This window comes from Azospirillum lipoferum 4B (genome assembly GCF_000283655.1).
GTDB lineage: Bacteria > Pseudomonadota > Alphaproteobacteria > Azospirillales > Azospirillaceae > Azospirillum > Azospirillum lipoferum_C.
The window spans coordinates 57,672-115,342 of sequence record NC_016588.1 but is presented as its reverse complement, the minus strand read 5'-3'; the positions used below and the strand labels follow the sequence as shown (position 1 = coordinate 115,342).

Sequence of the window (57,671 nt, the reverse complement as noted above, 5' to 3'; positions counted from 1 at the left end):
AGTCCGCCACGGCATGAAGCGGTAGGCCGTTGAAGCTTCCCGACCGTTCGGTATCGATGAAGCCGCTCACCGCAGGCAGGTTCAGGGCGGCCAACCTCTCCTGCAGCCGGGTGCCCGAGGAACCGGCGCCATAGATGAAGATCGGGGCATCGCGCCGGAGATCCTCCAGCCGCTCCAGCCGGCCGCGCAGGGCCGCTTCGATCGTTTCCTCCATACGCGGCCAGAACAGGCCGTGCTCTTTCAGGTAACTGCGGAAGGGGGGCGGGAAATCCCCGTCGCCGCCGTCGGCATGCCGCCGCAGGAGCCGGTGAATGCGTTCGAGCTGGATGTCATCCTCGGTCGAATAGCTGAGGATGCTGATGCACTTCGGTCCACTCATCAGCTCGCCGTAATGCAGCAGGCGGCCGTCGAACAGCAGCGCCTCTCCTGGATGGATGTCGATGAACACCGCATAGCGTTCGATCTCGTACAACGGACGCAAGTCCCCTGTCGCCAATGCCCGGTTCTTCACCGCGCCATGGGTGGCATAATATTCGAACGGCACATCCAGGCCGATCTCAGCCGCCATCCTGTCGTAGATCGATTTCTGGTGGGTGAATGGAATGATGCCGAGCCGGGCAGCCTGCCGCCCCGGTGGGCTGAAGGACAGAATGACCTGGGTATTCGTGTTCTCCGGATCGTCGATCAGATTGTGGGGCCGATCGTCCATACCGAAATAGTCGCCGTCGCGATGCAGACCGGAGGCGGCAAAGTTCACGCCGACGGAGCTGTTGATCAGGCCGAAGGGTCGCTCGAAGATCGTGTCCAAGGCGGGGCGGATGCGGGGATGGTCGACAAGCGGCCAAAGTTCCGGTACATGGCCGACGATGCCGGGTTTGACGTAATTGGCGCGTCGCCCTGCCGCGATCTCGGGGAAATCGCGATCCTCGATCCCGCTCAAGGTTTGGGCGATCCCGCGGTAGCAGGCGTTTTCCTCCCGCGAGAGGACATTGGTCAGCTTGACGATGCCATAGCGGCGGTATGCATCGCGCAACGCCGGCGTGACCTCGCCAGCGGGAAAGACATCGTAGGTCTGCACGGCGGCCCATGGATTCGGCAGGCCGGAGAAGCTGGCGGCGACCTCCGGTGGACGATCGTCATGCAGGTACAGATTGGGCACGGTCTTTCCTCCGGTCTGTCATCCATCCGTAGCGCCCCGTTCGTGCCGGCTTTCCTTCTGTCCGGTCAGCCCCGACAACGCATGGGGGGTGTAGGCGCCCTTGCAGGCGACTAAGAGCTTCATCCTATTAAACTTGCCTTAATCGGCCAGAGTCCACTCTGCCGCAGCCTCGGGAACGTTTTGGAATCCAGTCTCGTATGATCCGGCTCCGCCCCCGACTCGATGCCGTCCCGTCGACTGAATTGGTCCCTGATCCCCGGCATGACCGGACACGGGCTTCAGGCCATCGGCGCAGCGTTCTTCTGGTGGTGTTCGGCGAGTCCCATTTCCGGGAACTCTGGCGTGTGGCGGCGCTGCTCATGGGAACGGAGCATTATCGGCCCGTCATCGTCTTCGCTTACCGCTACGCTGCGCTCGCCCGGGATCAGGCAGTCTGCCGCGAAGCGAAGGTGTCCTGGCTCTGTTTCGAGGCACCGCCTGTGCCGGGGGGAGGGCACGCCGGCCTGCAGACGCTGCCGGGGCTTCTGGTCGCCCTGTCCCGCCGCTTGTCGCATGCCCGCCGTCTGATCGCCGAACAGGCTCCGGCTCTGCTGGTGTTCGCCGTGGATTACCCCGGCTGTGGTTCGGCGGAATTCATCCGCGCCGGACACGATGCGGGGGTGCCGTCGGTGATCGTGCCGTTTTCCATTGCCAATCATGAAGAGGCACTGTGCGCCTACGGCCATGACATCGAGCGCAGCGACCGGGTCTGGACCAACCGCGTCGTCGGTTGGCTGTTTCCGCGTTGGCGCATGCGGTTGCGCGGCCGCTCCGTCCTGCGCGAGCGCGCCTCGTTCGCTCTGGCCCTGGAACTGCTGGGTCTGGCTCCGCCTCTCCCTTGGGTGCAGAACAGCAGCCAGGCCGATGCGGTGACGGTCGAGAGCCTGGCGATGCTGGACTACTACCGGCGCAGCGGACTGGACGAGGGCCGCCTCGTTCTGACTGGAGCCCTCTACAACGACCTCCTGTGCCAAGTCCTGACCGAAGCCGACCAGCGCCGGGAGGCGCTCTATGCCGAGTTGGGCTTGCCAGCAGGCAAACCGATGATTCTGGTCTCCCTTCCCCCGCCGATCCAGATCGAGGGACGGGATTGCGAATTCATTTTGCATGACGAATGGCTGGAGGTCCTGGTTGCGGAGGCCGCGCGCGCCGGCGATTGGAACGTCGTGTTGTGCCTGCATCCGATGCTGCCCATCGAGGCTTGCGCATGGCTCGAGCGCGACGGCGTCCGCATCGCCCGGCAGGACACGGCATCCCTCGTTCCCTTGAGCGCCCTGTATGTCGCCTGCGTGTCGGCAACCATCCGTTGGGCCATCGCCTGCGGCATTCCATGCGTGAACTACGACGCCTACGCCTGCCGTTACTCGGACTATCGCGAGGTGCCGGGTGTCTACCATGTGGAAACCGCCGCGGAGTATACCGATGTTCTGCAGCGCCTGACCACCGATCGGGCATTCTACGAGGCGGCTGTCGCGGCGCAGGCCGAAGTAAAGGATCGCTGGGCCCTGTTCGACGGGGGGAACGCTTCCCGGCTTCTCGCGCTGGTTGATCGGCTGTGCGGGGTGGAGGACGCGCACAGGGAGCCGGCAGGCGATGCCAGCGGGGTGCGAGAACGGAACCGCGCTTGTGCGGACGGAAAGCCGGCCGGTATGATCCCGCCCGATACCGGGCCAGTACCGGGGAATGGCTGAAAGCCCGAAGCAGGCCATTCGATGGCTCGGCGAGACGCGAGAAAGGAATAGCATGCCCGATGTCCGGCGTATCTGCGTGGTCACCGGTTCGCGTGCGGATTACGGCCACCTTGCGCCGGTCATGACCGCCATCCGTGCCGAGGCCGGGATGATCCTGCAGGTGGTGGCAACAGGCATGCACCTGTCGCCGGACTATGGATTGACCCATCGGGAGATCGAAGACGACGGCTTTGCGATCGACGCCCGGGTGGAGATGCTTCTGTCCAGCGATACCGGTGTCGGCGTGGCCAAATCCGTCGGTCTTGGCATCATCGGCTTTGCCGACGTGCTGGATCGTCTGCGCCCCGATCTTCTGCTCGTGCTGGGCGACCGCTTCGAGATCCTGGCTGCCGCGCAGGCCGGGCTGCTGGCTCGCATTCCGATGGCCCATCTCTATGGCGGCGACACGACGGAAGGGGCCTATGACGAGGCGATCCGCCATGCCCTGACCAAGATGGCGCATCTGCATTTCACCGCCACCGTCGCCTCGCGCCGCCGCGTCATCCAGTTGGGCGAGGAGCCCTGGAGGGTCCATGCGGTCGGCAGCCCCAGCCTGGACACCCTGTTGCGGGTGGAGCGCCTGCCACCGGAAATGTTCTGGCGCGAGGTGAAGCTCAGCCCGCGCGCCCGCAATCTGCTGGTCACCCACCATCCGGTCACGCTCCGGCCCGGCGAGTCGGCGGCGGAGTTCGCCCAGTTGCTGAATGCGCTTCACGGGTTGGGTGATGAGGTCGGACTGCTGTTCACCCTGCCCAATGCCGACAATGAGGGGCGCCTGCTGGCCGGCATGGTGGAGGAGTTCGTCCGCGAACATTCCAATGCCGTCGCCGTCGCCTCGCTCGGTCACCGGCGCTACTGCTCGGCAATCGCCGCGGTGGACGCCGTGGTCGGCAACTCTTCGAGTGGCCTGGCCGAAGTACCAAGCTTTGGCAAGCCGACCGTCAATATCGGCGACCGCCAGAAGGGGCGGCCGCGCGCCACATCTGTGATCGACGTGCCCCCGCAGGCCGACGCCATCGCGGTGGCAATCCGGCAGGCCTTCACGCTCGACACGTCCGGCGTGGTCAATCCGTTCGGCGACGGCCATGCCGCTGAACGGATCGTCGGTGTCCTGCGGGAGGTGCCGGACTTCCCGGCCCTGATCCGCAAGCCTTTCCATGATCTTTTCCCGATGGCGGTCGATAATGCCTGAGTTCCGACCCTTCGATCCCTCCACTCTGGCCGAGGTCGCCACCGGCCGAAGCGACAGCCTGTTCGCGGCGGACATCGCCCGCAACCGGCTGGAGATCGAGGATGCGGTCGCCGGCCGGCGCATCCTTGTCGTCGGCGGCGCCGGCAGCATCGGCTCCCAGGTGGTCACGGAACTTGCCGCCCGCGCACCGGCCGCCCTGCATGTCATCGACCAGAGCGAGAACAATCTCGTGGAACTGGTGCGAACGCTGAGGGGCCGGCCGGCCGGGCTGCCGGTCGCCGACTTCCGCACCTTCCCGATCGACTATGGCGCCACCCCGACCCGCCTGTTCCTGAGCGAGCAGCCTCCCTACGATGCCGTGCTGAACTTCGCAGCCCTCAAGCATGTGCGCTCCGAGAAGGACCCCTGGTCCCTGCTTCAGATGCTCGATACCAATCTGGTCAAGCAGGCGCGGTTCCTGTCATGGCTGCGGCGCTACGGCCATGACCGCCGCTATTTCTCCGTGTCCACCGACAAGGCGGCCAATCCGGTCAACCTGATGGGGGCCAGCAAGCGGGTTGCCGAGCATATCGTGTTCGATGGGGCGCCGGGACAGACCCTTGCCCATGCCACCTCGGCCCGCTTCGCGAATGTCGCCTTTTCCGACGGCAGCCTTCTCCACGGTTTCTTTCAGCGCATGCTGAAGCGCCAGCCGCTGGCTGTGCCTCAGGAGACCCGCCGCTATTTCGTGTCGCCGGAGGAGGCCGGGCATATCTGCCTGCTGGCAGCCTTCCGGGCGCCACACCGCACCATCATCGTTCCCGACCTGATGCCAGAAACGCATCTGCGCGACCTGTCCGACATTGCCAAAGCTTTTTTGGCGCGCTTTGGCTTAAAAGCTGAATTTTATGAAGATGAGCGTTCTGCATGTCAAATCGTCGATCATGATATGGCTGTGGGACGCTATCCTGTACTCATCACCGCTCGCGACACCAGTGGGGAAAAGCCCTACGAGGAGTTCGTTGGTAATGACGAAACCATAATTGATCTTGGTTTCGATGCCCTACGAGGAGTCAGTTACACATCTGCCCCACCGAAGAGCGTTGAACGGTTGCTGGTCATGCTGGAAAGCGTCCTGCACGGCGGGGCGGCATTCGACAAGGCCATGGCCCTGGAGCGGATCTCTGCGGTTGTGCCGCATTTCCGCCATATCGAAACTGGGCGAAACCTCGACCAAAGGCTCTGAGGATCGTCAACGGTTCTGATTTCCATAAGCAGTCGGTCCTCCCGTCGCTCCGATTGCGAATTAACGCTCCGACCGACTGGCGACCGCCGCCTTTATGGTTCTGACACGACAAGCCTGCTACTCTGTCCATCCCCTCATCAGCCATCCGGTCCTCCAGAAGATTACCGACGGGGGAGGCTCTGGGGCGGTTCATCGGGTTTCCTTGCGAAAGAGTGCTCATGTCGGAAGCCATCAGAGCTCCCAAAGTCCTTTTGCTCTATCCGCCGCATCAGGCATGGCCAGGGTACATGTGCAAGCCTAACGGCTCCCTGGCCTATCCCAGCCTGGGGGGGGCCTTGCTGCAGGCCGGTATCGAGGTGCGCGTGTTCGACGCCTGCGTCGGCAATGAGAAGGATGAACTGGACCAGGTCTTCTACCGCTCCAGCAGCCTGCCGAGCGGCCTGCTGCGAACCGGGGTTTCCGAAGACAGAATCCTGGAAGAGGTTGCCGGCGCAGACATTATCGGCATCACATCCATCTTCACCGATCAGGAGACGATGGTCCTGTCGACGGTGCGGCTCATCAAGCGGCACTTCCCCGATAAGCTGGTGGTGTCCGGTGGTGTGAATGCGCGTAACCGGTTGAAGGTATTCTTCGCCGCCGGTGTCGATCTCGTCTGCTTGTCGGAGGCGGAGCGCACGATCGTCGCGATTGTCGATGCCGTTCGCCGCGGTGACAGGGACTGGGGGGCGATCCCCGGACTCGCTTTCATGGCGGGCGATCGGATTCTGTCGACCCCGGCTTCGGCCGGCGATGTCGTCTGGAACCTGGATGATCTGCCGATCCCGGCATGGGAACTGCTGCCCAACGAGCGATACTGGAAGATCGCCCGTCCGCATGGCGGTCATTTCAAGGAGGGGCAGGAACTCCGTTACGCCTCTATGATGACATCTCTGGGCTGCGTCTTCACGTGCAGCTACTGCCACATCTCGGGCGAGGCGGATGGCGATGTCGCTGGCCCCATCGGCAAGTTCCGCGTCAAGTCGACCGAGCGGGTCATGGTGGAACTCGACCGCCTGCGCGATCTCGGCGTGAAGCAGGTTTTCATCGAGGACGATTCCCTGTTCGGCATGAAACGGCGTGGCATCGATCTGATCCGCAGCGTCCGAACGTCAGGTTTTGAAATTTTCGACGTCAACGGCGTCAACATCATCCATCTGCTGCGCAAGAGCGGCACCGGCAACCGGCTGGAACCGGACATCGAACTGATCGAACTGCTCGTCGAATCGGGATTCAAGCAGGTTGCCCTGCCGTTCGAATCGGCCTCTCAGCGGATCATTTCCCGCTATGCCTCCTCCAAATGGAATGTGGAACGCTGCGACATCGAAGGCCTGATCCGCGCCTGCAAGGATCATGGCCTTGGGGTCACCGGCAACTACATGATCGGTTATCCCGACGAGACGAGGGAGGAAATCGAGGCCACCATCGCTATGGCACAATGGCATCGCGACTGCGGTCTCGATGCCGCCAGCTTCATGCTGGTGATCCCGCTGCCTGGAACACGGCTGTTCGATATGGCCATCGCCGGCGGCCACTTGTCGGAAGAGTACGATCCCGACCGGCTGAACTGGAGCCGGGCCAGCATGGTCAACACCTTGGTTTCGCCGGCCGAATTGGAAGACATCCGGCGCAGTGCCTGGGAACGGGTCAACGATTCGAAATTCGTCCGCTACAAGAAGGGTATGAACGCCGCGGAGAGCAACGATTTCATCGAAGCGGCCGCTCCTGAAGGGATTTGAGCGGTTGCAGGAGCGGAGGGATGAGCTCTTTTGTCAAGCAGCCAAAAACCAAGCTGCGGCCACCGTGGCGGTCAGAATCAGGGCGGCACGCAGCCGGTCCCTCCTGTAGCGAGCTTCCGCCAGTTGATTGCGAACGAAGGGATAAAGATTGTAAAGGTTGCGGACACCATGAGCTGCCAATTGGAGCTTGATCTCGTCCATATACATGCTGGCAATTACGACCGGCGTGTCCGGCTTGGCGCGCTCGAAGAACTCAGCCGGCGTGATGACGGGAATGCCGTTAACCTCACCACGCTTATAGGTATCGATCACAGCCTCGATACGCATCTGCGGCCGACGCCGGATGGCCCGAACCACCAGATGTCCTCCCTGTCCGGCGCCGAATACGAACAGCGGAACGGTCGACGGCAGATGAGCCACATCATCTAGGACCCGCATCATGCTGCACCCTTCCTTTCCAATGATCGGTCGCTGGGCTTTTTCTAGACGAGACCAAGCCGATCGGCAAATCCGGTGGCCACACACAGAATCCGCTTCTGGCGACCGGCAGCTTGGGGCAAGTTTCAGAGGGCACTTGCAGCAAGGCTGCCTTGCCCTCGTCCCGGTTCCTGTTGCCCCAGCCTATCGCCAAGCCGTGAGGGGATCATGAAGTTCCACGCCACCCCGCTGACCGGAGCCTGCCTCGTCGAACTGGAGAAACGTGGGGATGAGCGCGGTTTCTTCGCCCGGATGTTCTGCGAACGGGAATTCGGTGAGGCTGGCTGGCCCATCTCGGTGGTTCAGCTTAACAATTCGGTAACCAGCAAAGCGGGCACATTGCGCGGGTTTCATTATCAATTGGCTCCGGCGGCAGAGATCAAGCTGATCCGCTGCGTCCGCGGGGCTCTTTATGACGTGGTCCTCGATCTGCGCCCCGATTCGCCCAGCTATGGAAAGTGGTTCGGGGCCGAATTGAGCGCGGAGAACCGTTCGATGATGTATGTTCCCCGCGGTTGCGCCCACGCTTTTCTCACCTTGGCTGATGAGACCGAGGTGGTCTATCTGGTGAGTGAGGCCTATAGCCCCCAAAATGAGCGAGGGGTGCGCTTCGACGATCCTAGATTTGGCGTCGACTGGCCACTGCAGCCGACCGAGATGTCGGTCAAGGACCAGAGTTGGCCTGACTTTGATCCGGACTTTCATGGTGTGGAGCGGTTGCGGGGGCTGTTGTGAGAATTCTGCTGACCGGAGCCAGTTCCTTCACCGGCCTCTGGTTTGCCCAGGCACTCAGCGCGGCGGGGCACGAGGTGACAGCCCCCCTGCGGCGTTCCGCCGTCGAGTATAGCGGCTTGCGCGGCACGCGCGTCTCCGAGTTGGCCCGCGTTGCGGAGGTCGTCTGGGACTGTCCGTTCGGCGGAACGCGTTTCCTTGAGCTTGCCGACGGCAGGTGGGATCTGCTGTGTCATCACGCGGCACACGTCGGGAATTATCGCAGCCCCGACTTCGATGTCGCTGCAGCGGTGGCGGAAAACAGCCTTGCATTGCCCCAGATATTGCGCACCCTGCTCAAACGCGGACTGCGCGGCATTGTGCTGACCGGCAGCGTATTCGAACAGAATGAAGGCGCGGGCGATACGCCGTTGCGCGCCTTCTCCCCTTATGGCTTGTCCAAAGGACTGACCGCACAGGTTTTCGATTATTGGTGCGGTGTGCTCGGCGTTCCGTTCGGCAAGTTCGTCATTGCCAACCCCTTTGGCCCCTTCGAAGAGCCGCGCTTTTGCGCCTATCTGGTAGGGTGCTGGCAGCGTGGGGAGGTTCCGCGTGTCCGCACCCCGCTCTATGTTCGGGACAATATCCATGTCAGCCTTCTGGCCTGCGCCTATGCCAAGTTCGCCGAACGGGTCGCCAGCAGCCAAGGAGTGACGAAGCTGAATCCCAGCGGCTACGTCGAAAGCCAGGGCGCCTTCGCCCAGCGCTTCGCCCGCGAACTGGCGCCGCGCCTGGCGATGGATTGCCCATTGGAACTGCTGGAGCAGACGGAGTTCACCGAACCGGCCGTTCGCCTCAACACCGACCGCATCGATGGACATGCCCTCGGCTGGTCGGAAAGCGCCGCATGGGACAGTGTGGCCCTCTTTTATGGGGGCAATGCCGATAAGATGGCGACCGCCCGCAATCATCCACCGGTATCCGCAAGCTGACGAAGGTTTCCATGTCGCGTCCCGACCCCTCCTCTCGCCCCGCCTTTGATCCCCGCATGCTGTTCGACCTGACCGGCCGCACCGGCATCGTCACGGGGGGAGCGGGCATTTTGGGCACCACCTTCGTCGAGGCATTGCTCGCCCATGGCGCAAACGTGGTCGTTGCCGACATCGAAGGAGACGCAGCGGAGGCTTTGACCAACCGGCTCGATACCGTCCATGTTGGCCGTGTGGCCGCGGTCACCTTCGACGCCGCCGATCCCGTCTCTGTCGCACAACTCGTCCAGGCGGCTGTGGAGCGCTTCGGCGGCATAGACTTCCTGATCAACAATCATGTGGCTCCCGTCGTGGAGCCGGGCACGTTCTTTGCCCCGTTCGAAGATTACGATCTCTCCGAATGGCGCCGGATCATGGGAATCAACCTCGACGGCTATTTCCTGGTGGCTCAGGCCGTCGGCCGCCAAATGGCGGCGCAGGGCCGCGGCGGCGCCATCGTGCAGACCTCGTCGATCTATGGCGTGATGGCATCAGACAACCGGATCTACGAGGGTTCGGAGTACCGCGGCTATGCCATCAACAATCCAGCCATATATTCCGCCAGCAAAGCCGGCGTCGTCGGCTTGACCCGCTGGCTGTCCACCTATTGGGCCGATCGCGGAATCCGCGTCAATGCCGTCGCCCCCGGCGGGGTGTTCAGCGGAGAGAACGAAGCCTTCACCAAACGCTACTCCGCACGCATTCCAATGGGCCGCATGGCCCACCGCCACGAGATCGCCGGCACGGTCGTCTATCTGGTCGCCGATGCCTCCTCTTATGTGACCGGCCAATGCCTGATGGTCGACGGCGGCCTCAGCGCGTGGTGACAGGGATGCCCCGCATCCTGTTTTCCGCCCGGGATCCGGGAGCGGCCCAGGCGGTGGTGCCGGTGATCCGTTGCGCCCTGTCCCATCCACAGGTCGATCCCGTCGTCTGGGCGCAGGGGCCGGCGGCGGAGATCCTCGCCGCGGCCGGACTGCCTGTCCGCATCCTGGATCTTCCGGCCCTTCCTGCCCCGGACGCGCCCGGGCGCGACGCCCTGCTGGAGGCTGCCGGGAGCCTGCTGGAAGGCGAAAATCCAGACGCCGTGGTGACCGGACTCTCGGGCCCCGGGGCAGGGATCGACGAAGCGCTGCTCCATTGCGCAGTCGATCGGCCGTGCTACAGCATCCAGGATTTCGAAGGATGGGTGGTGCCCGGCTTCGGCCGGCCGGCTCCGACCTATTTCGTCGCCGATCCCGGAGCCGCCGACCGGACCCGGCGGCAGGCGGAACGGTTCGGCGGCATTCGCACGGTCGTCGTGGGATCGCTGAAGCACAGCCATTACGGGATGCTCGATCCGACGGCCCTGCGCAGGACGGGAAGGGCCGCACTTCCCCATCGGGACCGGCCGCTGGTTGGCTTCTACGGACAGCCGGCCTGGCAATGGCCGGGCTATGAACGCTCCATCATCCATCTCGCGCAAAGTCTCGCGGTACGGCTGCCCTCGGCGATCGTCGTTTACCGCCCGCACCCCAAGGAGAGCGCGGCGGAACGAAGCCGGAGCCTCGACATCTTCGCCTCTGCGGGATTGGCGGCTGTCGCCGATCCCAATCCGGCGATCGAGCAGTCGCTCTGCGCGGTCGATCTGGTGACGACCTGCTTTTCGACCTGCGGCATCGATCATGTCCATCTCCAGCGCCGCTCCCCCACCCCGCTGGGTGGAGTGGTGTTCGTGATGACCGAAGCCGACCTGCGCGACAGGCTGGAGCGGGAGACCGGCCTGCCGGTACCGTGGCCGGCCCACGACGGCTTGGCGGAGGCGGCCCTGTCCGCCGCCGACCTGCCGGACCGGCTGGCCGCGGCCATCGCGGAACCGGCGCGCCGGCGTGCATGGGAGCGGATCCGCTCGCGACTGGAGCCGGCGCAGACGGCCCCGGACACGGTGATCCGCCATATTCTCGACGATCTCGGCGCCCTGTCGGCCTCCCATCCGGGTCGTATCGCCGGCGGTCCGGGATAAGGGCATGGGACGGAGCATGCCGGAAGACGCCGAAAAGGCATGCGCATAGCCGCCAACCCGCTATCATCCGAACGCCGTCAAGGCCTCCCACAGCGCCCCCCGCATGCACAGGACCCGCCGACACCGTGTCTCCACCGTCCGCCCCGTCTGCCCGTCCGTCACGCGCCCTGGTCGTCGGTCACGGCTCCATCGGCGCACGCCACGCCCGCCTGCTCCGCGCCCTGGGGCTTGAGGTGGCGGTGGTGAGCCGCCGGGCGCCGCAGCTGCCCGGCGCCTTTCCCGACATCGCCGCCGCACTCGCCTGTGGTCCGGCCGACTATGCCGTGGTGTGTACGGAGACCAGCCTGCACCATCAGGCCGTCCGATCCCTGCATTCTGCGGGTTTCACCGGACGGATCCTGATCGAGAAGCCGCTGGGGCAGGCTGGCGAGCATGTTCCTGAAGCAAATTTCAATGCGGTCCGTGTCGGGTACCATCTGCGCTTCGATCCCATCCTTCTTGCATTGCGCGAGGCGCTGGAGGGCTGCAGGCCGCTGACGGTCGAGGTGCGCGCCGCCAGTTGGCTGCCGTCCTGGCGAGCGGGCCGGGATTATCGCGCCACCGAATCCGCATCCAAGGCGGCAGGCGGCGGCGTTCTGCGCGATCTCAGCCACGAACTGGACTATGTGACCTGGCTGTTCGGACGCTGGCGGCGCCTGACCGCGCTGGGGGGGCATCTCGGCTGCCTGGAGATCGACAGCGACGAGGCCTTCATCCTGCTGGCCGAAACCGAGCGCTGCCCGGTCGTCTCCATCTCTCTCAGCTATATCGATCATGGAGCGGAAGAGCGCTGGATCGCAGTGAACACGGCCGAAGGCCGATCATGGCGGGCCGACCTCGTTGCCGCGACGCTGAGCGAGAACGGGCGCCTTGTCCGGTCGGCCGATCCGGCGGCGCTGGATGCCCCCTATATCGCCCAGCACCGCGCAATGCTGAACAATGGTGACGGATGCTGTTCGATCGGCGAGGCCGAAGAGGTCGTCGCCATGATTGACGCCGCCGAGACGGCAGCTCGAGATAAACGATGGGTGTATCGATGAAGCGCCTGTGCAGCGTGTGTGCCCGCGGTGGTTCGAAGGGCGTTCCGAACAAGAACCTGCGCCCCCTGGCTGGGCGGCCGCTGATCGCCCACACGGTGATGCAGGCCGCCGCCACCGGCCTGTTCGACGAGATTGCCGTCAGCAGCGATTCCGAAGCGATCCTCAAGGCGGCATTGGAGGCCGGTGCGTCACGGGCCATCCTGCGCCCGGCCGAACTGGCCAGCGATACGGTGGACAAGAGTCCCGCCATCGTCCATTGCGGGCAGGAGGTCGAACGGCTTACCGGCCTGCGCTTCGACAGCTTCTTCGACCTCGACGCGACGGCCCCGCTCCGTACCCCGGAGCATATCCGCGAGGCTGTGGCCCTGCTGGAGGACAGCAAAGCCACCAACATCTATTCCGTCTGCCCGGCGCGACGCTCCCCCTACTTCAACTTGGTTGAAACCGGACCGGATGGCGTCCCGCGTTTGTGCAAGCCGATGGACCCGCCGATCGTCCGCCGTCAGGATGCACCGCCCACCTTCGACATGAACGCGTCCATCTATGGGTGGAGCCGCGCCGCCTTCTTCGACGCCGGGGCACCGGTCCATATGGATGGAACGCGCCTGTACGTCATGCCGGACTGGACGCTGTTCGACATCGACAGCGAGTTCGATTTCGAGATCGTCGAAATTCTGATGGAACGCCTGGCGGGGCGGGGAGACTGAGGGGCCAAGCCCTCCAGCTCCCCATACCGTCCCCTCTACCCCACGATCTTCCACGATCCGTCGGGCTGGCGGCAGGCGGTACCGAAGGCCTGTTCGGTGCGGCCGCCGACGACGATGGTCTGCTGGAACTCGCGGCAGTAGGAGCCGGAGTCGTCATAGCCGTCGCGCACCGGCACGATGACGCCCTGGTTGCCGGACTGCGGGTTGTTCCAGCTGATCCGCTGGCCGATGGGGGCGCTGTAGGCCTGGGTCGCGGCACGGTCGGCATAGACCTGGTCGGCGCGGTCGAGCGAAGCGCCGAGTTCCCGCCCGGCGAAGGCGCCCAGGAGCGTGCCGATGCCGACCGCCACCAGCTTGCCCGAACCGCCGCCGAAGCGCGAGCCGATCAGGCCGCCGGCGACGGCGCCGCCGACGGTGCCGAACCCCTCCTTGGTGCCCATCGAGCCGGTCTGGCAGCCGGCCAGCGTGGTGGACAGCGCAAGCACCGCGACGGCTGCGATCCGGGGGAAGCTGGTGTGGGCACGCATCGGAGGCTCTCTTCTTATCCGAGGGTTGTCCCACCGGTTATAGCGCAGGCGGCGCCGTTTGTGCAGCCGCCCGTTCCTTGCCTCCCCCAGCGCCGTCAGGGAGCGTCGTCGACGTCCTTCAGCCACTTCCTCGCGGCTTCCGAGATCATCGCCGGATAGGCCGGCAGCTCCGGGCCGATCAGCGGCAGGGCGAACTCGTCGAGGACGCGGGCGAGACCGGCGGCATCCAGCGGATCCAGCCCCAGCCCCAACGCCCGGGCATGGCGGGCGATGTCCATCTCCTGGCCCCAGAAATAGACGCGGCCGGCCCCGGTGTTGGCGGTCATGCGCTGGACCTGGGCCACGCGGCCCGGGCCGTTCAGCGGCATCCAGATGTCGGCCAGCAGCGTGTCCGCCGGGGTGGCCGGGGTGTAGGACAGCGCGTCGCCCTGGACCACCACGATCTTCGCCGCGGCCTCCGCCGGCAGCTGGGCGAAGATGCCGAGCTCGTCGATCAGCCCGATGACCTCCGCATCCTGCTCGATGACGGTGACCCGCGTCACCTCCGGCCGCAAGGCGGTGTTGGCCGCCGCCCACCCCATGCCGAGCCCCATCACCACCGTATCCCCGACGGCGGCGCGGCAGCCGAGCTCCTGGCTTTCGACCTCGCGGGCCGACAGGGACATCCAGGTGCTGGAACGCCCTTCGGCCTCCTTGCGCGCCAGGACCGCCATGTTCTGCATGAGGACGCCGCCGCTCCAATAGCCGACGCCGAGATTGAGGGGCGACACCGACAGGAACCAGTTGGCCCCCTCGCGCGGCTGGTAGGTGGGCATGAACAGGTCGGTCTGGAACAGGACGGGCATGGTCTGGGACATCGGTGTCTCTCTTCATCAAGGATTGCAGCAGGGCTCGGACAGGGCCGCCGCCCGGCGCGCGGCCAGGGCACGCAGATCCCGTTCGACCGCGTCGAACACCGGCTCCCACTCCTCCTCGGGACCCTGGCGGTAGAGGCGCATCGACGGATACCAGGGGGTCGTCGCACCGGACATGCCATAGACCCAGTACGGCACATGCTGGAGCAGGACCCACACCGGCACCCCCAGCGAACCGGCGAGATGGGCGACCGAGCTGTCGGTCATGACGACCAGATCGAGTTGCTCCACCACCGCCGCCGTATCGGCGAAATCGTCCAGTTCCGGCCCCAGTGCCGTGATCGGCGTGCCGGGAGGAAGAGCGCGCAGCTCCTCCTCCGGCGGTCCTTTCTGCAGGCTGTAGAGGCGGACGCCGGGGATCCCGGCGAAACGCAGGAAGCGCTCCAGCGAGGTGGCGCGGATCGCGTTGTCGGTGAAGGCGGCGCTGCCCGACCAGACGATGCCGACCTTCAGCCGGCCATCCTCGGGTCCCAGCAGCCGCGCGGCCTTGGCCCGAGCTTCGTCCGGGACGCTCAGGCGCACCGGCGGCGGCACGCTGTCGATGGTGGTGCCGAAATGCAGCGGCAGGCTCATGATCGAGCTGTGGACGTGGTAGATCGGCGTCGGCGCCGCATTCTCCGCGATGAAGGCGTCCACCCCGTCCATCGGCGCGAACAGGCGGCGCAGCTCGTCGCGAAGCTCGACGATCACACGCCGCGCGCCGCGCGCCTTCAGCATCGGCAGGTAGCGGGCCATCAGCAGCGTGTCGCCGAAGCCCTGCTCCAGCGTCACCATGACGAAGCGCCCGTCCAGCGGCCCGCCGTCCCAGCGCGGTCCGCGGTGGATGCGGTAATGATATTCCCGAAGCCAGTAGCGCCCCTCGTAATCGACGAAGCCCCGTGCATAATCGCCCTGGTGCAGGCGGACCTGCGCCCGCCCCCAGGTCAGGCTGGGATTGTCCGGCTGCAGGCGGACCAGACGGTCCAGCACCGTGAGATCGCTCGCGAAGTCACCGGACCTGTACAGCGCCGCGGTCAGGTTGAGGCAGGTGGTCGGGTTGTCGGGAGCGAGCGCCACCGCCACGTGGGCGCAGGCGATGGCCCGGGCGTGCCGGCCCCGCATCGCCAGGACAAGGGCCAGGTTGCTCCAGGCCACGGCATGGTCGGGGGCGACGGCCAGGGCGCGGCGGTACTGCAGGAGGGCCGCCTCGCGCTTCCCTTCCCGGTCCAGCAGGACGCCCAGCGAGTTCAGAAGGTCGGGATCGCCGGGGTGCTCGACCAGAAGCCGCCAGACCTCCGCGAGGGTGACGGCAGGCTGTGGCTGGAACGGGTGCATGGTCATGGGCTGGCATTCATGGGCTGGCATCCCGCTGCGGGTCCGGTTCGGGCAATGCGGCCGCCAAGGCGATCCGCGGATCGTCGGCAGGGCCGCCCCTGGAGTCATCGACCCTGGTGTCATCGCCCCTGGAGTCATCGAGGAAGGCGACCGCCAGCCGCGCCTCCGCCGCCAGCGGATCGCCAGCCGGCAAGCGGGCGAAGCTGCCGTCGGCCAAGCCGTAACGCACCGGCTCGCCCTCCTCGATGGCTCCAGGGGCGGCCGGCTGGCGGCGGGCGATGCGGTCGGGATAGGCGAGCGCCAGCAGTTCCCCGATGCGGGCGCAGCCGGCGCGGTCCACCGGCTGGTGGATGCCGATCCGCCACCGCCAGGCCTGCGCGCGCACCAGAATCGGCAAGTCGCGATCCGGGTCGCAGGCCCCCTCGCCTTCCGCGGCCAACAGCCGGTCGACCCGTTCCCGCAGGTCGGTGCCGTCTCCGCCGCCGGGATGGTCCGGTTCCGCCAGCAGGGCGGCCACCGTGCAGGCGAGCCCGCCCAAGCCGATGTCCGCCCCGCACAAGATCAGGCGGGCCAGCCGGGGAGGCAGGCCGAGCCGGGCCATGCGCTGCCCCAGCGGGGTGATCGCCCCGTCGGCGCCGATGGCTCCCAGCAGGACGAGCAGGGAGGATGCCTGGGCGCCAGCGGTGCCGGGGCCGAGGGCTGCACCGGTGTCCTTTTCCCCCCACGCTGCCAGTTCCAGGGCCAGTTCCGCCGCCGGCGCCGCCGGCGCCGCCGGATCGCAGGCGGACGGCTCCGGCAAGACACGGGACGGCGAAAGACGGTAGCAGACCCCCGGCTCATGCCGGCCGGCGGCGATGGCCCGGCGCTGCGCCGCGTCCCGGCCGGTGGGCAGCATGAGCGGGTATGCCATGCCCCGGTTGCGGTCGTGGCGCGGCAGCCGGGTCAGGCCGCAATCGACCACGATGCGGACATCGGCGATCCCGAGTCCCGCCTCGGCCGACGGCGTGGCCAGCACCAGCTTGCGCAGGCCGGGCGGTGCCGGGGCGACGGCGGCCGGCAGGTCGGACGCCGCCTCGTCGCACAGCGAGAGGAGAAGGATGTCCGGACCGACCTCCCCCGCCTCCCGGAGCAGGGCGGCGGCCCGGCAGACGGCGCCACCGTCGGGCAGGATGGCCAGCACGCCGCCGCGCTCCTCCCGCAGGGCGCGCCGGACCGCCGTCGCCACGGCGGTCTCCGGGGCGGCCCCCGGCACGGAGGCCTCGATGGGGCGGATCTCCACCGGGAAGCCGGCGGCGCCGCAGGTCACCACGGGGACCGGGCCGGTTCCGCCGCCCAGCAGGGCGGCCAGGGGAGCCGGGGCCGTCCCCATCGGGTCCGTCATCGCCAGCAGCAGGGTGCGGCCGCACAGCGCCTCGCGTGCCTCCCGCGCGAAGGCGGCACCCAGCAGGCCGTCACCCGGAAAGCCATCGCTGCGCTGTCCGTCGAGGCCGTCGAACAGCACCGCGCCGACATCCGCCAGCTCGGGGGAATCCTGGATGCGGCGCAGGAACAAGGCGGCCGGCAGCAGCTCGATCCGCGTGCGGGGGCCGGCCACGCCGCCCGACAGGGTGTGGAAGCCGACGGTAACGCCGGGCTCCTCCCCCAGCAGGGCGGCCATCCGCAGGCAGGCGGCGCGGGCGGCCAGCCCGTCGGCGGCCACCACGAGGATGTGGTGGCCAGGCAGCCAGGGCTGCTCCAGCAGGGCCGGCGGAACCCGCAGCGTCTTGCCGGCACCCGGCGGCGCCTGGAGCACCGCGCCGCCGTGCCGGCGCAGGACATCGAACAGGCCGGGCAGAACGGCGTCGACGGGAAAGCGGGGCGGAGGAAGGGAGGACGGGAGACTCACGGCTGCAAGCGGGCGAGCGGGCCGGCGGTCAGGCCGGGGCGCCCGGGGAGGCCGGCATGCCGGGAGGAGCGAAGCCGGCAAGCGGATCCGCGGTCACCGGGATCGCGCTGAGTGCCGCGTGCAGCGGGTGGCCCACCGGGGCCCAGGCCATGTGGAAATGCGGAGGATCGACGGCGGTGACGCGGAAGCCCAGCCGTTCGTAGACCTGCCGCCCGTGCGAGCCGGCGATCGGGGTGGACAGCGTGATCGGCACCAGCATGCTGGCCGCCGCCGCCTGGATGCCGCGCAGCACGTCGGAGCCGATGCCCTTGCCCCGCGCCTTGGCCAGGATCTGGAGTTCAGACACCCGCCAGTCGGCACGGCCGAGGTCGATCACCAGCCGCCCCACCCGGTCGGAGGATTTTTCGATGACGAGGTCGACATGCTCGGGATAGATCGCCTCCTGCCCGGCGCGCATCGCCTTGTATTGCTGTTCGTACAGGGAGCGCAGGAAGTCCCGGTCGCCCTCCGCCCAGGACAGCCAGGGGCGGGCCTCGATGAACAGCTCCAAGAGGAAGGTCTCGTCGGAGGGGGCGGCGAAGCGCAGCGACAGGTTGCCCGGCAGGGCAAAGGATCCGGCGAAACCGGCCATGCGTCGGCAAATCCCTGGTTCGGAACGCCGGACGGTCCGCCGCCGCCCCGGTTCCGGAGCGGCGGCGGGCCGCGGCGTCAGTTGAAGATGATCTGGAACACCGCCTTGTCAGCCCCGGCGGGGGTGGCCGGATTGATCCGTTCCACATAGACCGGGCCGAAACTTCCGACTGCCGGATGGCTGATCGTGAAGGAGGCGCCGTTGAAGTGCGGCACCTCTTCCGCGGGGCATTCCAGCAGCAGGTCGAAGGCCGTCCGCAAGGTCCCGCGCATGGTGTTGCGCGGGTGTTCGTTGCAGGCGACCAGGGTGGCGGCGATCTCCAGCCCCTCTTCCGATACCATCGTGAAGACGGTGTTCAGGTGGGGGCCGAAGAGGGCGGAGGACAGGGCGCGCAGCTCGGTCACGGCCGGTCCGGATACAGGCCGTTCATGGCGATGACGAAGCTCATCGCCAGATAGGGCGGCATGTTGGTGAACGGTGTGTTGGAGCCGGTCATCCCGGTCGTCACGGTGCCGCCGGTGACGGCGTTGATCGTCACGGTGGCGGCACCGCTGCCGGCAGTGCCGGTGAGCGAGGCGCTGACGCCGGCCAGCGGGACCTGCGTGCCGGCGGGAGCGGCATAGAGCAGGGCGCTCGGCGAGGGGGCGCCGGTCCCGGTCGACACCTGGCCCAACTGGTTGAAGCCCGTCTGGGGGGTCGCCTTGGTGCCGGCGTTGGCGGTGGCGTTGATCGTCACGCCGACGCCCAGATTGCCGCTGGTCGCCGGGATGCTGACGACCTGCGGGCCGGAAACAGGGGCAAAGCTTGCCGAATGGTTGTGGAGCGGGAGGTTGTTCACAAGGAGTGTGGTGGTCGGGGTTCCGCCAAATGCCCCGAGTGTATAAGAAGTGCCGTTCAGGAGCCCGGTGCCGACCGGTGCGCGCGTCGCTAGATTGGGCAGAGCGAAGGTGGTGGTGCCGTTGCCGCCGAACACCGTGCCCGTCAGCGAAAAGAGTGCCTCATACTGCTGGAGGTTGACGACCTGGCCCTGGCAGAGCTGGTAGTTGTACGGCGCCCAGCTCCAGGGAACCATGAATATCATGCCAAGCATCGGATCCACGGCGTCTCTCCTTAAGGTTGATTATTTGCAGGAACGGCAATGGATGGGAGAAAATATGCGATGAAATACCCGCCGTCCGAGTCCTCGATAATATCAATTCCCTTAGAAGTCAATGCAATCTATGAGTCTCTCCCAACAAGAGATCCTGTGCTCTATTGTTATCTCATCAGATTATAAGTCGCATTTCGACACAACTTGTTGGGTTTTGTCGAAACGGGCGGAACTGTCCACCATCACCCCCGCCATTCCGTCATCCTCACGAAGACGCATCGCGCATGCACATATGCGGCGGGTCGGTAATATAGTGAAAGTAAACAGCCATCATCGTCATTCCTGCGAAAACGGGAATCCAGCGTGAGCCGCGTCTGCGGCGGCATACCCACTGTTCCGCAAAAGATTCATGTGGCTCGTGGAGGCTCGCATTGGATCCTGCTTTCGCGGAGATGGCGAGGAAGATCGTTGCTCATCGATATATAAACTTGCTACCGATACTCTTCCTCTTACCCTCGCCTCGTTGACCTAGGCCGCGGCGGTCAATGCCGCGCCGCACACGCCTTCGGACCGAAACCCATGCCGCTGCCCGATACTCATTGGTTGCAAAGTTATCGGCTTGGCAGGGGAAGATCCATCTGTTTCGGAAAATGTCACAATTTAACGCGTATATGAAAAGCCGTTATTAATGATTTTGCATTGCAATACACAGCCAGTCCCGGCACCGCCCGCGGCATTACGGCACCCGTCCTCGACCGGATGAGATGAGCGCGCACTGTCCCACCCGCTTCTCTTACGGGGATAAGGGAGAAAATGTTGCGGAGATTTCCCTTTCCGGCTGCCGCGCCAGACGGCGCCCCCGTGAAAAAGTCACATTTCGACGCATGCATGCATGTTGTGCCTGACGTCGCTTTCCAATATCAATCTACAATTGATCGTAAAGTGCTAATTCTCGGGTTTCCTACGGGTGCGGGGATGAAATCGATGTTCGGGCGGAAGACGGGTGCTGCGAAGACCGGTGCCGCAGGCGGCAGGGCGGACGGCAAGGTGCTGCGGACGGCGGGCAAGGCCCCGATGGCCTTCGCGCTGGAACCCCGATTCATGTTCGACGCCGCGGGGGCCGCCGTCGCCGATCCGGCCACGGTGGCGCCCCCCGATCCCGTCACCGACCATGCCGCCGACCCGGCGGACTCCGGCCTCGACCATCCGGCCGGGCAGCCATCCTCCGAAGCGCCGCAGGCCGCCGCCCCGGTTCCGCCCCCGGTGGAAATCCGCGCCGCCGACCCGGCGCAGAACGATGGCAGACGCGAAGTCGTCTTCATCGAATCGAACGTCGCCGATTACCAGACGTTGATCGACGGGGCCAAGGCGGGGGTGGAGGTCGTTCTGCTGGACGGCAATTCCAGCGGCGTCGCCCAGATCGCCCAATGGGCGCAGACCCACAGCGGCTACGACGCCATCCACATCGTGTCGCACGGTGGTTCCGGGTTCGTGACGCTGGGGGCCGACCGCGTCGATGCCGCCGCCATCGACGGCCTGCGCGACTCTCTGGCACAATGGGGACGCGCGCTGAGCCCCGGCGGCGACCTGCTGCTGTACGGCTGCGATGTCGCGGAACCCGGCAGCACCACCTTCCTCGACGCCCTGTCCTCCGCCACCGGCGCCGATGTCGCCGCCTCCAACGACGTCACCGGTGGACGGAACGTCACCGGCGATTGGACGCTGGAAGAGCAGACCGGTTCGATCGAAACCGACACTCCCTTCACAGCGGACGCACGATCGCTCTTCGCGACCGAACTGAATACCGGCTCCAACAGGGCTTATTCTTTCGATGGCGGCGACAAGCTCACGCTCACCAACGCAGTCAACGACTTGAATGCCCTTACTGCATTCACGGTTGAATTCTGGGTTAAGCCGGCAAGCTGGTCTGGATATACTGCACTGTTTACAAGTGATGTCCCCCTTGACTCCGTCCTTGGAATTTCGGAGTCCAGAGGACTATCCTTGTATTACGATCAAGCTAATGGAAAACTACTTGGCACAACCTCAACAGAAGCCCCTAGTGGTAGCTCTACCGGTGTTGCGGCGACAATAAGCACCGGACAATGGACGCATATTGCCGCAGTTTTTTCCGTTAACGATGCGACATCCGTAAATATTCAGATGATCGTTAATGGTTCTTCTCTGGGAACTCAGGTGTTCACCCCATCAGGCGGCGGGAATTTCCAGAATTATTCCGGCCTGAACATGATATTCGGCGCCGATCTAACAGACCAAGCAGGTCTTTCCCTCAACGGCGTCGTCGACGACATCCGCATCTGGAACACGGCCCGCACAGCAAACGAAATCAGCAACAATCGCAACAGCGAGTTGACCGGCTCGGAAAGCGGGCTGCTGCATTACTACAAGCTGAACGAAACCACCGGCCAGACCGTCACCGACTCGGTTTCGACCGGTGCGGCGAATGGCCTGCGTGGCGCCGACAACGGAACCAGCACCGACGACCCCACCATCAACCAGGACGGCGCCTTCAACGTTGCCGCCGGTCCCACCGTGTCGTCCGTCTCGGTGCCGTCGAACGCCACCTATGTCCAGGGGCAGACCCTCAGCTTCACGGTCAACACATCGGCCGCCATCACCGTCGATACCACCGGCGGTACGCCGCGGCTGGCGTTGGACATCGGCGGCACCACCAAATACGCCACCTACCAGTCGGGCTCCGGCACGACGGCGCTGGTGTTCAGCTACACCGTCGAAGGGAACCTGACCGACAGCGACGGCATCGCCGTCAGCAGCCTGGATGCCAACGGCGGCACGCTGAAGAACGGCGGCAACGACCTGACCACGACGCTGAACAGCATCGGGTCCACCACGAACGTCCTGGTCGATTCCGCCGCCCCCACCGCGTCGGTGACCACGGCGACGATCCAGAACAGCGCGGGCGTCAGCACGGCGCAGAGCACGGAGACCGGCACGGTCTATCTCGTGCTGTCCTCCGCCACCATCACCGATCAGGCCTCGCTGGAGACGCTGGTCACCGCCGCCACGGCGAAGAAGGCCACGGTCGCCACCGCCAACACCAACACCAGCATCGCCACCACCGGGCTGGCCGACGGCACCTACAAGATCTACTCCGTGGACGCGGCGGGCAACGTCAGTGCCGCATCCTCCAACAGCATCACCATCGACACCACCGCGCCGGTACTGACCATCTCCAACGGGACGGCGCTCGCCTACACCGAAAATGACGCGGCGACCGCGCTCGCTTCCACCGCCACGCTGACGGAGGCGGGAACCCCCGGCGGGTCGGTGCTGACCGTGCGGATCACCGCCAACAACGAAGCGGCCGACACGCTGTCGCTGCCGACCGGCACCAGCACCGGCATCAACATCAACGGCACCGACCTGCGGTCGGGCACCACCAACATCGGCACGGTGACCACCTCCAGCGTCACCAACGGCACCACCTGGACCATCACCTTCCTGTCCTCGGCGACGGCGCAGAACATCCAGGACACCGTCGCCGCCATCCGGTACAACAACACCTCCAACAATCCCGGCACCTCGAACCGCACGGTCACCTTCAACCTGACCGACGGCGCCGGCAACGCCGCCACGGCGGCGACCCGCACCGTCGCCGTCACCGCGGTCAACGGCGCGCCGACCTTCACCTCGACGAACACCGCGTCGGTCAGCACCTTCGACGGGACCAGCGCTGCGGTGAAGACGCTGACCGCGACCGATCCGGAAAGCGACGCGATCTCCTATTCGCTGGTCAGCGTCAACAGCACCACCTCGGGCAGCCCGTTCACCCTGTTCTCGGTCAGCGCCGGCGGGGCGGTCACCGCCGGCAACGCCGCCAACCTGACGCCGGGAACCTACACGCTGGTGGTGCGGGCGACCGACGCCAACAGCGCGACCACCGACCAGACGCTGACGGTCACCGTCTCCAGCTCGCTGATCGTCACCACGGCGACGGACGAGGCGGCGGGGACGACGAGCTACACCACGGAACTGAACGACGACACCGGCCTGTCGCTGCGCGAGGCGGTGGCCATCGCCAACGCCAACGGCGGCGCCACCATCTCGTTCAACGTCGGGGGCATCCAGCTGTCGCTCGGCTCGCTCGCCATCTCGGAAAATATCACCTTCGACGCCGATTCGATCAACACGCTGGCCCTGTCGGCGGCGGCCGCCGGCGACACCATCTCGATCGCCAGCGGCAAGACGCTGACCATCTCCGGCGGATCGGGGGACACCCAGTCTATCGGCAACGTGATCGCCGGGTCGGGCAACCTGGCGCGGAGCGGGTCGGGCACGCTGACCCTGTCGGGAACCAACAGCTATTCCGGCACCACCTCCGTCACCGGCGGCACGCTGGCCGTCTCCGGCGACGGCAACCTGGGCGGCGGCGCGGTGACGCTGGCGGCCGGAACCACGCTGCAGGTCACCGGCGCCACCACCATCGACAACGCCGTAGCGCTGTCGGGTGCCGCCACCGTCCGGACCGACGCCGCGGTCACCATGTCGGGCGCCTTCTCCGGCGGCGCGCAGGCGCTGACCAAGAGCGGCACCGGCACCCTGACCCTGTCCAACACCGGCAACGAGGCCGGGCTGACCGGCGGCGTCACGGTGTCGGACGGCACGCTTGCGGTGGCCGACGACGACGCGCTGGTGGGCGGCACGGTCACGCTGGCCGCCGGAACCACGCTGCAGGTCACCGGCGCCACCACCATCGACAACGCCGTGGCACTGTCGGGTGCGGCCACCGTCCAGACCGACGCCGCGGTCAGCATGTCGGGCGCCTTCTCCGGCGGCGCGCAGGCGCTGACCAAGAGCGGCACCGGCACCCTGACCCTGTCGAACACCGGCAACGAGGCCGGGCTGACCGGCGGCGTCACGGTGTCGGCCGGCTCGCTTGCGGTGGCCGACGACGACGCGCTGGTCGCCGGCACGGTCACGCTGGCCGCCGGAACCACGCTGCAGGTCACCGGCGCCACCACCATCGACAACGCCGTGGCGCTGTCGGGTGCCGCCACCGTCCGGACCGACGCCGCGGTCACCATGTCGGGCGCCTTCTCCGGCGGCGCGCAGGCGCTGACCAAGAGCGGCACCGGCACCCTGACCCTGTCGAACACCGGCAACGAGGCCGGGCTGACCGGCGGCGTCACGGTGTCGGCCGGCACGCTTGCGGTGGCCGACGATAACGCGCTGGTCGCCGGCACGGTCACGCTGGCGGCGGGAACCACGCTGCAGGTCACCGGCGCCACCACCATCGACAACGCCGTCGCGCTGTCGGGTGCGGCCACCGTCCAGACCGACGCCGCGGTCACCATGTCGGGCGCCTTCTCCGGCGGCGCGCAGGCGCTGACCAAGAGCGGCACCGGCACCCTGACCCTGTCGAACACCGGCAACGAGGCCGGGCTGACCGGCGGCCTCACGGTGTCGGCCGGCACGCTTGCGGTGGCCGACGACAACGCGCTGGTGGGCGGCACGGTCACGCTGGCGACAGGAACCACGCTGGCGGTCACCGACGCCACCACCATCGACAACGCCGTGGCGCTGTCGGGCAATGCCACGATCTCCAACAGCGCCGCGGTCACCATGTCGGGCGCCTTCTCCGGCGGCGCGCAGGCGCTGACCAAGAGCGGCGCCGGCACCCTGACCCTGTCCAACACCGGCAACGAGGCCGGGTTGACCGGCGGCCTCACGGTGTCGGAAGGAACGCTGTCGATCGGCAACGACGATCACCTGATGGGCGGCACGCTGACGCTGGACGGCGGCACGCTCGTCCTCGCCAACGTGAACGGCACCATCGACAACGCCATCGCGCTGGGGGCGTCGGGCGGCACGATCAACGTCGCCAGCAGCGGCGCCACCCTGTCGGGCATCATCAGCGGGTCGGGCTCGCTGACCAAGACCGGCGGGCAGATGCTGACGCTCGGCGGGAACAACACCTACACCGGCGCCACCAACATCAACGCCAACATCGTCTACATCACCCACGCCAACGCGCTGGGAACCACGGCGGGCGCCACCACGGTGGCCAGCGGCGCCACCCTGCGCATCGACAGCGGCCTGACCGTCGCCGAGAACCTGACGATCAGCGGCAACGGGGTCTCGATCTCCGGCTCGGATGTCGGGGCCGTGAAGGTCAACGGGGGCGGCACCGGCAGCGCCACCCTCAGCGGCACCGTCACGCTGGCCGCCGACGCCGGCATCGGGTCCTACACCGCCGGCGACACGCTGACGATCTCCGGCGCGATCTCCGGCGGCTTCAACCTGACCAAGGTGGGGGCGGGCACGGTGGCGCTGTCGGGCGCCAACAGCTACACCGGCACCACCACGGTCGGCGCCGGCACCCTGTCGATCGCCGGCTCCGGCAACATCAGCAGCGCCGGCATCACGCTGAGCGGCGGCGGCACGCTGGAGGTGACCGGCAGCAACGTCACGCTGGCCAACGGCCTGACCGTCAGCACCGGCGGCGGCACGGTCAGCACGGCCGACGCGCTGACCCTGTCCGGCACCATCGCCGCCGGAACCAACACGCTGACCAAGAGCGGCAGCGGCACGCTGACCCTGACCGGCACCAACAACTCCACCGCCTGGGCCGCCACGGTGAACGGCGGCACGCTGGCGGTCGGTGCGGCCGCCAACCTCGGCACCGGCACCGTCACGCTGAACGGCGGCACGCTGGCCTCCACCGGCACCCTCACGCTGGCCAACGCCGTCGCGCTCGGCAGCAGCCACGGCACCGTCAGCGTCGACACCGGCAACGCCCTGACCCTGTCGGGCGTCATCAGCGGCTCCGGCGGCCTGACCAAGTCGGGCGCCGGCACGCTGACCCTGTCCGCCACCGGCACCTACACCGGCACCACCAGCCTGTCGGCCGGCTCCCTGATCGTCACCGGCACCCTGAACGGGTCGTCGGCCGGCGCGGTCACGGTGGGCAGCGGCGGCACGCTGGCCGGCACGGGCACCGTCAACGGCGGCCTGACCGTACAGTCCGGCGGCACGCTGTCCCCCGGCATCGCCGGCACCAACAACGGCGTCGGCACCCTGACCGTCAACGGGGGCCTGACCATCCAGTCGGGCGGCACCCTGGCGGTCGATCTGGTCAGCACCAGCAGCCATGACCAGGTGGCGGTCACCGGGGCGGTGGACGTCAGCAGCGCCACCCTGACCGCCGGCGGCAGCTACACCCCGGCCAAGACCGCCAGCGGCGACAGCTTCGCCATCATCTCCAACGACGGCAGCGACGCCGTCACCGGCACCTTCACCGGGCTGGCCTCGGGCGCCACGCTGAGCCTGAACAGCGGGACGATCACGATCAGCTATGCCGCCGGCAGCAACAGCAACGACGTCGTGCTGACCGGACCGGTCAACCAGGCCCCGGCGCTGGCCGGCACCTTCACCACCGCCGGCACCGTCGACGACAACGCCACCACCACGCCCTTCGCCAACGTGACGGTGACGGATGCCGACGACAACACCGGGACCTTCACCGTCCTCATCGCCTACACCGCGGCCAACGGCACGCTGTCCAGCGCCGGCGGCGGGCTGACCGGCACGGCCGGCAACTACACGCTGACCGCCACCACGCCCGGCGGGCTGCAGACCCTGCTGCAGGCGCTGGTCTTCACCCCCACCAACAACCAGGTGGTGCCCGGCAGCACGGTGCAGACCACCTTCAGCCTGACCGCCGGCGACGGCATCAGCAGCAGCAGCGCCAACAGCAGCACGGTCGTCACCGCCACCTCGATCAACGACGCGCCGACCGACATCGCCCTGTCGAACAGCTCCGTCACCATCTTCGACGGCACCAATGCGGTGGTCGGCACCCTGTCGAAGACCGATGCCGACACCGGCCAGACCTTCACCTATACGCTGGTCAGCGGCACCGGCGACACCGACAACGCCCTGTTCAACATCTCCGGCACGTCGCTTCAGGCGAACAACGCCAGCACCCTGACCGCCGGGCAGAGCTACTCGGTCCGCATCCAGGTCAGCGACGGCACTGCCACCTATGAGGAGGTGTTCAGCATCAGCGTGACGAACGACCTGACGGTCGACGTCACCGCCATCGACAGCAGCGCACCGGCCGGCACCTATACGGCCGACAAGGGCGACGGCGGCGGCCTGGACCTGAAGGAGGCCATCGCCCTTGCCAACGCCGTGAGCGGCAACATCACCATCCGCTTCGCCACCACGCTGGGCGGCACCATCACGCTGCCCGCCACCCTGACGGTGCGCGACGGGGTGACGCTGGCGATGGACAGCGACACCGACAGCCGGTCGATCACCATCGCCGCCAACGGCTTCACGCTGGGCAACAGCTTCGGCGTCAGCGTCGGCGAAGGCGACACGCTGACCATCGACTCCACCCTGGCCGACAACGGCACCGACAGCGCGGCACTGACCAAGAGCGGCACCGGCACGCTGGTGCTGGGCGGCACCAACAACACCGCCAGCGGCAACACCGGCATCAACACGATCACCGTCAGCGCCGGCACGCTGTCGGTGGCGGGCGATGCCAACCTGGGCACCGGCACGGTGACGATGGGCGGCGGCACCCTGACCGTCACCGGCGCCACCACCATCGACAACGCCATCGCCCTGTCGTCCAGCTCCACCATCGACAACGCCAACGCCGTCACCCTGTCGGGCGATGTCACCGGCACCGGCGGCCTGACCAAGTCGAGTGCCGGCAAGCTGACGCTGAGCGGTGCCAACAACACCTGGTCCGGCGGCACCACCATCCGCAGCGGCGAGGTGGAACTGGGCGCATCCGGCACCATCGGCAGCGGCACCATCACCCTGAACGGCGGCACGCTGAGCACCACGGCGGCCAGCCAGACGCTGACCAACGCCATCGCCCTGACCGGCACCGGCACGGTGAAGACCGCCAACGCCCTCACCCTGTCCGGCGTCGTCAGCGGCACCGGCGCCCTGACCAAGGACGGCAGCGGCACGGTCACCCTGTCCGGCACCAACACCCACAGCGGGTCGGTCACCGTTTCCGCCGGCACCCTGACGGCGTCGGGTGGCAGTGCCATCGGCAACGGCAGCGCCGTCACGGTGTCGACCGGCGCCACCCTGGCGCTCGACGCCAGCGAGACCATCGGCTCGCTGGCCGGATCCGGTTCGGTCACGCTGGGCAGCTATATCCTGACGGCCGGCGACGGCACCAACACCACCTTCTCCGGCGTGCTGTCCGGCACCGGCGGGCTGACCAAGGCCGGCAGCGGCACCCTGACTCTGTCAGGCGCCAACACCTACAGCGGCGCCACCACCGTGTCGGCCGGCACCCTGGCGCTTCAAGGCGGCGCGTCCATCGCGGACAGCTCCGCCGTGACGGTGTCGTCCGGGGCGACCCTGTGGTTCGACGACAGCGTGAGCGAGACGATCGGCTCCCTGTCCGGCAGCGGCACGGTCAGTCTGAACAACGGCACCCTGACCATGGGCGGGGACAACACGTCGACTGAGTTCTCCGGCGTCATCGAGCAAAACCAGACCGGAAACATCGTCAAAACCGGCAGCGGCACGATGACGCTGTCGGGCGCCAACACCTACACCGGCACCACCGCCGTCAGGGGCGGCACCCTGTCGGTGACCGACGCCACCAACATCAGCACAGGCGCGCTGACGATCGACAACGGCACGCTGGCGATCACCGGCACCGGCGTCAGCCTCGCCAACCTCATCACCGTCGGCACCTTCGGCGCCACCGTCACCGCATCCAACACCGCCACCCTGACTGGCGTGATCAGCGGCAGCGGCGCCCTGACCAAGGGCGGTGCCGGCACCCTGACCCTGTCCGGCACCAACACCCGCAGCGGCGCCACCACCGTCAGCGCCGGTACGCTGACGCTGAACGGCGGCAGCGCCATCGCCGATACCGGCGCCATGACGGTCGACTCCGGCGCCACGCTGGCGCTGGGGGCAGCCGAGACGATCGGCTCGCTCACCGGCGCCGGTTCGGTCACGCTGGACAGCTACACCCTGACCGCCGGTGGCGACAACACCAGCACCAGCTTCTCCGGCGTCCTGTCCGGCACCGGCGGCCTGACCAAGTCGGGCACCGGCACGCTGACCCTGTCGGGAGCCAACAGCTACACCGGTGCCACCACCGTGTCGGCCGGCACGCTGACGGTGTCGGGCGGCTCGGCGATCAGCGACAGCAGCGCCGTGTCGGTCGGCACCGGCGCCACCCTGGCACTCTCTGCCGCCGAGACCATCGGCTCGCTCGCCGGTGCCGGTTCGGTCACGCTGGGCGCCAACACCCTGACGGCCGGTGCGGACAACACCAGCACCAGCTTCTCCGGCGTGCTGTCCGGCACCGGCGGCCTGACCAAGTCGGGCACCGGCACGCTGACCCTGTCGGGCGCCAACACCTATACCGGCACCACCACCGTGTCGGCCGGCACGCTGACCGTGTCCGGCGGCTCGGCGATCAGCGACAGCAGCGCCGTGTCGGTCGGCACCGGCGCCACGCTGGCGCTCTCTGCCGCTGAGACCATCGGCTCGCTCACCGGTGCCGGCAACGTCACGCTGGGCGCCAACACCCTGACGGCCGGTGCGGACAACACCAGCACCAGCTTCTCCGGCGTGCTGTCCGGCACCGGCGGCCTGACCAAGTCGGGTTCCGGCACGCTGACCCTGTCGGGAGCCAACACCTACACCGGCAGCACCACGGTGTCGGCCGGCACGCTGACCGTGTCCGGCGGCTCGGCCATCGCCGACAGCAGCGCGGTGACGGTGGACAGCGGCGCCACGCTGACCCTGTCGGCGGCTGAGACCATCGGCTCGCTCGCCGGTGCCGGCTCGGTGACGCTGGGCGCCAACACCCTGACCACCGGTGCGGACAACAGCACCACCAGCTTCTCCGGCGTGCTGTCCGGCACCGGCGGCCTGACCAAGTCGGGCACCGGCACGCTGACCCTGTCGGGGGCCAACAGCTACACCGGCGCCACCACGGTGTCGGCCGGCACGCTGACCGTGTCCGGCGGCTCGGCCATCGCCGACAGCAGCGCGGTGACGGTGGACAGCGGCGCCACGCTGACCCTGTCGGCGGCTGAGACCATCGGCTCGCTCGCCGGTGCCGGCTCGGTGACGCTGGGCGCCAACACCCTGACGGCCGGCGGCGACAACAGCTCCACCACCTTCTCCGGCGTGCTGTCCGGCACCGGCAATCTGGCGAAGACCGGCACCGGCACCCTGACGCTGTCGGGCACCAACAGCTACACCGGCACCACCGGCGTCACCGCCGGCACCCTGTCGGTGACCGGCGGCAGCAACCTGGGCAGCGGCAGCGTGACGCTCAACGGCGCCACGCTGGCGATCACCGGCACCGGCGCCACCGTCTCCAACGCCATCACCGCCGGCAGCAATGGCGCCACGATCAACACCACCAACAGCGCCACCCTGTCGGGCGTCCTGTCCGGCACCGGCGGCCTGACCAAGTCGGGCACCGGCACGCTGACCCTGTCGGGGGCCAACAGCTACACCGGCGCCACCACCGTGTCGGCCGGCACGCTGACGGTGTCGGGCGGCTCGGCCATCGCCGACGACAACGCGGTGTCGGTCAGCTCCGGCGCCACCCTGGCACTCTCTGCCGCAGAGACCATCGGTTCGCTGAGCGGTGCCGGCAACGTCACGCTGGGCGCCAACACCCTGACCGTCAGCCCGTCGAGCGGCTCCACCAGCTTCTCCGGCGTGCTGTCTGGCACCGGCGGCCTGACCAAGTCGGGGGCCGGCAGCCTGACCCTCTCGGGGGCCAACACCTACACCGGTGCCACCACCGTATCCGGCGGCACGCTGACCGCGTCGGGCGGCTCGGCGATCAGCGACAGCAGCGCGGTGACGGTGGCGAGCGGGGCGACGCTGTCGGTGCCGGACACGGAAACGGTGGGGTCGATCGCCGGCGCCGGCGCCATCGTGCTGGGCGGGACTCTGACGGCCGGCGGCAACAACACGTCGACGGAGTTCAGCGGCGTCATCAGCGGCTCCGGCGGCGTGACGCTCATCAAGCAGGGCAGCGGCACGCTGACCCTGTCGGGAACCAACACCCACAACGGCGGCACCAGCATTTTCGCCGGCACGATCATCGCCGCCTCCACCGGCGGTCTGGGCGCATCCGGCGTCGATCTGGCCGCCGGCACGACGCTGAGCTTCGCGGTGACGGGGAGTTTCGGCAACTACATCCAACTGAGCGGCGCCGCCACCATCGACGTCGGCTCGGGATACACCGCCACCCTCAGCAACACCATCGACGGCTCCTTCGACCTGACCAAGTCGGGGACCGGCACGCTGACCCTGTCAGGCAGCAGCACCTACAGCGGCAGCACCACCGTGTCGGCAGGGACGGTGCTGGTGACTGGAGCGCTGGGCGACACCAGCGGGGTGTCGGTGGCCTCCGGCGCCACGCTGGGCGGCACCGGCAGCATCTTCGCCAGCGGCTCCTCCAACACGCTGACGGTGGCCTCCGGCGCCACGCTGGCCCCCGGCGTCGCCGGGACCAACAACGGCATCGGTTCGCTGACCGTCAACGGCAACCTGTCGATGAGCGGCACCCTGGCGGTGGAGATCGCCGGCACGGCGGCTGGCAGCTACGATCAGGTGATCGTCAGCGGCACCGTCACGCTGGCCAGCGGGTCGAGCGCCGTCACCGTCGCCCGGGTCAACAGCTTCGCCGCCGTCAACGCCGCCACCTACAAGGTGATCGACCAGACCGGCAGCGGTGCGGTGTCCAGCACCCTGTCCGGGCTGGCGCAGGGCGACACGCTGAGCACGAACGGCGACCTCTACACCGTCGATTACGTCGGCGGCACCGGCAACGACCTCGTCGTGACCTCGCTCGTCAACCCGACCGTCTCGTCGGTCACCACCACCACCGCCGATGGCACCTACAAGGCCGGCAGCACCGTCACCGTCACCGTCACCTTCAACCGGGCGGTGACGGTCACCGGCACGCCGACGCTGGCGCTGAACATCGGCCGCAACGCCACCTACACCGGCGGATCGGGGACGACCACGCTGACCTTCACCTACACGGTGCAGGACGGCGACAACTCGGCCGACCTCGATTATGCCTCGACGGGTGCGCTGACGCTGAACGGCGGCAGCATCGCCGACAGCTCCACCAGCCTGGACGCGATCCTGACGCTGGCGGCGCCGGGGGCGGCCAACTCGCTGGGCGCCAACAAGGCGATCGTCATCGACACCGCGGCCCCGACGGTCAGTTCCGTCTCGGCGGTGAACGGCACCTACCGGGCCGGCGAGACCATCGACGTCACCGTCACCTTCTCGGAAGCGGTCACCGTCACCGGCACGCCGACCTTCGGAATCACGCTCGACAACGGCACGGTGGTGCAGGCGACCTACCTGTCGGGGTCGGGCGGCACCGCGCTGACCTTCCGCTACACCGTGGGCACCAACCTGACCGATGCCGACGGCATCGGCATCGGCGGATCGATCAGCGGCGGCAGCATCGCCGACCTGATCGGCAACAGCGCGATCCGCACGCTGAACAGCGTCGCCGGCATGGGGGCCGTGCGCGTCGACAGCGTCCATCCCACCGTCACCAACGTCACCGCCAGCACCGAGAACGGCACCTACACCACCGGCGAGACCATCTCGATCCAGGTGACCTTCAGCGAGGCGGTGACCGTCAACGGCACCCCGACGCTGGCGCTGAACACCGGCCGCACCGCCACCTACAGCAGCGGGGCCGGCACCAACACGCTGACCTTCACCTACACGGTGCAGGCCGGCGACACCGCCGCCGACCTGGACGCGATCGGCACGACGGCACTTGCCGGTTCGATCACGGACATCGCCGGCAATGCCGGGGTCCTGACCCTGACGATGCCGGGCGACGTGCGGTCGCTGGGGCTGAACAAGAACATCGCCATCGACACCACGGCGCCGACGATCCGCAGCATCGTTGCGCCCATCGACGGCACCTACGGCGTCGGCCGGACGCTGAGCTTCTACATCCAGACCAGCGAGGTGGTGATCGTCAACGGTGTCCCGACCATCACGCTGGACGTCGGCGGCCAGACCCGTCAAGCGGTCTACAACGCCACGGCCAGCAGCGGGACGGTCCTGCGCTTCGATTATGTGGTGCAGGCGGGCGACGCCGACGCCGACGGCATCGCCGTCACCGGACTGAACTACAACGGCGGCAGCATCACCGACCGTGCCCGCATCCCGCTCCCGGCGACGCTGACCGGCATGCCGGGCCTGCAGAACGTCCTGGTCGACACCGTCGCCCCGGCCACCCCCTCGGTCCCGGTGCTGGCGTCCGGACAGGACACCGGCGTCTCCGCCACCGACGGGCTGACCAACATCAGCCGTCCGACCGTCGGCGGCACGGCGGAGCCCGGCTCCACCGTCACCGTCCTGATCGACGGCGTCGCGGCCGGCACCACCATCGCCGGGTCCGACGGCAACTGGAGCTTCACGCCCACCACCCCGCTGGCCAACGGCACCCATGCCGTCACCAGCCGGGCGACCGACCCGGCCGGCAACGACAGCGGCACCTCGGCGGCACTGACGCTGACCGTCGACGCCACGCCGCCGGTGCTGTCGACCCCGGCGATTGCCGGCGGCATCGACAACAGCGCCAACGTCACCCCGGTCAACCGGCCGACCCTGACCGGCACCGCCGATCCGAACAGCACGGTCACCGTCATCATCGACGGCGTCACCGTCGGAACGGCCACCGCCGGCAGCGACGGGTCCTGGAGCTTCGCCGTCACCACCCCGCTGACCGACGGCGCCCACAGCGTGGTGACCACCGCCACCGACAGCGCCGGCAACATCGGCCGGTCGGGAACGCTGAGCCTGACGGTCGACACCCAGGCCCCGACGGTGTCCGCCGGCGGGACCGCTCCGACGCTGAGCGCCGGCGGCACGGCGACGCTGGGGTCCGCCGTCTCGCTGTCGGACGCCAGTTCGCTGAACCGGGTGACCGTCACCCTGACCGATGCCCGCAGCGGCGACGAGCTGGTGATCGGCGCCCTGCCGGCCGGCATCACCGCGACCCGCGACGGCAACAGCATCGTGCTGACCGGCACGGCGTCGGCCGCCGACTATCAGGCGGCGGTGCAGGCGATCGGGCTGCGGTCGACCGCCTCCGACCCGAGCTTCGCCGGCACGGCGACCAGCCGGTCGATCAGCATCCAGGGCCGCGACCTCGCCGGCAACAGCTCGACCGCGGCGACGGTGACGGTCGCGGTGGCCCGCGCCAGCACGACCACCACGGCGCCCACCACACCGGCGACGACCACACCGGCGACGACCACACCCGTCACCGTCAGCGGCAACGGCCCGTCGCTGTCCGGCAGTTCGACGACCGGCTCCTCGTCCAACGGCCCGTCCTCCAGCAGCTCCTCGAACAGCCCGTTGGGCGGCACCGGCGGCACCGGCTCCGGACCGACGCTGCCGGGCGGCGGCGCCAGCGGTACCAGCGGCGGAACCCCCGGCAGCTCGTCCAGCACGGATGCCGGCCGGTCGGTCACGCTGAACAACATCGGCGGCGGTTCGTCCAGCACGGACGCCGGCCGGTCGGTGACGCTGAACAACATCGGCGGCGGTTCGTCCAGCACGGATGCCGGCCGGTCAGTGACGCTGAACAGCATCGGCGGCGGTTCGTCCAGCTCCGGTTCCAACAGCGGCTCCGGCAGCGGGCTGGGAGGAAGCGGCCTCGGCGGTGGTCTGGGCGGCGGCCTGGGCGGCGGCCTGGGTGGCAGCCTGGGTGGCGGCGGCCTTGCCGGCGGCGGTTTGGGCGGCAATGGCCTTGGCAGCAATGGTCTGGGCAGCGGTCTCGGTACCGGCGGCACGCCCGGAGGGACCGGCACGGGCACGGGCACGGGCACCAATACCGGCGGCCAGGGCACTCCCGGCCAAAGCACTCCCGGCCAGACCGGCACGCAGGGCAACGGCCTGAACAACGGTCAGGGTCAGGGCCAAGGCCAAGGCTTGGGCCAGGAGCGGGGCAACGGCCTCGGCACCGGACAGGGCCGCGGCTCGACGACCGGACAGCCGGGGACCCAGGGTCCGCAGGGCCAGCAGGGTCAGGGCCAGCAAGGCCAAGGTCAGGGCCAGCCGCAGGGCCAACCCCAGAACCAGCCGCAAAACCAGAACCAGCCCCAGAACCAGGACGCCCCCCAGGATGGCGGCGGCACCCCGGCGGACGGGGCCGGACAGCCGGCGGATCGTGGGGCGGACGACCGTGCCGAGATCATGCCGGCCTCCCCCGGCTTCGCCCGTCAGGTCGCCCGCGCCCATGGCGGTCCGGCCGGTGCCGCCGACCTGCTGGCGGCACTCGCCAGCCACATCCTGCCCGACAGCCGGGCCGCCTGACGGCGGCCCGCTTCCCAACCTCCCCTTCTTCCCGCACCGTTTCCTCGTCCAATCCTTTTCCGCCGAACGGAATTGCTCCCGCCATGAAGACTTCGACAGTCCGCTTCCGCCGCCGCTTGCTTTCTTCGGTGGTTCCCGTCGCCGTCCTGACGGTATCCCTGCTGGCCGCGGGCTGCGCGGTCAAACCCGAGCCGCTGACGGCCGAGGAGAATCTGGCGCGCGTGCGCAAGGATCTGGGCGTCGTGCTGTCCCCGCAGGAGCCGCTGACCAAGGCAGTCTCGATGGACGAGGCGATGGCGCGCGCCATCAAGTACAACCTCGACGAACGCGTGAAGCTGATGGAGGTGGCGGTCGCCACCGATCAGCTGGACCTGTCGCGCTACGACATGCTGCCGCGCGTCGTGGCCGCCGCCGGCTATGTCGGGCGCAACAACGATGCCGGATCGGAAAGCCTGAACCTCGCCACCGGCAGGCGGACGGGCGAGAGCACCACCGCCACCGACAAGCACCGCCGCACCGGCGACCTCGCCTTCACCTGGAACGTGCTGGATTTCGGCGTCAGCTATCTGCGGGCGCGGCAGAACGCCAATCTGGTGCTGATCGCCGACGAGCGCCGACGCCGCGTCGTCCAGGGCATCATGCAGGACGTGCGCACCGCCTATTGGCGCGCCGTGGCCGCCGAACGGCTGCTGAAGCGGCTGGAGCCGGTGGAGAAGCGGGTGGAGGGCGCGCGCCGCGACGCCCGCACGCTGGAGGCGCTGCGCGTACAGGCCCCGCTGCAGGCGCTGACCTACACCCGCACCCTGGTGGAAACGCTGCGCCAGCTGCAGTCGCTGCGGCGCGAGCTGGTGGCGGCGAAGTCGCAGCTGGGCGCGCTGATGGGGCTGCCGCCGGGCGAGCCGTTCGAGATCGAGCTGCCGCCGGCCAGCATCATGAAGGCGCCGCCCAAGCTGGACGTCGCGGTCGAGGCGCTGGAGACCTACGCCCTGCTGAACCGGCCGGAGCTGCTGGAGGAGAGCTACAACCAGCGCATCTCCACCGACGAGACCTGGCGGTCGCTGCTGAAGCTGCTGCCGGGCATCGACGTCAACGCCGCCCTGCGCTATGACAGCAACAGCTTCCTGCTGAACCAGCGCTGGGCCGATTACGGCGCGCGGATCAGCTGGAACCTGATCAATCTGGTCTCCGCCCCCGCCACCAAGTCCTACGCCGATGCGCAGGAGGAGCTGGTCGCCTTCCGCCGTCAGGCGCTGAGCATGGCGGTGCTGAGCCAGGTGCATGTGGCGGTGCTGCAGTTCCGCGAACTGAAGCAGGAATTCGCTCTGACCGCCGAGCAGGCCGACCTCGACACCCGCATCCGCTCGCAATACACCAACGTCGGCGAGGCCGGCCAGGTGGGCGAGCTGGGCGTGATCCAGTCGGAGGTGACGGCGCTGCTGTCCGACCTGCGCCGCGACCTGGTGCTGGCCGACCTGCACAACGCCTATGCCCGCGTCATGGTGTCGGCCGGCGTCGATCCGCTGCCCGAGACGATGGCCGCCGACGACCTGCCCACCCTGACCCAGGCGGTGGCCAAGGGCCTGTCCTCCTGGCAGGAGCGCGCCAACAGCGTGCTGCGCGTCAAGGATCTGGTGGCGAAGGACGCGGCCAAGGCCGACAAGACGGAACCGGCCAAGGCGGAGCCGGTCAAGCCCGAGCCCGCCAAGGCGGCGGTGCCCATGGCGGCCGCTCCGGCCCCGGTCCCCGGCCCCGTTGCTGCCCCCGCTCCGGCCCCGACCTCCGTTGCTGCCCCTGTTGCAGCTGCGGAAGCGCCGACGGCCGTGGCGACCGAACCGGCTCCGGCCTCCACGCCCTTCGTTCTGGCATCTTCCGCAGCACCCGCCACAACACCCGCCGCGGCTCCGGTTGCGGCTCCGGCTCCGGTTGCGGCCCCCGTTCCGGCTCCGGTTCCGGCCCCTGCCCCCGCTCCGGTTGCGACAGCGTCCTTCTCTCCTGTCATCCAGGTCGATCTTGGGGCTTACGCAAGCCACAGGCTTGCCGAGCGCGAATGGGGTATGATCGCCAAACGTCTGGGAACGGGAATGGACGGGGCCGGCGCCCTGTACGTCACCACCCGGCGCAGCGAGGACGGCAAGCCGATTGTCCAGCTGCGCGCCGGAGGTTTCGCGGACCGCGCCGCGGCCGAGCGGTTCTGTCATCGTGTGAAGGACAAGCAGCGGGAATGCACCGTTCGTACCCTCTCTGCTCAGGAAACCCAGTCCGACAGCCTGCCGATGGGCAAGGTCGCGTCGCTGTGATCCATCCCGGCGCGGCGGCGAAAGCCGCCGCACTAGCTGCCGCCCAGGCCGCCGCACAGGCAGCCGCACTCGTGGCCGTCCTGCTGGGCGGGGGGCTCGCCTCCAACCCGGCGGTCGCCCAGGACACCTCGCAGGGGCAGGTCCGCGCGCTGATCGAGGCGAGGCGGCATGCGGTCCTGTCCTCCGAGATCCCCGGCCGCATCGCCCGCATGAGCGTCGATGCCGGCCAGAGCTTCAAGGCCGGCGACCTGCTGGTCGCCTTCGACTGCGCCAGCTATCAGGCGGAACTGGACGCCGCCCGCGCCCAACTGAACGCTGCGGACGTGACGGCGCGGGTCAACCGGCGCCTGAACAGCCTGCGCTCCATCGGCGAGGCGGAGGTGCAGCTGGCCGAGGCGAAGGTCCAGGTCGCCCGCGCCGACGTCCGCAAGGCGGAGGTGCAGGCCCGGCGCTGCGAGATCAAGGCACCCTTCGACGGCCGCGCGGTCGAACGCCGGATCCAGGAGCATGAGTCGGTCGCCGCCGGCGCGCCGCTGCTGGAGATCCTGTCCGACCGCGACCTGAAGGTGGAGCTGATCGTCCCCTCCTCCTGGCTGGTGTGGCTGAAGCCGGGGCAGCGCTTCGACCTGCGGGTCGACGAGACCGGGGCCACCCTGCCGGGCGAGGTGGTGCTGCCCGGCGCCAAGGTCGATCCGGCCAGCCAGTCGGTGAAGGTGACCGCGAAGCTGACCGGCGACGCTCCTGCCCAGGGGCTTGTCGCCGGCATGAGCGGCACCGCCATCTTCCCCGAACCGGCGCTGTCGGCGCTGCCGGCCGGGAACCAGGGGACTCCGCAGGGGACTGCCAAGCCCGGAACCGCGAAGCCATGAGCGCCGCGATGGCCCAGCCCCCGCCCCAGCAGGCTGCGCCCCAGGCGGCTCCACAGGCAGCACCGCAGCCGGTCAACGGCCTGCTGATGCTGCTGGAACTGCAGCGGCTGGCGTGGCAGCAGGCGACGGTGCCGGAGCTGCGCTATCACATCGTCAACCAGACCCGCCGGCTGATCGCCTACCGGCAGGCCGCCTTCCTGACCCTGGCGGACCGGGGCCGGCCGACGCTGGAGGCGGTGTCCAACATCGCGGTCCTGGAACCGAACGCCCCCTTCGCCCAATGGCTGGAGCAGGCGGTGCGCGCCGTCGCCGCCGGGGCCGGGGCCGATAAGGTCCATGTCGTCGATCCCGCCGCCCTGCCCGCCGAGGTCCGCGGCGCCTGGGGCGAATGGGGGCCGGCACAGGTCCTGTGGTGCCCGCTGCGCAAGCCGGAACCCCAGCGGGAAACCGTGCCCGGCGCCCCGGCGGAAAGCCGGGACAAGGCCGCCCCGCCGCTGGCCGGCCTGTGGCTGGGCCGCGACGAGCCGTGGACCGACGGCGAAATCCTGCTGCTGAGCCATCTGGCGGAGGGCTACGGCCATGCCTGGTGGGCGCTGTCGGGCAAGCGTGCCAAGCGGCGCGGGCTGCGCCGCGCCCTGCTGCCGCTGCTGGTCCTGCTGGCCGCCGCCGGCGCGCTCGCCATCCCGGTGCCGATGTCGACCCTGGCCCCGGCCGAGATCCAGACCAGCAACCCGGTGATCGTCGCCGCCCCGCTGGACGGCGTGATCGAGCGCTTCCATGTGCAGCCGAACCAGGCGGTGGCGGCCGGACAGCCGCTGTTCAGCTTCGATTCCACCGTGCTGCGCAGCCGCTTCGAGGTGGCGCGCAAGGGGCTGACCCAGGCGGAGGCCGAACTGCTGACCGCCTCGCAGGCCGCCTTCGCCGATCCGCAGACCAAGGCCCGCGTCGCCCAGCTCCGCGCCCAGGTGGAGCTGCGCCGGGCCGAGCTGGCGCTCGCCCGCGACCTGCTGGACCGGGTCACGGTGAAGGCCGAGCGCGCCGGCATCGCCGTCTTCACCGATGTCAACGACTGGCTGGGCAAGCCGCTGTCGGTGGGCGAGCGCGTGCTGACGCTGGCCGACCCGCAGGCGCCGGAGATCGACATCATGGTGCCGGTCGGCGACGCCCTGGTCCTGGAGCCGGGCTCGCCGGTGGAGCTGTTCCTGAACGTCGATCCGCTCCACCCCCTCCGGGCCCGCCTGACCCATGCCAGCTACGAGGCCGGCCTGTCTGCCGCCGGCGTGCTGTCCTACCGCGTCAAGGCGGCGCTGGAACCGGGCCAGAACCCGGGGGAGGCCCCGCCGCGCATCGGCCTGCGTGGCACCGCCAAGATCCTGGGCGACCGCGTGCCGCTGGCGCTCTACCTGTTCCGCCGCCCGCTGGCCCTGCTGCGCCAGTCGCTGGGGATTTGAGGGGAAGCGGCCGGGGATGGAAAGCCCGCCCCCTCCATCAGCCGGCAAGAGCCGGATCGGATTCCGCCCCTTCTTCGGAAAAGCCGCCTCCGGCCAGACCGAGAAACACGAGGACGGCCTTGCCGATCCAGGCCAGATGGGCGGCTTCGAGCACGCCGATCCGATGCCCGACCTTGGCCCGCGGAACCGTCATGATCTTGTCCGCCATGATGCGGGAGGACTGGCTCAGGCCGTTGCCGCCGGTCGGCTGGACCGGCCGGCGGAACAGCGGCGCGTCGGTCGGATCGGTCGTGAACGGACAGACGGTGACCGAGGCGGTGCCGGAAAAGCGGTCGTCCTGCAGGATGACGACCGGCCGCGGCTTTCCCGCATGGTCGGCCCCGCCGGCCACCGTCCAGATCTCGCCCCGCTTCATTCGCCGTCATCCAGCGAAGCCCAGCCCGCGGCATCGACGAAGCCCTGGTCGTCGGCCTCCTGCGGGCTGCGGGCGACGGCCAGGGACTGGCGCCGGGCTTCGGCGACGAAGGACGGGCTGCGGACGTCGGGGACCCAAATCTGCACCGGACGCAGCCCCTGCGCCCGAAGCCGCGCACGGTGCGCCTTCACCTTTTCGCGCGAGGTCTGGCGGATTGCAGGCATGTCAGACTCCTGTCGTCGGTTACATGTAACCTGGGCGCTTTCGCCCATACCGTCAACGGCGATGCAGGCTCGGCGCCGCTCCACAGCTTCACGCCATTTCTGACCCGCTTTCCCGAAAAGGACGCCGTCCTCCCGTGTCCATCGCCCTCACGCCCCCCGCCGGTCCCTCTGCCAGCCTCCGCGCCGCCGCTTCCGCCCCCGCCGACCCGCGGGCCGCCATGCGGCTGCCGGGGCTGCGCGACGATCTGGCTCTGCTGCCGGCGCCGGCGGGGCAGGACGGGGCGCCGGGCTGGACCATCCACGATCCGGTGCGCAACCGCTATTTCCGCATCGGGCCGGAGGCCTTCGCGCTGATCGCGCACTGGCACCACGCCAACCCGGCCGCCATCGCCGCGGCGGTGGCGGAGGAGAGCCTGTTCGAGCCGACGGTCGACGACGTCATGGCCTTCTACCAGTTCCTGGCGGCCAACAACCTGACCGTCACCGTCGACACCGCCTTTCTGGCCCGTCAGGCGGCGGCGCGGAAGACCGGCTGGTTCTGGTGGCTGGTCCACAACTACCTGTTCTTCCGCATCCCGCTGGTGCGGCCCGACCGTTTCCTGTCGGCGACGGTGGGGCTGGTGGCGCCCTTCTACAGCCGGGCCTGGCTGGTCCTGGTGCTGCTGACCGCGGTCCTGGCCGGGCTGCTGGTGGCGCGGCAGTGGGACGCCTTCCTCCACACCTTCCAGCATTTCTTCTCGCCCGAAGGGCTGGCGCTCTACGGCGTCACGCTGCTGGGCACCAAGATCTGCCACGAACTGGGCCATGCCTACACCGCCAAGCGCTACGGCTGCCGGGTGCCGACCATGGGGCTGGCCTTCCTGGTGATGTGGCCGGTGCTCTACACCGACACCACCGACGCCTGGAGGCTGGTCTCGCGCCGGCAGCGGCTGGCGGTGGGGGCGGCCGGCATGCTGACCGAGCTGACGATCGCCGTCTTCGCCACGCTGGCCTGGAGCTTCCTGCCCGACGGGCCGCTGCGCAGCGCCGCCTATTTCCTGGCGACGGTCAGCTGGATCACCACGCTGGCGATCAACCTCAGCCCCTTCATGCGCTTCGACGGCTATTACCTGCTGTCCGACGCGCTGGACGTGCCCAACCTGCAGGAACGCGGCTTCGCCATGGCGCGCTGGAAGCTGCGGGAATGGCTGTTCGGCCTGGGCATGGCCCCGCCGGAGGAGATGCCGGCGGCGCGGCGCCGCATCCTGCTGGTCTATTCCTACGTCACCTGGGTCTACCGGCTGGTGCTGTTCCTCGGCATCGCGCTGCTGGTCTACCACGTCGCCATCAAGGTATTGGGGATCCTGTTGTTCGTCATCGAGATCGGCTGGTTCATCGCCCGGCCCCTGCTGCACGAGGCGAAGGTCTGGTGGTCCTTGCGCGACCGCTTCCGGGTCAACCTGCGCACCGGGCTGACGCTGGCCTGGCTGGCGGCGGCGGTCGGGCTGACCCTGCTGCCGGTGACCGCCACCGTGTCGGTGCCGGTGGTCTGGCGGGCATCCGGATTCGCCACCGTCTACGCCCCCTTCCCCGCCCGGCTGGAGGAGACGCTGGTCGCCCGCGGCCAGAGCGTGGTGGAGGGCGAGCCGCTGTTCCGCCTGACCGCCCCCGACCTGGAGGGCAAGCTGCGCCAGGCGGAGCTGCGCATCGACTGGATGCAGGAGCAGATCGCCCGCCTGACCGCCAGCCGCGAGCAGCTCGACCGCGTGCGGGCGATGGAGGAGGATCTGGCCGCCGCGCTCGCCGAGCGGCAGGGGCTTCTCGACAACCGCGAGCGGCTGGTGGTGCGCGCTCCCCTGTCGGGCACCGTGCGCGACATGGAGGATGCGCTGACCCCCGGCCGCTGGATCGGGCCGAAGCTGCCGCTGGCGATGGTGGTGGCGCCCGGCAGCGGCGAACTGGTCGGCTATGTCGGAGAGGGCGATTTCGACCGGCTGAGCCCGGGCGCCGGGGCGGAGTTCCACCCCGACGACCCGCTGGCTCCCCGGCGCGCGGCGCGGGTTCGCGCGGTCGATCCGGTCGCCGTCTCGGTTCTGGACGTGCCGGCGCTCGCCTCGGTCAATGGCGGCCCGGTGGCGGTGGAGGGGCAGGCCGGACCGCAACCGGGCCAGCCGCATGGCAGTGCCGGCCGTAGCGCGCTCGCCCCGGTGGAGGCGGTCTACCGCATCACCCTGGACGTCGAGCCGGAGCCCGGGGGGCCCGGTGCCGTACAGGAGGGACCGGAGCGCGTGACCCGCGGCATCGTCCGCGTGGCGGGCGAGGCCCGCAGCATCGCCGAACGCTTCTGGCGCATCGCCGCGTCGGTGCTGATCCGCGAGACGGGTTTCTGACCGGACGGCCAGCAGGAACTTCCGGGATCATCCCATTCCCACCGCCAGAATCCCGTCGCCGGCCATGGCAAGGCCGGCCGATTGCGGGCGGCCATGGCCGATCGGGTTGGGGCGCGGCTCGTTGCGGCCGTAGGTGATGAAATGAACCAGCGCCTGCTGCTGGTCGCTGCCGAAGGCGGCGCTGAGATCGGGGTTGGCCATCAGATAGGCGAACGCGTTGAACCGGGTCGGGCGCCCGTCCGCCTGTCCGGTGGACTGGTAATGGGCGGTGGCTGCCGCGGTATCGGTGCCGAAGGTTGCTGCCAGATCCGGGTTGGCTGCCAGATAGCTCAGCGCGTCGAAGCCGGCGGCGTCGCGCCGCGGCGTGTTGCCGTAGAGGACGACATAGAGCTTCACCTGCCGCTCGTTGCCCGAAAAGACGCTCAGCAGGTCCGGGTTGGCCAGCAGATGGTCATGGGCGTTGAAGCTGGTGCTGCGGTTCTCCAGCCGGCCATAGCGGATGTAATGCTCCGCCGCCCGCGTGGAATCGGTGCCGAAGGCAGCGGCCAGATCGGGATTTGCCGCCAGATAGGAGAGCGCGTCGAAGCTGCTGCCGCGTCCTTCCTGCTGGCCGTAGGACAGGTAATGGCGGACCCCCGCCGCCGGGTCGGGCCCGAAGGCGGCGGCGAGGTCGGTGTTGGCGGCCAGATAGCCCAGGCTGTCGAAGCCGACGCCGCGCCCTTCCTGTCGGCCGTGGAACACGTAATGGCGGACCGCCGCCGCCGGATCGAGCCCGAAGGCGGCGGTGACATCCGGGTTCGACACCAGATAGCCATACCCGTCGAAACGGGTGCCGCGTCCCTCCCGCTGGCCGTGGGTCAGGTAATGGCGGGTGGCGGCTACGGTATCGGTGCCGAAGGCGGCGGCCAGATCGGCGTTGGCAGCCAGATAGGCCAACGGATCGAAGCTGCCGGTGCTGCGCCCTTCCCGCCGGCCGAAGGCCAGATAATGCCGGGTCGCCGCGTTGCGGTCGTACCCGAAGGCGGCGGCCAGGTCCGGGTTGGCCGCCAGATAGGAGAGCGGATCGAAGGAGCCGGTCGCCCGCCCCTCTGCCCGGCCGGAGCGCAGGTAATGCTCGCGCGCGGCCGCCTCGTCGGTGCCGAAGACGGCGACGAGGTCGGGGTTGGAGGCGAGATAGGCCAGCGGGTCGAACCCGGCCATCGTCTCGGCCAGCGAGGTGACCCGCAGCGTCACGGTCTGGCCGCTGACCGCACCCTGGCTGTCGGTGACGGTATAGGCGAAGGAGCCGGGCGTTCCCGATGTCCCGGACGGCGCCTGATAGGTCAGTCCGGCCAGATCGGCTGTGCCGAGCGTCATGCCGGCGGTGACGGGGTTGCCGTTCGCCAGCCGCAGGATGCCGCCGGTCGGCAGCCGGGCCAGGGTCACGACCATGCTGTCGCCCTCGTCCGGATCGCTCGGCCGGTCGATGCCCAGCGATATGGCCGGCCCGCCTTCCCGCACGACCAGCGTCCTGTCCGACTGGACGGCCGGCGGCCGGTTGGCCGGGCGGGAGGCAACGATGAAGCCGATCCAGCGGCTCCACGCCACGCCGTTGTAGGCGCGCACCGACAGCTCGTCGAGGCTGGTCAGGGAGGAGGCGGCGAAGGTGACGCCGACGAAGGCCGCCGCACTCAGCGAGACCACGGCGCCCGTCGCCTGGGCCACCCCGCCGACCATGATGGAGCCGGCGCCCTGGGTGTTGTCGACCAGCTCATACTGGGTGACGAGGCCGCCGGCCGGGTCGGTCGCCGTCACCAGGCTGGCGAGGCCGATCGAGGAGCCGATGGAAACCCGGCCGGTCCGGGCGGTCACCGCCGGGGGCATCAGGCTGATGCGGGTGTCGGCGAACAGGGCATATTCGACGTCGGTCAGACTGTCGGTGCCTTCGCTGCCGCCGGAGATGGTGGCGCCGTCGGCGGAGACGGTGACGGTGTAGGAAGAGCGGCTGCCGTTGTAGACCGCGGTGTCGGTGCCGCCGCCGCCCTGCAACGTGTCGTCGCCCGACCCGCCGGTCAGCGTGTCGGAGCCCTCGCCGCCGGTCAGCAGGTTGTTGGCGGTGTTGCCGATCAGGATGTCGCTGCCGCCACCGCCGATGGCGGTCTCGATGGTGACGCCGTCGGCGATCGCCACATTGTCCACCGCCAGCCCGCCCGATCCGTTGGGACCGATGGAGCTGAAGGCGCCGGGCGTCAGGTCGATGGTGACGGCCGAGGCCTGCCCGCTGGCGTCGATGCTGTCGGTGCCGCCGGTATCCCAGATGGCCTGGCTGACTGCGACGGTGTTGCTGGCGAAGGCATAGCGGTCGTCGCCGATGCGGGTGTCGGTGTTGGCTCCGTACAGGTATTGGACAGCCGCGATGTCGTACAGCGCCGGTCCCGTCGCCAGCCCGTTCAGGCCCAGGCTGGGATGCCGGTTGTAGGACATGAGCGTGTAGCGGTAATTGTCCTCGGCCGAGGACAGATAGGGCGGCTCGCCCCCGCCGCCGGTGGCGTTGTAGTTGCCGGGATGCTTCAGCCCGATGGCGTGGCCGATCTCGTGCAGGATGGTCAGGTAGCCGTAGGTTCCCGGCGTCGGGCTGGTGTTGGTCGAGCTGTTGTTGGCGAGATAGATGTCGCCGCCGCCGTCATAGAGCGATCCGGTCGGATAGTAGGCGTAGGCGGCGCTGGAGCTTTGCCGGTTGGTGCCGAGGCGGATCGACCCGCCCTGCCCGCTGTTGGCGCTGTCGGAGGTTTCGACGAAGAAGATGTTGGCGACGGCGCTCCAGGCGGCGAAGGCCTGCCGTACCGCGTCGCGCTGCGTACTCGACAGCGGTGCGAAGCCGGTCCTGTCCGAGCTGGAGGCGTAGGACGGCGCCTGCTCCATGAAGCTGTAGCTGACCGTCGCCCCGCTGCCGACCCCGCCGCTGCCCCAGCGCGGCGTCCCCGTCGCCAGCAGGGTCGAGATGGTGGCGAAGGAGGCACCCTGCGGCACTCCCTGCGCGCCCGGCCCTGCGGCGATGGGGGCGGCGCTCCAGCCGGCAGCGCTGCACAGCAGACAGGAGCAGGTTGGCAAGGTGCCGGCCGAAACATCGGGCAGATCGAAGAGGGTGGTCGTCATCGCCGGGAGGAAATCCGCGCCGCGGACTGCGGCTCCGCCACTCTACAACCTTTCATTCCCCAATCGAAAGGGGACGGAGACCCGGACCATTTTTCTCACCGGACGGCGCGCTGCGGCTCCCCCTCCCGCTCATCCCTTCCGGGCAATCAGTTCCTCAATCCGATCAGTTCCTCGAACACCGCCTCGATGCGGTCGACGGAGCGGGCGACGGTGAAGTCGCGGGCGCGGTCGCGGCCGGACAGGGCCATGCGCAGCCAGGCGGCACGGTCCCCGATCAGGCGGCGCAGGCAGCCGGCGAGTGCCTCGTGGTCTTCCGCCTTGAACAGCAGGCCGTCGACGCCGTCGCGCAGCACCTCGCCGCTGCCGCCGGTGCCGCTGCCGATCACGGTCAGGCCGGCGGCCATCGCCTCCACCTGCGAGATGCCGAAGGGTTCCTGGAAGACGCTGGGGAAGACCAGCACGTTGCAGCGGGCGAACAGGTCGGACAGGCCGCGGCGGTCGAGAAAGCCGGTGAAACGCACCTTGCCGGCCATGCCGTTGCGTTCCACGAAGTCGCGGCAGCGGGCCGCGAGGCCGGCGTCCGGCGCCTCCCCGGCGAAGGTGCAGTCGAAGTCGATGCCCTCGCGGTGCAGGATGGCAAGCGCGTTGACCAGCGTCTGCGGCCCCTTGTAGTTGACGAACAGGCTGGCGAAGGCGATGCGCAGCCGGTCGGTCGCGGGCATCGCCGCACGGTGGAAGTAATCGACGCGGGCGCCGGGATGGATCACCGTGGCGGGCAGCCCGTAGCCGCCGGCAGCCAGCCGCTCCGCCACCCAGCCGCTGGCCGGCCCGGCACGGTAGAGGGGGGAGCGGGGTGCCGCCTCCGGCGGGTAGCCGGGATGCTGGTTGCCCAGGCAATGCAGAACCGGGACACCCATCTGCCGGGTCAGCGGGTCGAGGAACTCGGTCGCCAGCATGTCGAGGTTGCCGACCAGACAGGCGTCGGCACGGAAGTCGCGGGCGGTCTCCAGCACGCGGCGGATGTTGGCGCGGATCAGGGCGGCGCAGTGGGCCCTGTCGTCGTGGGTGAAGGCGCGCCCCTCCTTCCAATAGCCGTAGAGGGTCAGCGAACGGTCGACATGCGCCTCGATGTCCTCGGTCCCGGCCATGCCCGGCCGCGCCAGTTCAGGCACGTCGGCGGTCAGCACCTTGACCGCATGGCCGCGGCGGATCAGCTCGGCCGAGAACTCCCACAGCTTGCGGCCGTAGCCGCCGAACTCCTGCGGCGGGAACAGGTTGGTGACCACCAGGATGCGGCGCGGCCGTCCGGTCGAGGGGACCGTCGCCTGCCGGAACAGGCTGCGATAGCGCTCGAACGCCGGATGGTCGGCAGCGTCGAAAAGCGCATCGGTGCCCAGGCCGGGAGCCGGATCGGGCAGGTCGGCAAGCCGGGCGGCCCGCCGGGCCTCGGCAAGATAGATGGCGGCCTCGACCCGCCGGCCGCCGGCCGCGCACAGGCGGGCCAGTCCGATGAGCGCGTCCGGCTGCTGGCGGTCCAATGCCACGCAGCGCAGCAGGAAACGCTCCGTCAGGGCGGCGTCGCCCAGCCGGTTGGCGAGCTGGGCCACCCCCATCATCTGGTCGGCGGTCCGCAGCAGCGGCTCCAGCGCCGCGAGGCGCGCACGCTTCAGCTCCGGCGTCAGCGCCGCCGCGAGGGCCGGATCGGACAGCGAGCGTGCGGCATAGCGCAGGGCATCGGCGCATTGGAACAGGATGCCGCCGGGCTCAGTCGGCACGAAGCCCCAATCGGCCAGATGGGCAACCGCGGCGGCATGGTCGCGCGACGACCGAGTCGGGCAGAGGACGGAGGCGCCGGGCAGCCGGGCCATCCGGCGGTCGGTCTCCGCCCGGTCGGGCCAGGGCAGCAGCGTCACCGCCTCGTCCCGCACCCGGTCGGAGGACGGCGGCAGCGGCAAAGCCACCGGCTCGGGCATCCCATCCGGAGCCGCGAAGACCACGCGGGGCAGGTCGCGCGCCATGGCGCGCAGGTCGGCGGCGAAGCCACCCTCATCCCGATCCTCATCGGCATGAACGATCAGCCGCGATGACGTCAGTTGCAGCAGCTGCAACGCCTCATAGGCGGCGAGACGGCGCTGGAACCCTATGCCACGCACCGGCAGCGCCCTCAGGCCGCGCCGTTCGGAGCGCAGCTCCAGCGCCGGATCCACACGGTCGTCGAACACGGCGGCGAAGAACTGGGCACGCTTGACCTGCGGGCTGTGGAATTCCAGCAGATGCGCCTGCCCGGCCCGGCGGATCGCCATCGCCTCGTCCGGGTGGTCGAGATAATGGCGCGCCAGTTCCACCAGCTCGTCCGGCGAGCGGTATGTCGCGAGATGGCGGCCGGGGGTGAAGCAGCGCTCCAGCCCGGCGTCCGGCGACAGCGCGTCGGTGAGCAGGAAGCCGCCGGCCCCCAGCGCTTCGAAGACGCGCAGGTTGAGGTCGCCGTTCAGCGAGCAGTTCAGCGTGACGCGCGAGGCGGCATAGACGTCGGCCGCCTTCTCCGGCTCGGCCCGCATGCCCACCAGCGGCAGCCCCGCCGCGCTCAGCCGGTCAAGCACATGGCGCCGCCAGGGGTGGAAGACGCCGATCTGCCCGACGAAGGTGAGGTCGAACCGGAACTCCGCAAGGGAGTTCCCCTGGGGCTCCGCCAGGATGTCGCGCCGGCGCAACGCATAATCGACCGCCGGGATCCAATAGACCCGCTCGAACCCCGCCTCCAGGAAGGCGTGGGCATGCTGGCGGGTGTGGTCGAGCATCACCGCGTCGAAGCTCTCCATCGCGCCATAGGCCAGCAGCGTGCGCAGCGGACCGGCGAGATGGTGGCTGTCGCCGACCAGCAGAAGCTTGGTTCCCGGCAGCCGGTCCAGCCCGCGGGGAAGGTTGCGCCGGGTGGCGTCGGCCTTCACCACGATCAGCTCCGGCCGCTGATGCGCCGGCAGCCGGGCGACCACCGCCGCCAGATCGTATTCGCCGTGCGGTGTGTTCAGCGAGGAGAAGCCGTCGCCCGTCTCCACCGTCGGGCAGTCGGGGCCGCAGAACACCTCCCGGTCGGAGAACAGCGGCCGGCGGTAATAGCCGGGCGGTGCCAGACAGCAGAAGAGGGTGACGGGATCGGGCAGGTTCGCATTGGGCATGATGGGACCGGTCACAGCGCGTCCAGCTCCCGCAGAAGGTCGATCAGGCGGCGGGTGGCGGCCTGCCAGCTGAAATGCTCCAGCAGGTGGGCCTGTGCCGAGCGGCGGGTGCCGTCGGGATCGTCGATGACCGCGCGCAGCAGCCGGGCGGCCTCGCCCTCGTCGGGGCTCCACCAGTCCTGGCCGGCATAGGCGGTGATGCCGGGCGTGACGGGGCTCGGGATCATGTGCGCCACCCGGTCGTCGAGATAGGCATGGTAGGCGCTGTGATCGGGCGCCAGCAGGGTCAGGCCCATGGCGCCGGCCTGCGCCATCGGCAGGTCCCAGCCCTCGCCGTGCGACATGCTCCAGTAATGGGTCGAGGCGGCATGCAGCCCCATCATGTCCGCATCTGACAGCTTGCCTTCCACCAGGAAGACCGGGGCCGCCTGGGCCAGCGTCCGGCCGATCTGTGCCGACACCCGCGTCAGCAGGTCGCGCATGCCGTCGGAAACCCCGCTGCCCTTGCCGACCTTCAGCAGCAGGGCCGCGGAATCCTCCGCCCGCGTCGTGCCCAGCCAGACCCGCAGCAGCCCGTCCAGGTTCTTGCGGTCGTTGAAGTCGGAGACGTTCAGGACGCGCACCCGGTAATCGGACAGGCGGCGGCCGGCGCTGTCGACGATGGCCGAGGGGGGGATGCTGCCGGCCTCCACCGCGTCGACGCCGGCGGGGCTGACATGGACGCGGTCCGGCGGATGGCCGGCACGCAGCCATGCCTCGCGCGAGGACCCGGTGGCGACGACGACATGGTCGTGGCGCCGGCTCTGCGCCGCCCACAGGGGCGGAATGTCGAGAGCCTCGAACATGGTGTAATTGATGGTCTTCAGGCCGGGAACGGCCTCCACCGCCGGCGGGGTGGTGATGGTCAGCACCGCCTTGGCCCGCACCGGCCGGTCGAGCGTGCGCAGCAGCGGATCGATCTGGTCGTCGGGAAGATTGTCGGCGTCGGCATAGTTCAGGTCGACCAGCCGGACCCGGATTCCCGCCTCCACCAGCCCCCGGACGAAGCGGCGGACGGCGAAGGCATAGCCGCTGCTGTCACGGAACACCCCGCGCACCACCAGCCCAGGCGGCAGGGTCCGATCCTCCGCATCCTCGCGCAGGTCGCGGGCGGTGGCACGGCGCTCCAGCGCACGGCGCTGCCGGTCGTCCGGGGTCCCGCTGCCCACCCCCAAGGCGGCGGAGCGGCGAAGAAGCCGGCCAGCCTCGGCCAACCGCCCGCAGGCGAGCGCCTCATTGGCCAGACGCGACAGGGAGATGTCGGATGCCGGGTCCAGTTCCAGACTGCGCCGGAAATGCGCGGCGGCCTCGTCGGGTTTCCCGAGTTGCTGCAGGGTGAGGGCGCGATTGAGAAGCGCCCCCGAATGCATCGGCTCCAGCAGCAGCGCGCGCTCCATCAACAGCGCGCCGTCCGCCGTCCTGCCGTCGCGGCGGATCAGCAGGCCGAGCAGGTGCAGGGCATCCGGTTGGGCCGGCTCGAGCGCCAGGATGGAACGGTAGATCGCCGCCGCACGGCCGGCCTCCGCGCCATGATGCAGGCCGACGGCCTTCTGCAGGATGTCTTGGATCGAGGTCATGTCAGGGCTGGCATCCTGGGGAGGAACGGGTGCTGGCGAAGCGGCCCGCCAAACCCGGGATTTGGATCTCGGGACCTGGATCGGGCCTGGGACGATCGGGTTGGATGGGGCGGGGCTGGGGCCGGGAAGATCGGTGAAATCTTGAGGTTTTGCAACGAGGCAACTTGACCCCTCGCGGGCAAGGGTGCAAGTGAGGTCCGCCCAGACGGGGTACCTCTTCGGCAGAAGCCTTCGGAACCGCCATGTCCATCCGGATCGAAACCATAGCCGGACAGCAGCTGTCCCTGCCCGATGCCGTGCGGCAGGCGCTCGACTACTGCAATTCCGGATGGCTCGACATCAGCGCCGCCATCTGCGACCGCATCCTGGCGGCCGTTCCGGAAAACCCCGAGGCGCTGCTGGTCAAGGGCATCTCCGCCTACAAGGCCCGCGACCCGGCGGCGGCGGTGCCGATCCTGAGCCTCGCGCTGCGCCGGAACCCGGCCTCCCCCGACACCGCCCATCACCTGGGCATGGCCCTGCTGCTGTCCGGGGATCTGGACCGGGCGGAACTGGCCTTCAGGAGCGCCATGGGCGCGCGGTCCGACTATGCCGAGGCGATGACCGGGCTTGCCGAGGTGCTCAAGGCGAAGGGAGACGCGGACGGCGCCTATGGGCTGCTGGAACGGGCCGTGGAGTTGAAGAACAACCACTCCCCGGCCTACATCGCCTATTCGCTGATGCGTTTCGACCGGTCGCTGCCGCCGGACGCCCGATGGAACCGGCGGCGGGAGGTGCGGGGCGACCGCCCCTGGCTCAGCATGGCCTCGCTCGGCAATTACGGCCGCTTCGCCCAGACGGTGAACGAGTATGTCGCCGTCCGCCTCTATGCCGAGTCCTACGGCATGGAGTTCCTGACCCCCGACTGGGTCGGCCATGCCTTCTTCGACCTCGACGACCCCCGGCTCGATCCGGCGGTCCTGCCGGAATTCCAGGGCTGGCTGCGCTGCCGCAGGGAGTTCGCCGACGGCTTCGCGGAACGGGTCGCCGATCCGCTCCGCGACCGCGACCTGTTCCTGGGCGGCTCGCCGGTCGACGCGATGCTGAAGGCGCGGCAGGCCGACATCCTGTCCTGGCTGACGCCGCGCTCCTGCTGGGACCGCTTCCTGGAACCGCCGGTGGAGATGCTGCGCCGCCGCGGCCGCACCCTGGTCGCCGTGCACATCCGCCAGACCGACTGGTGGAACCAGGACTACACGCCGCTGTCGCTCTATCTCGACTGGCTGGACGGGCTGTGGCCGACGCTGGAGGATCCGGTGCTGTTCGTCGCCACCGACGAGCCGAAGGTGGTGCCGGAATTCGCCCGCTTCTCCCCGGTGACGAAGGACGATTTCCCGGTCCGCTGGGAGGGGCTCGACTATCTGCAGGACTTCCATGTCCTGACCCGGTCCGACATCCTGGCGATCAGCACCGGTTCCTTCGCCGCCACCGCCGCGGCCCTGAACCCGTCCCCGCGCCTGCTGCTGCGCCCCGCCCCCGGCAACGCCGCCCTGGAAAGGTTCGATCCCTGGAGGTAGGGAGAACGGCGGGAGCGCCTCAGTCCTCTCCCGCTTCCCGCAGCTTGCCATCGCCACCCGCTCCCCCGGCGGCGCGCCCCGGGCTGCGCATCGGGTTCTTCGGATCGAGCAGGCCCAGCCGCAGCAGGATCTGGGCGAAGCTTTCGGTCAGCATGGTGATGCGGTCGCTGATCTCCGCGATCTCGCGGGCGGAGATGACCGGGGCGTTGGCGGAAACGCGGCCATGGGCGCGGTAGTTCAGGCGGATGGCGACATCGTCGGTTTCCCCCTGGATCCAGGAGCCGTGCAGGATCTTGTTGCGCTCCCGCCCCAGCTCCAGCGCCTCGTCGCAGCGGGCGATCAGCGCCTTCGCCTCGTCCGCGGGCAGGCGCAGGGTGGCGATGGTCTTCAGCGCGTCGAAGCGGGCCTTGACCTGCATGTTGGAGGCGATGGGAAGGAAATCGGTATGGTCGGTGCCGAGAAGGCGCGAAATGCACAGCGAAACCATGTCCTCGAGCTGGGCCCAGGACACGGCGATCATGCCGATCGCGCAATACATCTTCACGCTGAGGGGGCCCAGTCGGACCGTTCGCGTTGTCATGGGCCAGTTCCGCCATCCACTCTCCCGCTTTCGGGAGCATCGGTGGAAAATAAGCTTTCCATCCGGTGCGGCAAAGCGGTCATTGCATGGCGCCCGGTTGACAGGCAACGGTGATCCGTAGGATGCACTGCGCACCGGATGGGAGACCGTCCAGGCCGTCTCCGGCCCCGGCACTCCTCATGCCCGCCCCATATCGTCCGCCTCAGCACAAAGGTGTTCCGCCCATGGTTTCCCCGGACCCGGTTTCCCAGGACTCCGCCGCCGCCCTGCACGGCTGCCTCACCGCCGCCATCGATGTCCTGCGGCGCACCATGGACAGCCTGGATCCCGCCCGGGTGGAGGCCGCCGTCACCGCCGTCACCGCGGCGCTCGGCGCCAACAAGGCGCTGCTGGTCTGCGGCAACGGCGGCTCGGCGTCGGACGCCATGCACATCACCGGCGAGCTGGTCGGCCGCTTCCTGAAGGAGCGCCGCGGGCTGAAGGCGATCTGCCTCAGCTCCAACCCGGCGGTGCTGACCGCCTGGAGCAACGACTATTCCTACGACACCGTCTTCTCCCGCCAGACCGAGGCCTATGGCGAGCCTGGCGGCGTCATCCTCGGCATCTCCACCAGCGGCAACTCGCGCAACGTCATCGCCGCCTTCGAGGTGGCGAAGAGCCTGGGTATGACCACCATCGCACTGACCGGCGAGGGCGGCGGCAAGATGGCGGGGTTGAGCGACATCCTGCTCGACGTGCCCTCGCGCTCCACCCCGCTGATCCAGCAGGTCCATATCTGCCTGTACCATTATCTGTGCGAACAGGTCGAAGCCCGACTGGCCTGATGTCCCTGCCCGCCGTTCCCTCCTCCTCCCTGCCGTCTTCCGCTCCTCCGTCTTCCGGAGAGGCCCTGAAGCGCCGCGCGCTCGACGCCTTCATGGCCGGACGGCTGGAGGAGGCCGCGTCGCTCTACCGCGAGTTGCTGGCGGGGGAGGGCATGGCGGCCGACCTGTGGAACAACCTGGGCTTCGTCCTGAGCGAACTCGGCCGGCCGGCCGAGGGGATGGCGGCGCTGCGCCGCGCCCTGGTCCTCAGGCCGGATTACGCCAAGCCCTGGGTCGGGCTGGGCGGCGACGCCTATGGCAACGACCGGCTGGACGAGACGGTGCGCCTGTGGAGCCGGGCGATCCAGACCGACCCGAACCAGGAAGCCAACCTGTGGTTCAACCTGGGCGTGGTCCGGCAGATGCGCGGCGAGGCCGCCGCCGCCGCCCTGTGCTTCGGCCAGGCCGAAAGGCTGGCTCCCGGCGATCCGCGCATCGCCAGCCAGCGGCTGCTCTGCCTGAACTACCTCGAGCTTCCCGGCGACCGGCTGCTGGCCGAGCACCGCCGCTTCGACGAACGCTTCGGCCGTCCAGCCGTGGCGCCGGCAGCGCATGCCAACCGGCCCGACCCGGAGAGGCGGCTGCGCATCGGCTACCTCTCGGTCGAGTTCCGCGAGCATCTGGGCGCCTATTTCCTCACACCCCTGTTCGAAGCCGCCGACCGCAGCCGTTTCGAGATCGTCTGCTATTCGATCCTGCCGGACACCCATGCCGACGCCTACACCGCCCGCTTCAAGGCGCAGGCCGACGGCTGGCGCACGGTGGGCCATCTGGACGATACCGCCCTCGCCGAGCTGATCCGGACCGACGGCATCGACATCCTGGTCGACCTCGCCGGCCATTCCGGGCTGAACCGTCTGCCGATGCTGGCCCGCCGGCCGGCACCGGTGCAGGTGACGTGGCTGGGCTATCCCAACGGCACCGGCATGGAGACGGTCGGCTACCGCATCGTCGACCCGGTCAGCGACCCGGTCGGATCGACCGACGGCCATGCGGTGGAGACGCTGGTGCGGCTGCCGCCGCCCTTCCTGTGCTTCCGTCCGCCGACCGATGCGCCGGCGGTGGTGCCGCTGCCGGCCGGGGCGACCGGGCATGTCACCTTCGGCTCCTTCAACAAGCTGTCCAAGATCACCGACCACACGGTCCGGCTGTGGGCGGAGGTGCTGCGGCGGGTGCCTGACTCGCGCCTCCTGCTGAAGGACCGGCCGCTGTCCGATCCGGGCACCGCCGCCGGGCTCCGGGCGCGCTTCGCCGCCGCCGGCATCGCCCCGGACCGGCTCGACCTCGTCGGCTTCATCAAGGATGCGGCGGGCCATCTCGCCGCCTACAACCGGATCGACATCGCGCTGGATCCGCACCCCTACAACGGCACCATCACCACCTGCGACACGCTGTGGATGGGGGCGCCGCTGGTCACGCTGGCGGGGGGACGGCACGCCGCCCGCGTCGGCGCCAGCCTGATGGCCTCCATCGGCCTGCCGGAGCTGGTCGCCGCCACCCCCGACCGCTATGCCGCCATCGCCGCCGAGCTGGCCGGCGACCTCGGCCGGCTGATGCGGCTGCGGATGGGCATGCGCGAGCGGGTCCGGACCTCGGCCCTGTGCGACGAGGCGCGCTTCATGCGCAATCTGGAGAGCGCCTACCGGCTGATGTGGCGCCGCTGGTGCCAGGAGCAATCTGGCGGGCAATGCGGCGGACAACCCACCGCCTGAACCGGCACGTCTCCCGGCGTCCTATCCCGGCGGCCGGCGGCCCAGCCGTTCGAAAAGCCGGTCGAGCGCCGGATCGCGCAGGCCGGCGCGTTGCAGGGTGGTCGCCCCATGCAGGGCATCGTCGTTCCGTCCGGCGAGGAAACAGCGCAGGGCCTCGTCGAACAGCGGCTGCGGCGCCAGGGCGTTGGGGCCGGTCACCAGCCGCCGCTTGAGGGCGGCATCCTCCATCGCGGGGGCGTAGCCGTCGCCGCATTCCGCGATCAGGGCGTCCACGGCGTCCCCGCAATGGCGCCGGCACCAGGACAGATATTCCTCGTAGCTCGCCCGCAGGATCCACAGCCAGGACAGCCGCATCGCATCCGCACTGTTGACCCACTCCAGCGACGGCTTCAGCGTGCGCACGCCGAAACGCCGGACATCCAGGCAGACGAAGTTTCCCGCCACCGCCCGTTCGGTCAACTCCGCCAGAGCCGGGCCGTTGGCGAGCGAATTCGGCATCGGCACCTCGTGCTGCCGGCGGCGCAGGGCGGAGACCACCAGCTGCTGTTCCGGCACCAGCACCCGGACTTCCCGCTCCTCGCGCGGCATGTCGAGCAGCGCCTGGCGCGACGGATGGCGCTCGGCCTCCCACAGCAGCCGCATGTCCTCGGTCCGGCCGAAGGAGCAGAAATCCTGCACGAACATGGCGAAGGAGCGCTGCGGGCAGCGGACGTTGGTGGTGACGATGCGTTCGCCGAACACCCGCATCGGCGCCGGGATGTCCCGGAACAGCGCCGGATAGGCCAGGAAGCCCGCATGCTCCAGCACCATGTCGGTGCGCAGCTTCAACGCATAGGGGCGGTCGGCCAGCCGCAGGCCGGCCAGCGTGGAGTCCGCCTGCCGGTTGAAGTTGGAGGAGGCGGTCGCGGTGCGGTACTCGATGTCCGGATGCAGGAGGCCGCGCAGGTCGACCGCACCAGGATCCGCGTTCAGCAGGACGGTATCCGCGTCCACGGCATGGGCCGGAAAGTCGGGGCCTCCCTTCCACACCGACAGGACGACCTGCGCGCCCGGCAGATGCGCACGCAGGCTGGCCAGTGCCTGGGGGGTCTGGTCCGGGCTCCAGGGCCCCTGGACCACCACCGAAACGTCGCGGGGGGCGATCATGCGTCGGCGTCCTTCCCGGCCGGCTCGGCGAAGCTCTTGCTGACAGGACGGACGTTGCCGACCGGGACCGGCAGCACCCGCAGCCCCTCGGCGATCACGCCGTTCATCGCCGGGCAGAGGAACAGCGCCCCCTTGTGGGCGAGGGCGTCGGCATGCTCCAGCGAATGGGCGGCGGCGCGCAGGAACAGGGGGGCGTCGCGGAACAGATAGGTGCCGGCCGAGGCGTGGGAGGAAATCACCCGCTTCTCCACCGTGCGGACCACCGAGCCGTCGGCGGCGATCTCGGCATAGCTGTAACAGGGCTCGTCCGACGGGAAGCAGGGCAGGACGCCACCGACCGCCGGATCGGCGAACAGCCCGGCCATCGCGGGACCGTCATAGAGGATGTCCACCAGATCGACGCAGA

Annotated in this window: 35 protein-coding genes (2 of these 35 cut by a window edge); 18 read left to right on the top strand and 17 right to left on the bottom strand. The window is 68.9% G+C overall.

Going from position 1 to position 57,671, the window contains the following annotated elements; genetic code table 11:
- A protein-coding gene (locus AZOLI_RS29480) for a hypothetical protein (protein ID WP_014189935.1) crosses the window boundary here: on the bottom strand, positions 1-1,159 show its 5' portion. It extends 137 nt beyond the left edge of the window; only the first 1,159 of its 1,296 coding nucleotides appear in the window; it begins with the start codon at positions 1,157-1,159; the stop codon falls past the left edge of the window.
- Between the two features lie 344 nt (positions 1,160-1,503).
- Between AZOLI_RS29480 and AZOLI_RS29475 the strand changes: the two genes are divergently transcribed.
- The 4 genes from AZOLI_RS29475 (at position 1,504) to AZOLI_RS29460 (ending at position 7,123) form a co-directional block, all read left to right on the top strand.
- Complete coding sequence (locus AZOLI_RS29475) at positions 1,504-2,889, top strand: hypothetical protein (protein ID WP_162488537.1); 1,386 nt, start codon at positions 1,504-1,506, stop codon at positions 2,887-2,889.
- A 52-nt stretch (positions 2,890-2,941) separates the two neighbouring features.
- Positions 2,942-4,120, top strand: coding sequence for a UDP-N-acetylglucosamine 2-epimerase (gene neuC, locus AZOLI_RS29470; protein WP_014189933.1), 1,179 nt, complete (start codon positions 2,942-2,944; stop codon positions 4,118-4,120).
- Positions 4,113-5,345: a polysaccharide biosynthesis protein gene (locus AZOLI_RS29465; RefSeq protein ID WP_014189932.1), complete on the top strand. Its 1,233-nt coding sequence runs from the start codon at positions 4,113-4,115 to the stop codon at positions 5,343-5,345. Before neuC ends, AZOLI_RS29465 begins: the two co-directional genes overlap by 8 nt.
- A 218-nt stretch (positions 5,346-5,563) precedes the next feature.
- A complete protein-coding gene (locus AZOLI_RS29460; RefSeq protein WP_044553715.1) occupies positions 5,564-7,123 on the top strand; it encodes a B12-binding domain-containing radical SAM protein in 1,560 nt (519 codons plus the stop codon).
- Between the two features lie 33 nt (positions 7,124-7,156).
- Here the strand turns inward: AZOLI_RS29460 and AZOLI_RS29455 are convergent, their stop codons facing one another.
- Complete coding sequence (locus AZOLI_RS29455) at positions 7,157-7,564, bottom strand: hypothetical protein (RefSeq protein WP_044553713.1); 408 nt, start codon at positions 7,562-7,564, stop codon at positions 7,157-7,159.
- A gap of 204 nt (positions 7,565-7,768) precedes the next feature.
- On the opposite strand from AZOLI_RS29455, the gene rfbC reads away from it, so the two are divergent.
- The 6 genes from rfbC (at position 7,769) to AZOLI_RS29425 (ending at position 13,127) form a co-directional block, all read left to right on the top strand.
- Positions 7,769-8,335 (top strand): dTDP-4-dehydrorhamnose 3,5-epimerase, encoded by a 567-nt coding sequence (gene rfbC, locus AZOLI_RS29450; protein WP_044553711.1) that lies wholly within the window; start codon positions 7,769-7,771, stop codon positions 8,333-8,335.
- Complete coding sequence (locus AZOLI_RS29445; protein ID WP_014189926.1) at positions 8,332-9,303, top strand: NAD-dependent epimerase/dehydratase family protein; 972 nt, start codon at positions 8,332-8,334, stop codon at positions 9,301-9,303. Before rfbC ends, AZOLI_RS29445 begins: the two co-directional genes overlap by 4 nt.
- Positions 9,304-9,359: 56 nt before the next feature.
- The gene (locus tag AZOLI_RS29440; protein WP_014189925.1) at positions 9,360-10,166 is read left to right on the top strand and encodes an SDR family oxidoreductase; all 807 of its coding nucleotides are present in this window, start codon (positions 9,360-9,362) and stop codon (positions 10,164-10,166) included.
- A 5-nt stretch (positions 10,167-10,171) separates the two neighbouring features.
- Positions 10,172-11,341, top strand: a complete 1,170-nt coding sequence (locus AZOLI_RS29435; RefSeq protein ID WP_014189924.1) for a hypothetical protein — start codon at positions 10,172-10,174, stop codon at positions 11,339-11,341.
- A 125-nt stretch (positions 11,342-11,466) separates the two neighbouring features.
- Positions 11,467-12,420, top strand: a complete 954-nt coding sequence (locus AZOLI_RS29430) for a Gfo/Idh/MocA family protein (protein WP_014189923.1) — start codon at positions 11,467-11,469, stop codon at positions 12,418-12,420.
- Positions 12,405-13,127, top strand: coding sequence for an acylneuraminate cytidylyltransferase family protein (locus AZOLI_RS29425; protein ID WP_014189922.1), 723 nt, complete (start codon positions 12,405-12,407; stop codon positions 13,125-13,127). The genes AZOLI_RS29430 and AZOLI_RS29425 overlap by 16 nt, the downstream gene beginning before the upstream one ends.
- Before the next feature lie 35 nt (positions 13,128-13,162).
- Here AZOLI_RS29425 and AZOLI_RS29420 read toward each other — a convergent pair whose 3' ends face one another.
- The 7 genes from AZOLI_RS29420 to AZOLI_RS30635 all read right to left on the bottom strand — a co-directional run bounded on the left by AZOLI_RS29420 (position 13,163) and on the right by AZOLI_RS30635 (position 19,488).
- Positions 13,163-13,654 (bottom strand): RT0821/Lpp0805 family surface protein, encoded by a 492-nt coding sequence (locus AZOLI_RS29420; RefSeq protein ID WP_014189921.1) that lies wholly within the window; start codon positions 13,652-13,654, stop codon positions 13,163-13,165.
- Between the two features lie 95 nt (positions 13,655-13,749).
- Positions 13,750-14,511, bottom strand: coding sequence for a hypothetical protein (locus tag AZOLI_RS29415; RefSeq protein WP_014189920.1), 762 nt, complete (start codon positions 14,509-14,511; stop codon positions 13,750-13,752).
- 15 nt (positions 14,512-14,526) lie between these two features.
- The gene (locus AZOLI_RS29410) at positions 14,527-15,888 is read right to left on the bottom strand and encodes a tetratricopeptide repeat protein (protein WP_014189919.1); all 1,362 of its coding nucleotides are present in this window, start codon (positions 15,886-15,888) and stop codon (positions 14,527-14,529) included.
- A 10-nt stretch (positions 15,889-15,898) separates the two neighbouring features.
- Positions 15,899-17,767: a hypothetical protein gene (locus tag AZOLI_RS29405; RefSeq protein ID WP_048816599.1), complete on the bottom strand. Its 1,869-nt coding sequence runs from the start codon at positions 17,765-17,767 to the stop codon at positions 15,899-15,901.
- Positions 17,768-17,795: 28 nt separating this feature from the next.
- Entirely contained in the window at positions 17,796-18,398 is a 603-nt protein-coding gene (locus AZOLI_RS29400; protein WP_014189918.1) for a GNAT family N-acetyltransferase, read from the bottom strand.
- Positions 18,399-18,475: 77 nt separating this feature from the next.
- A complete protein-coding gene (locus AZOLI_RS29395) occupies positions 18,476-18,802 on the bottom strand; it encodes a DUF6916 family protein (RefSeq protein ID WP_014189917.1) in 327 nt (108 codons plus the stop codon).
- Positions 18,799-19,488 (bottom strand): phage tail protein, encoded by a 690-nt coding sequence (locus AZOLI_RS30635; protein WP_065814252.1) that lies wholly within the window; start codon positions 19,486-19,488, stop codon positions 18,799-18,801. The genes AZOLI_RS29395 and AZOLI_RS30635 overlap by 4 nt, the downstream gene beginning before the upstream one ends.
- An 813-nt stretch (positions 19,489-20,301) precedes the next feature.
- Between AZOLI_RS30635 and AZOLI_RS33745 the strand changes: the two genes are divergently transcribed.
- The 4 genes from AZOLI_RS33745 (at position 20,302) to AZOLI_RS33740 (ending at position 40,473) form a co-directional block, all read left to right on the top strand.
- Entirely contained in the window at positions 20,302-35,856 is a 15,555-nt protein-coding gene (locus AZOLI_RS33745) for an autotransporter-associated beta strand repeat-containing protein (protein ID WP_014189915.1), read from the top strand.
- An 83-nt stretch (positions 35,857-35,939) separates the two neighbouring features.
- Positions 35,940-38,153, top strand: a complete 2,214-nt coding sequence (locus AZOLI_RS29380; protein ID WP_162488535.1) for a TolC family protein — start codon at positions 35,940-35,942, stop codon at positions 38,151-38,153.
- The gene (locus AZOLI_RS29375) at positions 38,150-39,022 is read left to right on the top strand and encodes an efflux RND transporter periplasmic adaptor subunit (protein ID WP_244442706.1); all 873 of its coding nucleotides are present in this window, start codon (positions 38,150-38,152) and stop codon (positions 39,020-39,022) included. The genes AZOLI_RS29380 and AZOLI_RS29375 overlap by 4 nt, the downstream gene beginning before the upstream one ends.
- A complete protein-coding gene (locus tag AZOLI_RS33740; RefSeq protein WP_014189912.1) occupies positions 39,019-40,473 on the top strand; it encodes an efflux RND transporter periplasmic adaptor subunit in 1,455 nt (484 codons plus the stop codon). Before AZOLI_RS29375 ends, AZOLI_RS33740 begins: the two co-directional genes overlap by 4 nt.
- Positions 40,474-40,510: 37 nt before the next feature.
- Here the strand turns inward: AZOLI_RS33740 and AZOLI_RS29365 are convergent, their stop codons facing one another.
- The gene (locus tag AZOLI_RS29365) at positions 40,511-40,888 is read right to left on the bottom strand and encodes a type II toxin-antitoxin system PemK/MazF family toxin (protein WP_014189911.1); all 378 of its coding nucleotides are present in this window, start codon (positions 40,886-40,888) and stop codon (positions 40,511-40,513) included.
- A complete protein-coding gene (locus tag AZOLI_RS29360; protein ID WP_014189910.1) occupies positions 40,885-41,112 on the bottom strand; it encodes an antitoxin MazE family protein in 228 nt (75 codons plus the stop codon). The genes AZOLI_RS29365 and AZOLI_RS29360 overlap by 4 nt, the downstream gene beginning before the upstream one ends.
- Before the next feature lie 134 nt (positions 41,113-41,246).
- On the opposite strand from AZOLI_RS29360, the gene AZOLI_RS29355 reads away from it, so the two are divergent.
- On the top strand, positions 41,247-43,481 hold the full coding sequence (locus AZOLI_RS29355) for a biotin/lipoyl-binding protein (protein ID WP_014189909.1): 2,235 nt from the start codon (positions 41,247-41,249) through the stop codon (positions 43,479-43,481).
- 27 nt (positions 43,482-43,508) lie between these two features.
- On the opposite strand, the gene AZOLI_RS30630 is transcribed toward AZOLI_RS29355, so the two are convergent.
- The 3 genes from AZOLI_RS30630 to AZOLI_RS30625 form a co-directional block, all read right to left on the bottom strand.
- The gene (locus tag AZOLI_RS30630) at positions 43,509-46,616 is read right to left on the bottom strand and encodes a M10 family metallopeptidase C-terminal domain-containing protein (RefSeq protein WP_014189908.1); all 3,108 of its coding nucleotides are present in this window, start codon (positions 46,614-46,616) and stop codon (positions 43,509-43,511) included.
- A 146-nt stretch (positions 46,617-46,762) separates the two neighbouring features.
- Positions 46,763-49,807 carry a glycosyltransferase family protein gene (locus AZOLI_RS29345; RefSeq protein ID WP_044553705.1) on the bottom strand — a complete coding sequence of 1,015 codons (3,045 nt, stop codon included), beginning with the start codon at positions 49,805-49,807 and terminating at the stop codon, positions 46,763-46,765.
- A complete protein-coding gene (locus AZOLI_RS30625) occupies positions 49,804-51,408 on the bottom strand; it encodes a tetratricopeptide repeat protein (RefSeq protein WP_014189906.1) in 1,605 nt (534 codons plus the stop codon). Before AZOLI_RS30625 ends, AZOLI_RS29345 begins: the two co-directional genes overlap by 4 nt.
- Positions 51,409-51,650: 242 nt before the next feature.
- On the opposite strand from AZOLI_RS30625, the gene AZOLI_RS30620 reads away from it, so the two are divergent.
- On the top strand, positions 51,651-52,964 hold the full coding sequence (locus AZOLI_RS30620; protein ID WP_014189905.1) for a tetratricopeptide repeat protein: 1,314 nt from the start codon (positions 51,651-51,653) through the stop codon (positions 52,962-52,964).
- 19 nt (positions 52,965-52,983) lie between these two features.
- Here AZOLI_RS30620 and AZOLI_RS29330 read toward each other — a convergent pair whose 3' ends face one another.
- On the bottom strand, positions 52,984-53,544 hold the full coding sequence (locus tag AZOLI_RS29330; RefSeq protein WP_044553704.1) for a hypothetical protein: 561 nt from the start codon (positions 53,542-53,544) through the stop codon (positions 52,984-52,986).
- A 224-nt stretch (positions 53,545-53,768) separates the two neighbouring features.
- On the opposite strand from AZOLI_RS29330, the gene AZOLI_RS29325 reads away from it, so the two are divergent.
- Entirely contained in the window at positions 53,769-54,368 is a 600-nt protein-coding gene (locus AZOLI_RS29325; protein WP_014189903.1) for a D-sedoheptulose-7-phosphate isomerase, read from the top strand.
- Positions 54,368-56,119, top strand: coding sequence for an O-linked N-acetylglucosamine transferase family protein (locus AZOLI_RS29320; RefSeq protein ID WP_014189902.1), 1,752 nt, complete (start codon positions 54,368-54,370; stop codon positions 56,117-56,119). Before AZOLI_RS29325 ends, AZOLI_RS29320 begins: the two co-directional genes overlap by 1 nt.
- 21 nt (positions 56,120-56,140) lie before the next feature.
- Here the strand turns inward: AZOLI_RS29320 and AZOLI_RS29315 are convergent, their stop codons facing one another.
- Both AZOLI_RS29315 and AZOLI_RS29310 read right to left on the bottom strand, forming a co-directional pair.
- Positions 56,141-57,265 (bottom strand): WavE lipopolysaccharide synthesis family protein, encoded by a 1,125-nt coding sequence (locus tag AZOLI_RS29315; RefSeq protein ID WP_014189901.1) that lies wholly within the window; start codon positions 57,263-57,265, stop codon positions 56,141-56,143.
- Positions 57,262-57,671, bottom strand: partial view of a hypothetical protein gene (locus AZOLI_RS29310; RefSeq protein ID WP_014189900.1) — the 3' portion only. Its footprint extends 313 nt past the window's final position; 410 of the gene's 723 nt are visible here — the last part of the coding sequence; the start codon falls outside the window, past its right edge — the gene reads right to left on this strand; it ends in the stop codon at positions 57,262-57,264. Before AZOLI_RS29310 ends, AZOLI_RS29315 begins: the two co-directional genes overlap by 4 nt.

Coding starts and splice junctions, on each gene's coding strand:
- AZOLI_RS29435 (WP_014189924.1), top strand. CDS start 10,172: ATGCCCCGCATCCTGTTTTCCGCCCGGGATCCGGGAGCGGCCCAGGCG.
- AZOLI_RS29455 (WP_044553713.1), bottom strand. CDS start 7,564: ATGATGCGGGTCCTAGATGATGTGGCTCATCTGCCGTCGACCGTTCCG.
- AZOLI_RS29415 (WP_014189920.1), bottom strand. CDS start 14,511: ATGTCCCAGACCATGCCCGTCCTGTTCCAGACCGACCTGTTCATGCCC.
- AZOLI_RS29465 (WP_014189932.1), top strand. CDS start 4,113: ATGCCTGAGTTCCGACCCTTCGATCCCTCCACTCTGGCCGAGGTCGCC.
- AZOLI_RS29380 (WP_162488535.1), top strand. CDS start 35,940: ATGAAGACTTCGACAGTCCGCTTCCGCCGCCGCTTGCTTTCTTCGGTG.
- AZOLI_RS29425 (WP_014189922.1), top strand. CDS start 12,405: ATGGGTGTATCGATGAAGCGCCTGTGCAGCGTGTGTGCCCGCGGTGGT.
- AZOLI_RS30625 (WP_014189906.1), bottom strand. CDS start 51,408: ATGACCTCGATCCAAGACATCCTGCAGAAGGCCGTCGGCCTGCATCAT.
- AZOLI_RS33745 (WP_014189915.1), top strand. CDS start 20,302: ATGTTGCGGAGATTTCCCTTTCCGGCTGCCGCGCCAGACGGCGCCCCC.
- AZOLI_RS29330 (WP_044553704.1), bottom strand. CDS start 53,544: ATGACAACGCGAACGGTCCGACTGGGCCCCCTCAGCGTGAAGATGTAT.
- rfbC (WP_044553711.1), top strand. CDS start 7,769: ATGAAGTTCCACGCCACCCCGCTGACCGGAGCCTGCCTCGTCGAACTG.
- AZOLI_RS30630 (WP_014189908.1), bottom strand. CDS start 46,616: ATGACGACCACCCTCTTCGATCTGCCCGATGTTTCGGCCGGCACCTTG.
- AZOLI_RS29420 (WP_014189921.1), bottom strand. CDS start 13,654: ATGCGTGCCCACACCAGCTTCCCCCGGATCGCAGCCGTCGCGGTGCTT.
- AZOLI_RS30620 (WP_014189905.1), top strand. CDS start 51,651: ATGTCCATCCGGATCGAAACCATAGCCGGACAGCAGCTGTCCCTGCCC.
- AZOLI_RS29360 (WP_014189910.1), bottom strand. CDS start 41,112: ATGCCTGCAATCCGCCAGACCTCGCGCGAAAAGGTGAAGGCGCACCGT.
- AZOLI_RS29440 (WP_014189925.1), top strand. CDS start 9,360: ATGCTGTTCGACCTGACCGGCCGCACCGGCATCGTCACGGGGGGAGCG.
- AZOLI_RS29400 (WP_014189918.1), bottom strand. CDS start 18,398: ATGGCCGGTTTCGCCGGATCCTTTGCCCTGCCGGGCAACCTGTCGCTG.
- AZOLI_RS29325 (WP_014189903.1), top strand. CDS start 53,769: ATGGTTTCCCCGGACCCGGTTTCCCAGGACTCCGCCGCCGCCCTGCAC.
- neuC (WP_014189933.1), top strand. CDS start 2,942: ATGCCCGATGTCCGGCGTATCTGCGTGGTCACCGGTTCGCGTGCGGAT.
- AZOLI_RS29365 (WP_014189911.1), bottom strand. CDS start 40,888: ATGAAGCGGGGCGAGATCTGGACGGTGGCCGGCGGGGCCGACCATGCG.
- AZOLI_RS33740 (WP_014189912.1), top strand. CDS start 39,019: ATGAGCGCCGCGATGGCCCAGCCCCCGCCCCAGCAGGCTGCGCCCCAG.
- AZOLI_RS29410 (WP_014189919.1), bottom strand. CDS start 15,888: ATGACCATGCACCCGTTCCAGCCACAGCCTGCCGTCACCCTCGCGGAG.
- AZOLI_RS29460 (WP_044553715.1), top strand. CDS start 5,564: ATGTCGGAAGCCATCAGAGCTCCCAAAGTCCTTTTGCTCTATCCGCCG.
- AZOLI_RS29315 (WP_014189901.1), bottom strand. CDS start 57,265: ATGATCGCCCCCCGCGACGTTTCGGTGGTGGTCCAGGGGCCCTGGAGC.
- AZOLI_RS30635 (WP_065814252.1), bottom strand. CDS start 19,488: ATGCTTGGCATGATATTCATGGTTCCCTGGAGCTGGGCGCCGTACAAC.
- AZOLI_RS29320 (WP_014189902.1), top strand. CDS start 54,368: ATGTCCCTGCCCGCCGTTCCCTCCTCCTCCCTGCCGTCTTCCGCTCCT.